The sequence below is a fragment of the Finegoldia sp. BIOML-A2 genome, from assembly GCF_009678315.1.
Classification (GTDB): Bacteria; Bacillota; Clostridia; order Tissierellales; family Peptoniphilaceae; genus Finegoldia; species Finegoldia magna.
Window position 1 is genome coordinate 57,672 of sequence record NZ_WKZE01000005.1, and the last position, 43,462, is coordinate 101,133.

Here is a 43,462-nt window from a genome sequence, read left to right on the forward strand (position 1 = left end):
CTCTAGCACGAATATCTAGACTACACAAATTGAAGATTTCTAAATCTCAAAATCCTAAAATCGTAAGCACGCTAACGCTAACGCGGTACGATTTTTGACGAATTTTTTCGATTTGAAATCAAACAATTTGTTCCGTATGATATTCTTAGCCAGAGGATTTTCTAATCTACAAAATCTCCAATAAAAAAGGCTACCGATATAGTAGCCCTTAAATTATTCTTCCGTATCTTCTTCATCATCATTTGATTGATTTTCTTCAGCCATTGTTTCCATTTCTTCTTTCAAAACTTTGTTGTCCAAGTTAGAATCTTCAATCATGGATTTTACTTTGCTGGCATCTTTTTTGCTGTAATGTTGATCGTCGTCGTATTTCTTTTCCAATAAATCCAAGATTTTGAATCTTCTTTTGGATTCTTTTTTGATTTTTTGGAAATCTCTAATGTATGCGTAGATTAGGAATATTATCAAAATTATTCCGGCGTAACCTATGATTGGGTATGTGATGCTGATAAGTTTTCTGAATCCTAAAAAGCTTAGGAAAAATCCTATCGTTACAAATCCAATCAAGTACATTTTGTATTTTGTAGGATTGTCCTTGGAAGCTCTTTTAGCTAACGAATAATACAAGCCAATAGCTGTGTTGAAAATCATTCCGAATATTACAAAACTCATTATCAAACCTAAAACTGGATTGATTTCTTCGATTAGAGTTTGTGTTGGAAGATCTGCATCTTTTAATATATCGACTCTCATGAATAGTACAACTGCCAAAAGAGCTGTTACTGTTCCTGTGATAAATCCTCCCAACAATCCACTAACTTTGGCCTCTTCTGATAAAACGTGATTGCCACCGATTGCAAACGCCGTACTTAAACCAACCATCATACACAATGAAAAATAGTTGATTACAGAAAGCCAAGGATTGCCGAAATTTTTCGGAATAGTTCTTGCAATTGGATCCAATTGGTCAAAACTTCCGTCAAATTTTATAATTGTATAGACTGATGCGATTAAAATTAACGCAACGATAATTGGCGTGAATGATCCGATAATTCTTGTAACTTTTTCAAAATCCATCATTCCCACGAAAATTACAAGTAGTGCGCAAATCAAAGACCCTATCCATGGAGCTAGTCCGAATTGTTGGTTGAGGTTGGATCCTGCACCTGATAGCATTACGAACCCGATTATAAATCCTGTCAAAATAAGTAAAATGTCGAAAATTCTAGTGAATTTTTTGGATGCTATCTCGTCCAAAACATCGCTGTGTTCATCTGCAAAATAATACGAACCCAACTCTAAAATAATCGCTCCAATAAATGTATGCAACAACAAAACAAATAGCGCAGTCCACAAACCAGATTTGCCATAAGCTGTGAAATATTGCAAGATTTCTTGTCCACTTGCAAGCCCAGCACCAGTTAGCACTGCTACATAAGCAAGGGATGTGCTTAATATTTTCTTTTTCATAGTTCTCTCCTTCTTTTGTAAAATTATATAATAAAATTCAAAAATAGCCAAGATGTAATTATATAACAAATTTTACAAAAAGCAAATTAGCGAATTGAACAATATGGTATAATATTCATGAAAAGAGGTGCTATATGTTTAAAGTTAAAAATTTTGAAGATAATGATGATGTCATAATCAAAGAACAAAATGGAGCATTTAAAGTTGTAGAATACAAGAGGGATTTGTCGGTTGATTACGAACAAGCACAAAGCTCTTATTTCGCATCTGAAATGAATGTCAGAAGAAGACAATTGGTGTGTGATGTTTCTCAATCAAATATAACTGTACAAGCAGGTGCTATGCAATGGATGATTGGAAATGTTAGCTCAACTACTGGAATAAAAGGTGCTGGGGATTTCTTCAAAAAAGCTTTGCGTGGTTCTGTAACTGGCGAAGGTGCGATAAAGCCAGAATACACAGGCGACGGGCTTTTGGTGTTGGAACCGACATACAAGCACATTTTATTGTTGGATGCAGATGATTGGAATAATGAAATCATCATAGAAGATGGATTGTTCTTGGCTTGTGATTCTGAATTGGAACACAAAGCTATTATGCAATCTAATATTTCATCGGCTGTTGCAGGTGGAGAAGGTCTATTCAACTTAGGACTTCACGGAACGGGAATTGTTGCGTTGGAATCTTATGTACCAAGAGAAGAATTGATTGAAATAACGCTTGACAATGATGTGTTGAAGATAGATGGAAACATGGCAATTGCTTGGAGTGGATCGTTGAGTTTTACAGTTGAAAGAGCTGGTAAATCATTGATAGGTTCTGCGACAAGCGGTGAAGGACTTGTAAATGTGTACAGAGGAACTGGAAAAGTTCTAATGGCACCAGTTTTGGAATAAAATGAAATTTTAGAGTATTTAATGACAAACCATTAATGCAAAAAACACTGGATAACAAACCTTAATGCACGAATATCTAGACTCCACAAATTGAAGATTTCATAATCTCAAAATCCTAAAATCGTAAGCACACTTCGTTTACGCGGTACGATTTTTGACGGATTTTTTCGATTTGAAATCAAAACAATTTGTTCCGTATGATATTCTTAGCATTAATGGTTTGTTATTTTTAATTTGTCGTAATAAATTTTAATCGTGAAAGTTTGCAAAAATTTTCGCGTTTTTTTATTCGGACAAAACGAATATGGTATAATAAAGAAAAGTATATTCAAAGTAATGTAAAGAACATCTTGGGAGGCACTACTATGAATAAATTGAGAAACAAGTTATACAAATACGAATTTAGGACGATTATTGTGGGTGTAATTCTATTTATTATGGAATTGAAACTTAGAATGGGTTATCCGAAACTTGTAAGCGTTTTGATATCACCGTTATCAAGCATTTTCATTTATGCTTCTATAGCTATTGTGTTGATGTTGATGGTTTTGGAGATGTTGGCAGCGATTAAAAACAGAGATTTCGATATTTTGTTTTTCATTTTAATCATTTTAGCGGGACTTTATTTGATGTATCGTATTATTTAAAATTTGGAGGATATTATGGGTATATTTGATAAATTAAAAAGCGTTTTTTCTTCAGAAGAAAAGGAAACTAACAGTCAAGCTCACAAAAATGATTGGTATGTTTTTGAATGGAGTGTAAAGGACACTGGGGAAATCTTCTACGTTGGTTACGGTTATGGTGAAGATTCTAAGTCTTTCGGATTTGAAAGTTATCACGGAGAAAGAATCAAGGAAAAATTAGATGTGGAATCGAAAATCATCAAGGACAACTTAGAAGAAGACGAAGCTCGTGATTTGCAACAAGAAGAGTTGAAGAGAGTGTTGAAAGAAACTGACAATGTAATTATCAATCGTGTGACTCCTAATATGATTACTAGAAAATCGGGATTGTTAAAGTCAGAAACTACACCAAACTATAGATTTGAACAAGCGCCGGTGTTATATGTTGCTGAATATGAACAACATTATTTGGATATGGATTATGATGATTTCGAAAAAGTTGACTTGGATAATTTGAAGTCTGTGTACTTAGTTGAAAAGGGCGTTGATGATGAAATTATCGCGAACATTTACAAGGATGATTTGGACAAATATTTGAACCAAACAAAATCTTTGTTGGAACACGAAAACATTAAAATCGTCGATAACCAATTTGCAAATGATGTAACTGCTTGGATTTACATTGGCGATGATTCAATTGCAAAGGTTAAGGAATATGAAGACAAAGCGCAAGAAAAACTTTCCAAGAAAATTCCTGTATATCACATGATGGATGTGTTGAAGAAATTAAAAGAAAAGAATAAGGATAACTTGGATGATATTTTCAACAAAATCAAGACTACAAAAGAAGTTGTAATCCATCCACACAACAGTAGGGTTGCTGTGTTTGATATCAAAAATTTGGACGATCCAGCTAAGGGTGCGAAGGAAGGTTTGAGATATTGGAACGAAGGAGAAAAATTCAGAAAGGATTCTCACTTCCAATCTGCAATCAAAAATTACGACATTGCTCGTGAAAACGGATTGTGCACTCCTGCACTTTACAGTTCTTATGCTAGTGTTTACAGAAGCATGAAAGATTACGACAACGAAATTGATATTTTACAAGAAGGTATCAAAAGATTATCCAATCAAGATAACGTGTCTGAATCTCACATTAATTCTATGAAAGAAAGATTAGAAAAAGCAAAGGAACTTTTATTAAAAGAATAATTTGAACGAATTTCCCAATTTGAGAAATCAAGTTGGGGAATTTTTTACCCTTAAGCGTTATATGATATAATATACAAAGGTGGTAAAATGAAAGACGCTCTCGGAAGAAAGGTAGATTATTTGAGAATTTCGGTGACTGACAAGTGCAATTTGAGATGCAAATATTGCATGCCAGAAGAAGGAATCACGCACTTGAATCACGACGAAATTCTAACTATAGATGAAACTTTGAAAATCGTAGAAGTTTTCAAAGATTTGGGAATAAAAAAAGTACGTTTAACTGGAGGCGAACCTTTGGTTAGAAACGGAATATTGGATTTGGTAAAAGGCATCAAGGACATGGGAATCGAAGAAATCTGTATGACTACCAATGCGATTAAATTGTACGACATGGCTGACGATTTAAAGAAAAGCGGCGTGGACAGATTCAACATTTCGCTTGATACTTTGGATGCGGATAAATTTCGTGACATAACGCGCGGCGGAGATTTGAAAAAGGTTTTGAAATCCATCGATAAATTAAAACAAATGGATATGAAACCAATTAAAATCAACACCGTTGTGATGAGACATTTCAACTACGATGAGATAGAAGATTTTATGAAATTCGCAGAGAATGGTGTGATTGTGAGATTTATTGAGCTGATGCCAATTGGTGAAGCAATAGGAAAATCTGATGATTATGTGTCAAATGAAGAAATTATCAAAAAAATCGGCGATCTTCAAAAAATTGACACCGATTCACAAAAATCGAAGGTCGCAGAATATTACACCAATCCAAATGGTGCTATTGTGGGATTTATTAATCCGATTTCTCACAAATTCTGTTCAGAATGTAACAGAGTTAGGTTGGATTGCAAGGGCAATTTGCTGATGTGTTTGCATTCTAATAAGTCGATTAATTTGAAAGATTGTATTCGAAATGGCGAGGATATACGACAAATTATTACACAAGAAATATACAATAAACCAGAAAGACATTATCTCGAAGAAGGAAACTTCAACAAAAGGGATATGAATACTATAGGAGGTTAATGTGGATTTAACTCATTTTAACGAAGATGGTTTGCCAAGAATGGTGGATGTATCTGAAAAGGAAACTACTAAAAGAGTTGCTGTGGCTCATAGTAGGATTTATATGAAAAAAGAGACTATGCAAAAAATCACAGAAAAATCCATCAAAAAAGGCGACGTTTTGAGTGTCGCACAAACTGCTGCGATTATGGCTGCGAAGAAAACATCGGAAATTATTCCAATGTGTCACAATATTTTCATCACAGGTGTTGATGTTAAATTCGAATTAGCAGATGATTTTATAGATATTTTCGTCCAATCAAACACAGAATCAAAAACAGGAATTGAGATGGAAAGTTTGACTGCTGCAAGTGTGGCGGCTCTTACGATTTACGATATGTGCAAGGCGATTGACCGTTCAATGCGAATTACAAATGTGGAGTTACTTCACAAAGAAGGTGGCAAAAGCGGCGTGTACAACAGAAGTGTTGACAGTGATGAGGCAGTTGTCATCGATGTGAATATCAGTGAGAAAAAAGGCACTGTAAAAACTCCTGTAGAATTTGCAGAACTTAAAGTTGATCATGGATTGGTTGGAGATGCACACGCTGGAAATTGGCACAGACAAGTGTCGCTTTTGGCAGAAGAATCCATTGACAAAATGCGAGAAATGGGTCTTGATTTGAAAGACGGAGATTTCGCTGAAAATATTACAACCAGAAACATTGAACTATTTACACTGCCTGTCGGTCAAGTGTTGACGATTGGAGAATGTGTGCTTGAAGTTACTCAAATCGGAAAAGAATGTCACAAAGGTTGTGCGATTAAACAAAAAGTCGGCAATTGCATTATGCCAACGGAAGGAATTTTCTGCAAAGTTTTAAAGGGCGGAATTATTAAGAAAAACGACAAAATCAAGCTTGTAGAATTAAATTAAAAGTTTGTGTTATAATATATTCGGAGTCTGGGGGTGCTTTACGCTGAGATCTTTATAGAAACCCTTATACCTGCTCATGATAATGCATGCGAAGGGAAGAACTTAGAATGTTTTTTGCGGATACATGGGTTATGTATCCGTTATTTTTTTCCAGTCTCCAAATCAACATAGGAGGTATTTATGGAATATACAACTCAATTAGACGCTGCAAAGAAGAAAATCATTACAAAAGAAATGAAAAGAGTAGCGGAAAAAGAAAACATAGACGTAGAAATTCTTAGAGAAAAAGTTGAAAAAGGATATGTGGTTATTCCTGCAAACAAAAACCACAAATCATTGGATGCTCACGGTGTTGGTGAAGGATTGAAGACTAAAATCAACGTGAATTTGGGAATTTCAAAAGATTGCTACAACATCGAAAAGGAAATGGAAAAAGTTAGAGTGGCAATCGATATGGATGCAGAAGCTATAATGGATTTGTCAAATTACGGCAAGACTAGACAGTTCAGAGAAGAACTTATCGATTATTCTCCTGCAATGATTGGTAGCGTTCCAATGTACGATTGCGTTGGAATGTTGGATAAGGAATTGAAGGATATTACTGAAGAAGAATTCTTACAAGTTGTGGAACAACACGCGAAAGACGGGGTGGATTTCATCACAATTCACGTAGGACTTACAAGGGATATCGCAGAACATTTGAAAACGACAGACAGAATTACAAAAATCGTATCACGTGGTGGATCGTTATTATTCGCGTGGATGATTGCTAATAACAAGGAAAATCCACTTGTGACAAGATACGACGATGTACTTGAAATCTGCGAAAAATACGACGTCACACTTAGCTTGGGAGATGCTTTAAGACCGGGTTGCATTAATGATGCGACAGATGATTTGCAAATTCAAGAGCTAATCAATTTATCCAGAATGGCAAAAAGAGCCTACGAAAAAAATGTCCAAGTAATGATTGAAGGACCAGGTCACGTTCCAATCGATCAAATCGAGGCAAATATGAAAATCGAAAAAACAATCTGCAACAACGCACCATTCTACGTGTTGGGACCTTTGGTAACAGACATTGCACCGGGATACGATCACATCACATCAGCAATTGGTGGTGCAATCGCAGCAAGTACTGGAGCTGATTTCTTGTGCTATGTAACTCCTGCAGAACATTTGAGACTTCCTAACTTGGAAGATATGAAAGAAGGAATCATTGCTACGAAAATCGCAGCTCATGCTGGAGATATCGCAAAGAAAATCCCTGGAGCAAAAGAAAGAGACGATGAAATGAGCAGAGCCCGATTCAACTTGGATTGGGAAAAAATGTTCGAACTTGCAATTGACAGCGAAAAACCAAAAAAATACAGAAAAGAATCTCAACCAATCGAAGAAGATTCTTGCACAATGTGCGGTAAAATGTGTTCAATGAGAACTGTGAAAAAAGTTTTGAACGGGGAAGATGTCAATTTAATTTAGAAAAATTTGATTTAGATAATTTTATGAATTCAACCATCAAGAATATCTTGGTGGTTGTTTTAAATTTGAACGAAATAAACAAATATTCAAAAAATCATTGACAATGGTTATTGATAGGCGTATAATTCTAATAGTATTAGGTAAAAGGTGATATTATGAATGAAAAATTAGCAAAAGAAGTTATAAGATGCGTGCACAGCATTGGAAAGCACCATCCTCACAAACAAATCAATGATTCTGTAAGAGGAGAAAACATGGCTTTGGGATTTATAAAATCGGAAGGTGGATCGACTTATCCGAAAGATATTGAACTTGCTATGGGGATTTCCAGCGCGAGAGTTGCAGCGATTATTAAAAAATTGGAACAACGCGAACTTGTAACAAGAACTGGCGACAAAATCGACAGAAGAAAAACTTTGGTAAGTTTAACTGAAAAAGGAGAAAAAGTCGCCCAAGAAACAGAGGACAAGATAATGTATGCTCTTGGTCAAATGTTTGATGCTTTGGGAGAAGAAGATTCTGAAAATTTCGTCAGAATAATCGACAAACTTATTAAAAATCTGCCAAAGATAAGCAAGGTTTGCGAAGATAAATTTAAAGAAATGGATGATAGTTTTGATAAAAATAATTAGATATTTGAATAAAAAACAATGGATGCAGATACTTTTGAGTTTTGTGTTTATCGTTACTCAAGTGTATTTGGATTTGAAAATTCCGGATTATATGTCGAAGATCACGATGTATGTAGAAAGTCCGGGTCACAGTGTAAGTGATATTATCGGCGAAGGAAAATGGATGCTATTGTGTGCATTCGGATCTTTGATTTCAGCAATTATCGTAGGATTTTTGGCGTCGAAGGTATCGGCGTCATTTTCCAAAGATTTGAGGTCTAGAATATTTTCCAAGGTGGAAAGTTTTTCTATGAAAGAAATCAACGAATTTTCCACAGCAAGTTTGATAACTAGATCTACGAATGATATTACTCAAATTCAAATGGTAATAGTGATAGGATTACAAATTTTGATTAAAGCTCCAATAATGGCTGTGTGGGCTATCACGAAAATCTACAACAAGGGATTTGAATGGACAATGGCGACTGCTGTCACTGTGTTGATTTTAATCATTTTCGTTGCAATTCTAATGGTTTTGGTTATGCCGAAATTCAGAATAATGCAAATTTTAACAGATAATATCAACAGGATTTTGCGTGAAAACTTGACAGGACTTGCAGTTATAAGAGCGTATAATTCTGAAGAATTTAGAGAAGGAAAGTTTGAAGAAGCAAATGTTGAATTGACAAATACTCAACTGTTCACAAGTCGTGCAATGAGTACGATGTTTCCAGCAATTAATTTGGGGATGTCTGTTCTAACTCTTGTGATTTATTTCATAGGGGCAGGACTCATAAATGCTGCGAATATGATGGACAAATACGTTTTGTTCTCAAATATGGTTGTGTTCAGTTCGTATGCAATGCAAGTTGTCATGTCATTTATGATGATGAGTATGATATTCATAATGATTCCAAGAGCACAAATCTCTGCAAATCGTATCAACGAAGTGTTGGATACAGAGCTTTCAATTAAAGATGGAGATGTTGATACATCAAATGAAGATTACGAATATGAGATTGAGTTTGACAATGTATCTTTCAAATACACAGATTCTGAGCAATATATTTTAAAGGATATTGATTTTAAGGTGAAAAAAGGAGAAAAGGTAGCTATAATAGGTTCCACAGGCTCTGGTAAAAGCACTATCTTGAATTTGCTTTTGAGATTTTACGATGCAACAGAAGGTGTCGTAAAAATCCAAGGAATCGACATTAGAAAGTATAAGCTTAAATTTTTGTACGAAAAAATAGGCGCCGTTTTCCAAAAATCATTCTTATTCAAAGGAAATGTAAAATCGAACATTTCATTTTCAGAAGATGGTATGGATAATGAAAAAGTAGAACAAGCGGCAGATACTTCGCAATCAATGGAGTTTATCGACAAATTTGACGAAAAATTTGACCACGAAATCGCACAATTAGGTAAGAATGTTTCTGGTGGACAAAAACAAAGATTGTCCATAGCCAGAGCAATCTACAAAAAGCCAGATATTTATCTATTTGACGACAGTTTCTCTGCACTTGATTTCAAAACGGATAGCGAACTTAGACATCAATTGAGAGAAAAAAGCCCCGACGCCACAACTATTATTGTCGCACAAAGGGTGGGTTCGATAATGGATTCAGATCAAATAATCGTACTTGAAAACGGAGAAATAGCAGGAATAGGTAAACACAAAGATTTATTGAAAAATTGTGAAGTGTACAGTGAAATAGCCTACTCGCAATTAACAGAGGAGGAATTAAATGCCTAGACAAACTGTAAATGAAAAACCGAAAAAATTCAAAAAAACATTAAAAGAAATGGCAAGGTATTTGAAGCCTTATTTTCCATTGATATTGATAGCAGTTGTGGCAAGCGTAATAGCGACAATTTTGCAAATAATTGGACCTGATAAGTTAAAACTAATCACAGATGAGATTACAAAAGGACTTCCTAAAATTGTCAAAGGAAAACCCGTTGTAACTGCGATTGACATGGATAGCGTAAAATCAATATCGTTGATGCTGTTGATATTTTATATATCTTCACTTGTGTTGAATTTGTTGCAAAGATTTATCATGGCAGATGTTACGCAAAAAATCTCCAAATCATTCAGAGAAGAGATAGCAAAAAAAATCAATAGATTGCCATTTAGCTATTTTGACAACACAACTTTTGGAGACATTCTGAGTAGAGTAACAAACGACGTGGACACAATAAGTCAGAGCTTGAACCAATCTGTTGGAGCATTGTTGACAAGTATCGTAATGCTTATTGGAACGGTAGTGATGATGATTTATAATTCGGGAATATTGACGATAACGACGATTTTGTCATCGCTTGTGGGATTTGTGTTCATTACAATAATAATGAAAAAATCACAAAAATATTTCAAAGAACAACAACAAAACTTGGGTGATATCAACGGACAAATCGAAGAAGTGTACACTGGTCACAACGTCATTAAAGCTTACAACGCAGGAGCAAGAGCCGTAGATGAATTTGAACAAACAAACACTAAACTTTACACTAGTGCATGGAAATCACAATTTTTGTCCGGACTTATGATGCCTATCATGCAATTTGCCGGAAACTTTTCATACGTAATGGTCTGCATAGTCGGTGGAGCATTGGCGATTAATGGCAAAATATCATTCGGGGTTATAGTAGCTTTTATGATTTATGTAAGACTGTTCACAAATCCTCTATCAGATATCGCACAAAGCTTCAACACTTTGCAAAGAGCTGCAGCGGCAGGGGAGAGAGTGTTCGAATTTTTGAACGAAAAAGAATTAGAAGAAGAACACGTCACTGAAAAATTAGAAAAAGCAAAAGGCGAAGTCGAATTCAAAGACGTTAGATTTGGATATGATCCTGAAAAAATCATCATCAAAGATTTCAGCGTAAAAGTAAATCCAGGAGAAAAAATCGCAATCGTTGGTCCAACTGGAGCCGGAAAGACTACGATTGTAAATCTATTAATGAGATTTTACGAAATAAACGACGGACAAATATTGGTAGACGGAATTGATACGAAAAACTTATCCAGAGAGAATCTGAGAGATCAATTCTGTATGGTACTTCAAGATTCGTGGGTATTCGAAGCAAGTGTCAGAGAAAACATAACATTCGGAGAAAAAGATATAACTGACGAAGAATTGATAGACGTGTGCAAACGCGTAAACTTGGATCACTTTATCAGAACACTTCCACAAGGATATGACACTATTTTAAACGACAAACAATCATTGTCTCAAGGACAACTTCAACTACTCACAATCGCACGTGCAATGGTAAGTCATGCGCCAATGTTGATACTAGATGAAGCCACAAGCTCCGTGGATACAAGAACTGAAATAATCGTTCAAGATGCAATGGACGAACTTGCAAAAGGAAGAACATCATTTGTAATCGCACACAGATTATCCACAATCAAAAACGCGGATTTGATACTTGTAATGAAAGACGGAGACATCGTAGAAAAAGGAAAACACGACGAATTATTGGCAAGAGACGGATTCTACGCACAATTATACAACGCGCAATTTGAAAGAAAATAGCGATAATATTGTAAATTGAGATTGGGAACAGGGCGTCCCAATCTTTTTTTACATCCAAATTTGATATAATAAAAAGATAAAGAGGTGATTAAATGAAACTAGAAATAATAGACATGATAGATGATGGAAGATGTGTTGCAAAATACGAAGGAAAAACAGTGTTCGTAGATGGAGGAAGTGTTGGAGAAATAATCGAAGCAAAGAAAATAAAAGAAAAAAAGAATTTGATATTTGCAACAAAAACAAAAACAATACAACAATCACCTCATAAACAAGAACCGCTCTGCCCACATTACTACGAATGTGACGGATGCAGCATGCAAGACATTACATATGAAAAAGAATTGGAAATCAAAAAAAATTCTGTACTCAACAAATTGCAACGAATCGCGAAGCTGGATATCAAAGATGTCGACATACTCACAAACGCTGAGTATTATTACAGAAATAAAGTAGATTTGAAAGTGGAAAATGGACAACTTGGATATTACAACAGAAAAACACACAACCTAACACAAATATCCACTTGCAAAATCGCATCAAAAGCAATCAATCAAATGATAAATTGGCTGGAAAATCAGGATTTGAATGGCGTGTCGGAAATTAAAATCAGATCCAATTACAACGACGAAATCCAAATCTCCATGGATTATTTATCAGATGAAATGCTAGAAAATTTAAAATCTGTAGAAAGCATCGTAGAAATTTATGCGAAAAATAAAAACTTTGATTTGATTTATAGGAAGAAACAATTTGTGGATAAAATTGGAGACTTATCATTTATAATAAGCCCCAAATCATTCTTCCAAGTAAACAAATACAACACAAGTTTGCTCTACGACACGGCAAAACAAATGATGAATGCAGAGGCAAATGACAGAATATTGGACCTTTACTGCGGAATCGGAACCACAACAATGTACATTGGAAATGGCAACAACACAATCGGAGTCGAAGTCGTAAAAGATGCAGTAAAAGATGCCAACGAAAACAAAAAACTAAACAACCTGGAAAGCATTCAGTTTATTGAAGAAAAATCAGAAAACGTCGTAGGAAAACTCACACAAGAACACTTCGATGTAATCCTTGTCGACCCACCACGAAAAGGAATGGATGAGAAAGTCGTCGAAGCAATAATTAAATCCACAGCAAAAAAACTCGTCTACATCTCCTGTGACCCAGCAACACTAGCCAGGGATTTGAAACTTTTAACAGAAAATGGATTTGGTGTTGAGGATGTGAAGCTCGTGGATATGTTCCAGAAGACAATGCACGTGGAGACGGTAGCACTTTTGTCCAAACTCGATGTCGATAAGTATATAGACGTTGTAATTGAGCTGGATGAGCTTGATTTGACAAGTGCTGAAAGTAAGGCAACATATGCTCAAATCAAAGAATATGTTTGGAATAAATTTGAATTAAAAGTTTCGACATTATATATTGCACAGATAAAAAGGAAATGTGGAATAGAATTACGAGAACATTACAACAAGTCTAAAAAGGAGAAACAAGTTATTCCACAGTGTACACCTGAAAAAGAAGAAGCCATCATGGATGCTTTGAGACACTTCAAAATGATTGAATAGAAAAGAATGACTGTATACGACTTTCTGCATTTATTACATTCCTACTTGGTATTGGAACGGCGTTGTTGTATATTATTATGGTGTTCTGCTTATTTTGGGCGTTAGCTTCTTTTATTGCAAGTTTAAGAGTAAGTAAACATATTTTTAGAAGTGTAAGTTGAATGATTGGTAAAATAGCAGGTATATATCTCTAAGTGTTATAATATATTATTAAGATGAAATATATTAGTTATTTAAAGATAAGAAAAACGAACGGGCAGAGGGGGGAAATTTAAACAAAATTATATTAAAAGAACACGCTAATTATGAAACTGGGGTTTGTAATGAATCCCAGTTTAATTTTTATAATTGGATTAATAGAATTATTAAGCTATACAATAAAATCACTTTAAAGAAAAATAAATATTAGATAATCTCAGACGATAGAAATTTAAAACTCTATCGTCTTTTTTTATACTAAAACTTGGATGTTATTATGATAAGTATAGAAAGTCCATATTAGAGCAAATAAAAAGCTTTAAGACAGACGATAAAACTAAATCAAACAAGAAAGACCATAGCAAAGGTGCAGAGAGATAAATAACGGTTGTCTTCGAATTGCCTTTATTTTTTTGTTAAATTTAACGCAGTAAATCATATAATTGAAAGGAATCTATGTTATATGCTATAATTAGGTAGTTTATCTATACCATAATCAGGAGGTATCTAAACAAAAAACTTTACTCAGCCTTAGTTAAAAAAACTAGGATTTCTTCTTTATTGTGATCAAAAAAGGAAATATTTTCTTGGGTTAGTTTTATTTGAGAATATCAAAGTCTTATAGATTTAGCTATTCTAGGAAATAAGCAAATTTTTATGCATCATTATTACTCTAGTCATGGTATGTGTAGATGTTTATAACAACCCTTCTTTTTTCTAGATGACTTAGTATCAACTGTAGGCTTTCTACAGAATAAGTATACTAGTAAAATGAATATTGTAGATATATTTTTAAAGTATGTTAATATAAAGAATAATTAAGGAGTGAACATGTTTAGTGATTACGAGTATATAGGAATTGAGATAAAAAGAATAAGAAAGAGTAAGGGGTTATCTCAAAAAGATTTGTCAAAAATTGTAGATATTAGTGAAGAAAGCATTCGCAGAATCGAGAATAATTACAATAATCCAAGATTTGATAATTTAGATGATATATTAAATGCTCTAGGAATAGATTTCGAAATTACCTTGATGTACGAGAAGGGATCCTCATGGGAGACGATCAACAAGAAGATTAATAATATAGACAGAAATTTATCAAATACCAACTATCAAACTCTCAGTAAAGATATCGAAGAATTGGAAGGCGTAGATGTAAATTTGCCTAATAGGTATAATAATACATTGAATCAATATATTCTATATTATAAAGCAATATATGAAAATGAAGTGAAACACGAAGAGGAAAAATGTAGAGATTATTTAATCAAAGCTCTTAGACTTAAAGACAATGAGGTAAACATCCTATCTTACATTCCTACCAGTGATATTGAAATAAGAATAATGACAAAGCTATCTGAAATTTATGTGAATACAGAAGATATAAATAATGCAAGTAAAATTTTGGATAATTTATTAAACAATTTAGATCCATATAATCCTAATTATATCAATATCTTATACAACCAAGCAAGATTTTTTTATATGACTTCTTCCTATAAAGAATCAGTAAATATTTCTTATAAGGCTCTTGAGCTAAGTTCTTCCATTAATAATTATAATAGGGTAATTTTGTTGTACTATATGTTGGGAATTTCAAAATATAAACTCGGAGCGATAAATTATACAGAATATATAGAAAAATCTCTAGAACTTTGTGATTTGCTGCTTAAAAAAGAACTTAAGTCATCATTAATCAAAAGTGTTAACCATATAACACAGAGTAACTTCTAATAACCCCACAAAAGTGTGGGTTATTTTTTGGGGAAAAATTTATTATAATATATAAAAGGAGATAGATCATGAATAAAAAACAATTATTATATATAGAAGTTTTATTCCCTTTAATTTGGATAATATCATTTTTAATTTGGAAAATATTAATTAGAAAAATATTTATAGTAGAGGCATTAAAAGATGGAGCCGCTGTAACGGTAATCATATATTTAATATTAAATTTACTCCTATATATAAACTATGAAAAAATTTTCTTAAAAGATAAATAAATTCCAGGTCAGGCATATAATTAAATAAAAAAAATAATAGATTGAAGAGATAAAATTTCAAATAATTATGGTAAATATAATAAATTTGTTGAAGTCCAAAAACCTCTAGGTTTATCACAACATAGACTTGGTAAAAAAGTGGGAATATCTAGGACAAGTATAAATAAAATAGAAACAGGAAAAACGATTCCGAGCCTAAAAACTGCTAACGATATAGCAAATGCTTTGGACGTTTGTATATACCAAATATTTGACTTAGATGGTAGAGGACATTATAAATGTTTAGGCTCAAATTGTAGTAATAATTAGCAAAATGCATTACTAATTTATGTTATTTCTTAAAATAAAGGGAGGTTTAATTGTGATAAATTATATGAATCCTCAGAGGTATAAGAACGGAGATTTATTTATATTATAGTTTGAGAATAAGAATTGACACAGTATTATAGTTTGTATTTGAAAAACAATATGTAAAAACTCGACATAAGTATTGATACAAAAACATAGAAGAAGGTGATTATATTATGAAATTTAGAATTAAGCCTAATACGGTTACAATACTATTGTCTGATAAATGTACAGGTGAATGTGAAATGTGCTGTTTTGCATGTTCGTTTCCAAATAACAATAATGACTTTAAATACAAGTAAATAGCAGTGCAGGAAGATTTTGATAAAATTAAAAAATATTGACAAATAGATTCGAAAGCATCAAAATAAAATTGATAGTCAATATTAACAATGAAAGAAGAGAGAATATAATGAAAAATCCAATCTTAAGAGCCTTAATGTATAATATCGTTATACTTATTGTTATAGGTGGTTTTTATTTTTTGCAATATGATATGAATAAGACTCATACAAAAGAAATGTTATTAATAATATTTCTATGTGTGGTTTTCTATTGGTTAACTGTTATAATTGGATTATTGATTATTAAGAAGTTAAAAGTTAAAAAATAAATTTCGGCACCTATTTTACAAAACTATAGGTGCTTTTTCATGTCTATTTTTAGGAGGCGGGATTTGGTAAATAGAATAAAAGGGATAAATGTTGAGATTGGTAGGAATATTACAAAATGATAAGGATCTAAAACAAGTTAACACGGAGATTAATCTTACTCAGTATAAACTTTGTGATGTCAAAAAACTTTTTAAACTTTACCCTACCAATACTGAACTTATCTCACAAAAGTATAAGTTATTAGGATAGACCATAGAAGAAGAGAAGAACAAAGAAGAAAAGAATCAAGAAGAAATAGAAAATCATTATAGAACCATAGATGATATTTCAAAAGACATAAAATTTTAATAGTGAAACTTTAAAAGGGATAGCAGAAATGTTATCTCTTTTTATATTACAAGGAAGGGGTTTTGCATGAAAAAATTAGATCAAATAAGACAAGAATCAAAAGGAATAAAAGATAAAATTGATGATACAGAAGAAAGATTAAGGCAACTAAAAAATCAAGAAAAGAAGATATTGAAACAAGACATAGTGAAAAGAAGAAAAGAAAGAACACATAGGCTCATAACAAGAGGAGCAATCTTAGAAAGCCTTATAGAAAATGCAGAAGAACTAACAGATGAAGAAATAAAAATCCTACTAGAAGAAGTAACAAAGACAAAAGAATTTAAAGAAACACTTAAAATAATGAGACAAAATTAAGAAAAATAAAATAACCAAATCTCCCTTAGATTTTCTAAGGGCGCAATTATACACCCTAAAGGGTGCTTGCGTCCTGCGGAGCCAAACCCTTGCAGGGACCAACAACCATTCGCTTTTTAAAAGTCAAGGGTAAATAAACTCGCTAACGCTCGCCCTTGACTTTTAAAATTTGAAATGAAAGTAACAATTAAGCCGACATACTGAAACAACAAAAATTAATTCAGTAGTCGGCTTTTTCTATTCTATCATTTCAAAACGCTCATTCACAAAGTGGATATAAAAAATCTATTAAGCCTCCACCTAAAACAACAAGAAAGAAAGGAAGTGATAAAAATGGCTGACAGTTTTCATTTTTCAGTAAACATAATATCAAGAGGAAAAGGCAAAAGTGCAGTAGCAAGTGCAGCATATATAAGTGGAGAAAAAATAAAAAATGAATGGGACGGAGTAACCCATGACTATACAAAAAAACAAGGAGTAATAAGCAAAGAAATATATTTACCAGATCACGCACCAAAAGAATATAAAAATCGAAAAACCTTGTGGAACTCGGTAGAACTATTTGAGAAAAACTCTAATGCCCAACTTGCAAGAAACTTTATAATATCCCTACCAAAAGAGTTAAGCATAGAAGAAAATAAAAAGATGATAGAAGAATATATACAAACCAACTTTGTAAAAGAGGGAATGATAGTAGACCTAGCAATTCATGATGAAAGTAGAGAGGGAAATAAAAATATTCATGCTCATATAATGACCATAGTAAGACCAATAAATGAAGATGGAACATGGGGGCAAAAAAGTAAAAAAGAATATATCCTAGATGAAAAAGGAGAAAAAGTATTAAACAAAAATGGAAAACCTAAGACGAGAAAGGTAGAACTAACAACCTGGAATGATAAGGGCAATGTAGAAAAATGGAGAGAAAATTTTTCAGACCTTTGCAATGAATATCTAGAAAAAAATAAGATAGAAAAAAGAGTAGACCATAGAAGTTTTAAAAGGCAAGGCATAAAACAAATACCAACAATACATCTAGGAGCAAGTGCTAGTGCAATGGAAAGAAAAGGAATAAGAACAGAAAAAGGAGATATAAATCGTGAAATAAAAAAACAGAATGAACTATTAAAAAACATAGGCAATGAAATAAAGAAAATAACATCTTGGTTAGCAGACTTCAAAGATAAGCTAAAAGAATCATATAGAGAATACAAAGACCAAAGTAAAAAGCAAATCGAAAATGAATCAGGATTCTTTAACCTCTATGAATATTTAAGCTTTTATCAAGAAATGCAAGAAAATAATAGAGCTGAATTATCATTTTATGGTAAAAGAAACAAGGCAATCTATGATCTAAAAAGATATGCAAGTGGAATAAATTATCTAAGAGAAAATAAAATAAAAACCATATCAGACCTACAAGGACATATAAACACCCTAAGAAGTAAAAACTCTGAAATATATAAGACCATAAAAGAAAATAGTCAAAAGATAGAAGACCTTAATAAGTGCTTAGCCTATGCAAAGACTGTAAGAAAAACAAAAGCAACCTACCAAGAATATGAAAGCAAGAAAATATTCAAAGAAAGCTTCTACAAGAATAATCAAAAGGAAATAGACCAATATATAAGGGCAAGAACCTTAATTGAAAAAATCAGTGGAAAGAAAAATTTAAGAGAAAAAGAATGGTTAGGAGAAATTAAAAACTTAGAAGATGAAATCAGTAAATTAAATACAGAGTCAGAAAAGATAAGGGAAAGATACAAGGAAATAAATCATATTAAATATGCAGTAGAAGTAGTGAACAAAGAATATGGTATCGACCTATCAATAGAAATTGACAAGGCAATCAAGAGAGGAGAAAAAGAAAGCATCATAGAAAAGATAAAAGAGTATAAGCAAGATAGTGATAGCTTTAATAAAAAAAGACAAATGACTAAAGACTATTATAAAAATCAAGAAATATAAGACCTGGTAAAAATATCTTATCCAAGCTATAATATGACCAAGAAAATAAAGGCAGATCTAGGAGGTAATAGAGATGAATAAAAGACAAGAGCTAATAGATGAACTCATAAAAGCAGATCAAGATGGAACATACAAAACATATAGAAGCACAGAAGAAATAAAAGCAATGAACAATGAAGAAATACAGATTATATATTCCAACATGAAAAACTATCTATCAGACAAAAGAACACACATAAACTACTAAAGGTGGAAAGGCATTGTAAGCTATTTTAAAGTATAAAAGGTACAAATACCTAAGAAAGCTATATAAACATCAAAATAAGGCATTCCACCACTACCAACAACCAAATAAAAACAAGCAAAGGAGAGAAAAACATGATAAACGAAGAAATAAGTAAAGAAGCAGGTCAAGTAGCACAAACCATAATAACATACACAATAAAGGCAGCAAAAGCGAAAATGGAAGCAGAAAAAGAAGAAGCAACAGTATGATAAAATATTAAAAAAATGTAGTAAGAGGTGAGAAAATGATAAAGAAAATATTTAAAGGAATTTTAATTTTTTTAGTATCCCTTATTATTCTTATAGGGATTGGAGATTTTTTATGGATTAATCTTCCGAAGTTAAATGCCAGAAAAAATATTTCTGATATAGAAGACTATGGCAAAGCTGTAAGCCAAATAAACTTAGATGACAATATACAAGTCGTTGGACTTGGGGAAGCGGCTCACGGGAATTCTGATTTTCAAGATTTAAAATTAGAAGTTTTAAAGACTTTAGTTGAAAAAAATAATTTAAAGAGCTTTGCTATTGAAGCTGATTTTGGCGAAGGAATGATAATCAACAATTACATTCACGGAAACAAGAGAGATGAAAATATTTCAAGAATTTTTTCTTTTAATATTTATCACACAAAGAATATGAGCGATCTTATAAATTATATGTTTGACTACAATCAAAAAGCCAAGGATGAGGACAAACTTTCTTTTTACGGCTTTGACATGCAAAATCCAGAAAAATCTATTGATTTAATATTAGATTTTTGTAAGGAAAATAATATATTACAAGAAAAAGACTTGAAAAAGGAGCTTTCTTTTATAAAAGATGAAAAAATTAAGATTTCACAGATAAAAGATAAGGAAGCTTTGTTGTTAGAGATAAAAGCTTATGCAGACGCCCTATCCTCTTCAGATGCAAAAATAGCTTCAAGAGCTCTTACAAATATATTAAATAGCATAAAATATTACGAATTAGATTTTAATGACTATGTAAAAGTAAATAATGTTAGAGATGAGCTTATGGCTGAGAATGTTAAATGGATAAGTGATTTTGAAAAATCAAAGGGAAATAAGATGCTTTTAATTTCTGGACACAACGGTCACATTGCAAAAAGTGAAAAATTTTATGAGCCAATGGGGTCTCACTTAAAGAAAATTTTTGGAGAAAAATATTTTATTATTGGAACAGACTTTTATAAGGGAATTGTTAATATCAATGTGGCTGGTCCAGATAACAAGAGGTCAAACCATGTCTTTGTATCTGCTGATCCTTTAGCTTACAGTGCGAGAAAATTTAAAGGAAAATATTATTTAGATTTTACAAAAGTTAAAGATGGAGAAACTTTTGACCTTATAAATAAAGAAATCAACATGATAAGTCTGGGTGAAGGATATTCTCCTCTTATGAAATTCATGCCAACGACTTATAGGGTAAAGGAAGTTCCAAAAGATTTATATGACGCAATGATCTTTGTTTATTATGCAAAGCCAATTGCTGTTAATGATTAATATTATTTATGAAAGAGATGGAAGATGTTAGAAGTTCAAAATATAAAAAAGATATGACCAGAGAAATTTAAGGGAGTAACGAAAAGTTACACCCTTAAATAACCATAATAACAAGACTTCCAAAAAGCAGAAGTCCAGAATTTAAGAAAATCGGAAATCAAGAATTTCGATTATCGAAAATCAAGAAAGATAAGACCTGGTAAAAATATCTTATCCAAGCTATAATATGAGCAAGAAAATAAAGGCAGATCTAGTAGGTAATAGAGATGAATAAAAGGCAAGAGCTAATAAATGAATTCATAAAAGTAGATCAAGATGGAACATACAAAACATATAAAAGCACAGAAGAAATAAAAGCGATGAGCAATGAAGAAATACAAGTTTTATATTCCAACATGAAAAACTATCTATCAGACAAAAGAACACACACAAACTACTAAAGGTGGAAAGGTATTGTAAGCTATTTAAAAGTATAAAAGGTACAAAGACCTAAGAAATATATAAAAACATCAAAATAAAGCATTCCACCACCACAAACAATCAAATAAAAACAATCAAAGGGAAGTATAGAAAAATTAAAGCCTATACTTCCCTTTTTTTAATTCAAACAAAGGAGATAAAACATGATAAACGAAGAAATAAGCAAAGAAGCAGGTCAAGCAGCACAAACCATAATAACATACACAATAAAGGCAGCAAAAGAATCAATCAACTTAGACAAAGAAATAAGAAAAAAGATGAATGGTACTTTAGAAAAAGCAAATGGAAACCTAAAAAGTCTTATGGGCGATGAAATGAAAATAAAAGACCTCTACAAGAAAGGACAACTAGAAAATATAAGCATAGATCAAAGCGACCTCAAATACTTAAAAAAAGAACTAAACAAACTTGGAGTAAGTTTCTCAGTAATGAAAAACAAAGAAACAAACAACTATGAAATATTCTTCCAAGCCAAAGACATAAAAGTAATGGAATATGCCTTTAAACAAGTCATAGGCAAGGAAAATAAAAAAGAAAAAGAAAGTATCCTAAAACAAATAAAGAAATACAAAGACCTATCTAAGAACAAGGATAAGACAAAAGAGAAGGTCAAAAGGAAAGTAAAAGAAAAAGTAAAACCAAACAAAAAAGATATGACCAGAGAAATCTAAGGGAGTAACGAAAAGTTACATCCTTAAATAACCATAATAACAAGACTTCCAAAAAGCAGAAGTCCAGAATTCCGAAAATCGGAAATCAAGAATTTCGATTATCGAAAATCAAGAAAGGAGCAGATATGGCAACAAACAAAAGATATTATTGGATAAAATTAAAAGAGGCATTTTTCACAGACAAAATAAACATAGGATATTGTCCTTAATGAGTCCAACCCATGTCCGACAAGAGATAGAGAAAGATATAGAGATAGATAAAGAGATAGAGGGAGAGATAGAAAAGATTTAACATTTTTGGTATAATCACATTAATTAAACTAAATGTGTAATGATAAAATGAGCTTGTTAACTGTAAGCTGATTATAATAAAAAATTAAAACTCCCACCATTGGTGAAAGAGATAGAATAAAATAAAAAGAATCAGATTGGAGTGATGAGAATGGATAAAAAAGATTTAGCTATTATAGGAGATAGTGAATATATAAAAATGCTTGAGAAAATAAAAAGATCATATACAAGCAGGCAACTTAAAGCAGCAGTTTCGGTTAATTCTGAAATGCTAAAGTTTTATTATAGTTTAGGTGAAGAAATTATTAGCTTAAAGGCAGAAAGCAGATGGGGAAGCGGATTCTATAAAAAATTAAGTTCGGATTTAAAAAATGAAATTCCAAATGTTAAAGGATTTTCTGTTACTAATTTAAAATATATGAAAAAATTTTATGAAATGTATTCGCCATTAAATCGTCCACAAGCTGTGGACGAATTACAAATATCTAAAGTCGGCGGAGATTTTAATATGATTTTTAGTATCCCATGGGGACATCAAAGATATATTATGGATAGATGTGAGGGAAATTTAAATAAAGCATTTTTCTTTATATCTAAGACATTAGAAAATAGCTGGAGTAGAGCTGTGCTTTTAAATTTCTTGGATACAGATCTATTTGAGAGACAAGGAAAAGCAATAACAAATTTCACAAATAATTTGCCTGCGACCCAAAGTGATTTAGCCAATGAAATGACAAGAGATCCGTATAATTTTGACTTTATAGCTATAAGGCAAAATTATGACGAAAAAGAATTGAAAGACGCTTTGATGGATAATATTCAAAAATTCTTATTGGAGCTAGGGACAGGTTTTTCGTTCGTGGGCAGAGAATATAGACTTGTAGTTGGAAATTCAGAAGAATTTATTGATATGTTATTCTACAACATTAAGCTACATTGCTATGTAGTTGTGGAGGTTAAAATTTCCGCATTTAAACCTGCGGATATAGGACAACTTGGAACCTATGTAACATCTGTAAACCATATATTAAAGGGAGATGGGGATAATCAAACAATAGGTCTTTTAATCTGTAAGACAAAGGATAATGTATTGGCAAAATATGCTTCTGAAAGCTCCAGAGAGCCTATTGGAATTTCAGAATATCAACTACAAAACTTAATTCATGAAAGGTTAAAGGGAGCATTACCAACCATAGAAGAAATTGAAAACGAACTAAAATAAATTTGAAAACATAATAAATGTACGCAAGGCGGTAGAAGTAAAAACTATCGTCTTTTTTTATTTGAAGAAAGGGAGGAGAGCATGGCAGATAAAAGAATGTTTTCACTAAAGATAGTGGATAGCGACTTATTTTTGGATATGCCACTAAGTAGTCAATGCCTGTATTTTCATCTATCAATGCGAGCAGATGATGACGGGTTTGTAAATAATCCTAAGAAAATCATCAAAATCATAGGAGCAAATGAAGATGACCTAAAAATACTTATTGCCAAAGGCTTTTTGATAGTTTTTGATCAGGGAATTATAGTCATTACTCATTGGAAGATAAATAACTTTATCAGAAAAGACAGATATAAGCCAACAATGTATATAGAGCAGAAACAGCAGCTTTATCAAACGGAAAATGGAGCATATATTTCAGAAGAAAAAGTTGGTTGTCATCTGGTTAACCAAAGGTTGTCAAGTGGTCAACCCAGTATAGGTAAGGGTAGATTAGATAAGGTTAGTATAGATAAGGGGAGAGAAGAACAGTCCACCCCCATCTTTTATGGACAATACAAAAATGTAAGGTTAAGCAAAGAAGAATATAAAAATCTTAAAGAAAAATTAAACTCACACACAGACATAATGATAAGTAAACTATCCAGATACATGGAAAGCAGCGGCAAAACTTATCAAAACCACTATGTGACAATCTTAAAATGGTATGAAGAAGATAAAGACAAACTAAGACAGAAAGGTTTAAATAAAAAAATGAACTATGACGTAGGAGAATCTTTATAGATAAAAAGAGGTGGAAAGCCATTATTAAAGACGTTAAGTCTAAAAAGGTATCAAAGTATGCCAGAGATAATAAAAATATAAATATGACACTTAAAAGGCGATTAGAAAATTAAAGAAATGCTAGAAGACTTTTAGATGACAGTTACTAAGAGGGTCTAATTTTCACTGCTACTCATGCAGTGGGAATTGGACCTTTTTATATAAGCAAATTCTATTTCAAAATTAGTTACCAAGAAAGGCTTCTTTTCACTGTTAAGTATAAGAGAGTAATTTATAGAATTTTGTTTCATCAAGATAAATATTTTCTGATGATCAAATTTTAAAAATAACCCTCGATAAATTTTGAACCTTAACAATTGAATAGACCAAGACAAGACGTTAATTATTTTTGGAGCGTAATAACCTAGCCGCCAAGATCTTTCTGCTGAATAATTCGGCAAACCAAGTACTGTTAAGCAAAAAGAAAGTGAGCGATAAGTAAGAGTTTGAATATAGGGAGGGATACCCTATCCGCTATGAAGAAAATGAGGATAATGATACTTCTAAGGTTGAAGCCGGCTCATCCGGAATAGAGGCGGAGGTGAGATTCCTATGTTGCTAATCCAAAGCACTTGTCAATGTCGTAAAACTTAAATAAACAAATAATTATTAGATATAAAACTTTAGAGGAGGTATATATTGGACAATGACTGGAATGGATTGGCTGATTTAATAGCAAATCTGATTGCAAAATATGCTGGTGCTTTAGATTTAGATAATCTGCCCGATCCAACGCCAGCAAAAAATCAAGAGATGAAAAATAGTTTTGACAAGGCAAAAACACAAATTGAGACGGACTAATAAAAGTGTTATAATATACTTGAAATAATAGTCCAAACTTAAATTAAAAAATCAAAGTTTATATATGATATAGAAAAGTTATATTGAGGTTAATGCTATGTCAAAAGAAAAAATAAAAGTATACCTCTATACACGAGTATCTACGTCAATACAGATAGAGGGATATTCGTTAGAGGCACAAAAATCACGAATGAAAGCTTTTGCTATTTACAACGATTACGAAATTGTCGGAGAGTATGAAGATGCCGGAAAGTCTGGTAAATCTATTGAAGGTAGAATACAGTTCAATCGAATGATGGAAGATATAAAATCTGGAAAAGATGGAGTGTCTTTTGTTCTTGTGTTTAAGTTATCAAGATTTGCAAGAAATGCCGCTGATGTTCTTTCTACACTTCAGATAATGCAGGATTATGGAGTTAATCTTATCTGCGTTGAAGATGGCATTGATTCATCTAAAGATGCCGGGAAACTAATGATTTCTGTTTTATCAGCTGTGGCTGAAATAGAAAGAGAAAACATTCGTATTCAAACAATGGAAGGTCGCATTCAGAAAGCAAGGGAAGGAAAATGGAATGGTGGCTTTGCTCCGTATGGATATAAACTTGAAGATGGCAAGCTGTTTATAAATGAGGAAGAGGCAGTTGCCATAAGAACGATTTTCGACCAGTATGTAAATACTACGATAGGAGCCAATGGGCTATCTAAATACTTAGAGAATCATGGAATTAGAAAAATCCCAAGACAGAATGGAAAGAATCCTTTGTTTGATGCAGGTCTTATAAGAAAGATATTAAAGAATCCTGTATATAATGGGAAAATAGCATTTGGAAGAAGAACTTTAGAAAAAGTTCATGGTACAAGAAATGAATATAAGCAGGTTGAACAAGATGAATATCTAATATCTGAAGGGATACATGAAGCTATAGTTTCCGATGAAGTTTGGCAAGCTGCTCAGGTTAAGCTAAAATCTCAAGCAAAGAAATATGAGCATGTGAATAAAGGAAAAGATACACGCACACACTTGCTTTCTGGAATTGTAAAATGCCCTATATGTGGAGTGGGAATGTTTGGAAACAAGTGTACCAAGAAAAAGAAAGATGGCACAAAATATAAAGATTTCTATTACTATGGTTGTAAACATAGGCAGATGATAAGAGGTCATAAGTGTACATTCCGTAAGCAAATTAGAGAAGAATTGTTAGATGATGCTGTTGCAGAAGTGATTGTCAAGATTGTAAGTAATCCGAAATTTGCTTCTATGATGCAAGAAAAAATCAACATGAAGGTGGACACCTCTGAAATAGAAAAAGAAATAGATAATTACCAAAAGGAATTGAGGAAGAGTCATTCTACAAAGTTTAAGCTAATTGAGGAAATAGATAATTTAGATGTTGAAGATAAGCATTATAAGAGAAGAAAACAGGATTTAGACGATAGACTTTATCGTATGTATGACAAAATAGATGAATTAGAATCATCACTAATTGATGCGAAAGCAAAGAAACAGACTATTGAAGCTGAAAAACTCACAGGAGATAACATATATAAGGCTCTGATCTATTTTGATAAACTCTATAAAGTCATGAATGATGTAGAGCGTAGGCAGTTAATTACAGCTTTGATTTCTGAAATTCAAGTTTATAAAGAAAAACAACCTAACGGACAATGGCTAAAATCAATTACTTTCAAGCTCCCAATTATAGATGATGACTTGAATATAAGTTTGGACAATAATAAACAAGTTGAGAATGCAGTTTTGATAGCTATCAAGGCAACTCGACACACGTTGAAGCAGCAATTCTGATGACGTATTGTGGTTTGGACAAGGAATAATAGGAGTCAACCACAACATGTAGTGGTTTGAGTACGAAAATCGGGTCAAAAACAGGCTAAAAAATACCGTTTTTTGACCCTTTTAAATAGGGCATTTGACAGATGACATTTGATGTTTCGGGATTAAAAATCCATAGGGTGAGGTAGATTAGCACAGAACTTTATTGAATAGAGAAATTAAAAGTGATATAATCAGTTGCATAAGGAGGAGTTAAATATGTGTACATGTATTGCAGTAGTAGATATTACTTTATCTCATTTATAATGAAAAAAATTAAAGGAGGTAAAGGTATGGGTATGTTTTCTATATTTGTTATTGAGAGATTTCATTATCAACTAAACCAAAAATAATTGGTTATAATGAGCTCTTAAGATTAGTTCATTATAACCGGCAAGGAGAAGGTTATAATGAAACAGAAAAACCCGAAAAATACGCAAAATTTCATTACATCTAAAAAGCATGTAAAGGAAATATTAAAATATACGAATATCAATAAACAAGATAAAATAATAGAAATTGGGTCAGGAAAAGGACATTTTACCAAGGAACTTGTGGAAATGAGTCAACGGGTGAATGCTATAGAGATTGATGAAGGTTTATGTCATGCCACGAAAAAAGCAGTTGAACCTTTTCAGAATATAAAAGTTATTCATGAGGATATTTTGAAGTTTAGCTTTCCTAAAAATACAGACTATAAAATATTTGGTAATATTCCCTACAATATTAGTACTGATATTGTAAAAAAGATTGCTTTTGATAGTCAAGCGAAATATAGCTACCTTATTGTAGAGAGGGGATTTGCTAAAAGGTTGCAAAATACCCAACGAGCTTTAGGTTTGCTGTTAATGGTGGAAATGGATATAAAAATTCTTAAAAAAGTGCCACGAGCATATTTTCACCCTAAGCCTAATGTAGATTCTGTATTGATTGTACTTGAAAGGCATAAACCATTTATTTTAAAGAAGGACTACAAAAAGTATAGATTTTTCGTTTATAAATGGGTAAACAGGGAATATCATGTTCTTTTTACTAAAAATCAATTAAGACAGGTGCTGAAGCATGCGAATGTTACTGATCTTGATAAATTATCCAATGAACAATTTTTGTCTGTTTTCAATAGTTACAAATTATTTCAATAAATTAAAAATAATTAAGCGTTCTCTAACTTTAAGAGAACGCTTAATCTTATTACATTGAAAAATGCATTCTATTATTTTCAATTATTATGATATAACATAACTATCATTTTACTTATTTGCATATTTGCACGAAAATATAGTTATCGACGACTATTCTGATAATAGCAACTAATATAGTCAATGATAACTCAAAATTTATTGATATAGTAGGTATATGTGCAACTAATTAATGAAGAAATAATATTTAAAGGAATTTGAAATGTAGCAAATAGATGTATTAGAATATCTGATATTCTAATACATCTATTTGTATATAAATCAAGATTAAATATCGAGAATATGGTGGCGAAGTTTAGGTCAACTAAAGACCAATAAACTTCGTCATTTTTTTATGCTTAAAAATAGAAAGAAAGGATTGGGAACAATGTCAAAATTATTTATGTATGGTACATCCTTGGAAGGAATAGAGCAATTGATGGTTATGGTTCCAAATTTCCAGCCAAGAGGAAATGGAATAATCATCAATAATTATTTTAATTGCCAAGGGGGTGATGGAGATTGCAAGATTGGTGTGATTAATGTTGATGATGATTGTAAGGAGTGTGGACACATTGGTTCAAACTTCAAAATCAATGTGGATAGATGTAGATATAAAGATCTAGTCAGAGAGTGCTTTGGAAAGATAAATAATTATTATTTAAAGGAAAGATTAGAAAGTCTAGCAAATAATTTCAAGGGGGAAATCTTTTTAAATCATAACCACAAAGAAAGATTCTATAATTTTCTTCGAAACCAAGATCTAGATATTCATGATATATCCCCAAGATTTATTGCTATCCTATTTTTACTTACTGCCGATGAAAATCTATGGAAGGTTTCTGAAAATCATATTTTAAATGTTAAGTTTGGCTTAAAACAAATATGTCTTCGGGATATAGATACCAATGGCTATGCCTTATACCAAACTGCAAAGACCCTATCAACTGGAAAGGAGTGTATAAGAATCAATGAGCTAGCAGATAGGGAATTAATAGATGACTATATATTTAAATCAATAATTAACTCTGCCTTAATCAATAGATACGGGACAGAGTTATTTTTAATTAATAAATAGAATGGAGGAAAAAGATTGAATATAACTATTAAAAAATCAAGGGATGATGATAAAAGAAAAACCATATGGATTCCAATGGAGGAAGATAAACTACAAGAGGTATGCAATGAATTAGGAATAGAAATGAGTACAAGGTCAAACTGTTATATAGAAGGCAGTAGGGATGAAAGATTTTCAAATATACTGGCTGATAAAAATGTAAATATAGATGAACTAAACTATTTAATGAAAAGATTTGATGGGTTCAGTCCAAGGGAAATAGAAAAGTTTTGTGCTGCGACCTTTACAGAAGAACCTAATACAATGGCAGATTTAGTAAGCCTAAGTTTCAACTTGCATTGCTATAGCCTTATAAATAACTTCAGCGATTTTGATAAGCTAGGCAAGGATCTATATTAAACTGAGAAAATGGCAGTAGCAACTAAAGAATTAGATGAACTAGATGGAGAAGAATATGCAATGGAAGTAATAAAAAACAATAAAAGTGCTAGAGTAACTCCTTATTTCGTCTTTTGACTCATCAAGTATTTTTAATATTCTTGGTGCCTATTTTTGTATTAAATGTAATAAATGAAAAGTTTATATGTATACAGAAAGACTATATGGTAATATATTCAATTAACGAGAAAAAGAATATTAGAAAGATATTTTATATTATTTTGGGGACTGAATTAATATTTTATATTTTGGGACAAATTTTTTTTCAAGGAATTAATTATTTTATAACAGGTGAAGTGTATTTAATTAGTATTAAGTTTAATGTATTAACAATTTTAGAAATTCTATCTGCAAGTTATATAGTTCTATCTATTTTATTACTATTAAAAAAGGATTTGTTTACTTATATAAACTATTACATTTTATTAATGGTACTTTTAGTAGTTAATAGTGGATATATTACATTTCCGATGACTATAAAAGTTTTAAGTTTACTACAACATGATTATATAAAACTACTACTATCAAGAACATTTTTGTTTTTGTTAACCTTCTTTATTTTTAAAATGTCTCTTAAAAGATATAGTAGTAAATTTTATGGTGGATAATAATGGATAAATTGGCATATATTGGAGTTATAAATCATGATGAAAATGTTGAATATCCATTAAATTTTTCCAGTGATGGTATTTATGAAGTTGTTTGTAAATTTAATGGTGGATGTGAAATAAAAATCAAATCAAGTAATTATATAGATGCTCATGAAATTCATAAAGATTATTATAAATTTCACATTAATGTTTTTCTGCCAATTATTGGACTAATAGGTTTAGTATATGGGGTAAAGGAAAAGGATAAGTTGTTTATGGCATTAAATATCCTTTTGATTTTATTACTTCCTATAACAATGTTCGTAGGTCATCTAGTAGGATCTCCTTAAGTAATATAATAAGCTTAGAGTAAAATTTTGTAAATAATCTTAAAAAGATATAAGTTTATCTGCTTATAGCATTTTATCTCTCCACTTCCTTCCCATAAGTGATTTTCATAGTTTTTCCTATACTGAAAAAGGTCAGAAAATTCTTCTTTATTCAAAGAATGCTCTTGCATAAGGGTATTCTTTTTTATTGCAACTTATCGAGTCTGATTAATATTTCTTTTATGTTTGGTAATATTTTATAGATTTCTAAAATTTCATTAGTAGCTATTTTATAAATAGAAAGTTCGATATAATACTTCTCTGTAAATTGGTTTTATTCAGTTTTTTTACATTTTTATACTTCATGATGTAAGATCTTTATTTCAGTTTCAATTTTTTAAAATTTATTCAGTGGATGTTGTATATCATAAGAAAATAACTAGCTTTAAATCAATTTCTCCAAACCTAGATTTTATATCTACATCTATTTATTTTAGTACAGATAAGATTGAGCGATTACATCAATACGATTATGTCCTAAGTATTTGCTGGTTATTAACATAGCTTTTCGATCTAATATTTCTCCAGCTCTATCATTTCTCATGATGTATCTTTCTCCTCCTTCTGAAATTAAACCACCAGGTATTTCATCTATTGGTCTTGCATAATGATTATAAATTCTCTTGGCGTATACTGCTCTGTAGTGGTGGTTGTCATAATGAGAAGGTAATTTTGGTGCTATTTTAAGCTCTCCAGCTTCTTTAAAAATATTTATTATTTCATCTGTTTCTTCTTTATCTTTGCCCATGATTAAAGCTAAGCGTTTTTTTCCACCTTTTCCTTGTCTAACTTTTACATAATATTTTCCGTTGATTTCTTTTAAATCAACCCCTCTTACAGCTTCCATTTCTTTTTTTCTTAATCCTGTAGAGCTTGTTATTTTAGAAAATTTTCTTTCTAGCTCTTCTGATATGTGTTTATCTCTTTTAGCTTCATATCGACTTCTTTTAATTGATTTTCTTGTCCTTGGAGCTGTCGCTATAAAGTTTGTAGATGATGTTCTTAAAACCTTTGCTATAGCTGATTTAGATGTGCTAATTGAGTAAGCAGATAAGTCTTGATTTGTTAAGTTTTTCAGATATTCATTTACGTGTTCTGTTTTAACTTGTTGCATTTTCTTTATTTCAGGATAATTTTCTTTCAAAAATTCTGCAAATTTATAACATTGTTTTTTGTATGTCTTATAAGTTGTAACGCTATAAATTTTATTTATTGTTGTAGTTGATAAATCATTTTTATCGTCATTTCTTGATGTACTCATACCATCATTTAACATTCTTGTTAATCTATCATAAATCTGATTTTTTAAAATGTTTTTTTGCTTTCTTTTATCCCATTTTTTAGTTTTTTTCTTTTCTTCATCTATTATTCCAAATTCTTTGTTAAAAGCTTTGTTTGTGATATTAAAAGACATAGAATGCTCCTTTCAAATATATAACTATCTTTTTAAAATTAAAGCTCTTAAAAACGATTCTAGAGCCTTATTTGTTACTCTAATTGTTAAGACTAAGCTTTTTATACTACCGAGTCCGTAGAAGCTTCTAAGTTGTCCAATCTAAGACAAAACACATTTTTTAAAGAGCTTGGCTTGCTCTAAAGTACACATTTTTAGATTGATAGCTTGGCTTGCTATTTAATGCTTTTGTAAGTGAATTCCTACACTATACATTTTTTACATACTTAAAATTTTTGCTCTATAAATCTTTTTTATTTTTTTCTTACTTCATATTTTGCGACTTCCTCTCTTTGTTTCCTCATTTTTGATCACTTATCTTTTTTATTTTCTCCATACCATCAATCTTCTATTTATAATTTGTCAGAAAAGGTTCTTAATAACAAAAGAGTTTAAAAACTTATCCTTGGTAAATACCCTAAATCTGTTTATACGTCCATAAATGGACCGTATAAACAGATTTTATTTATTGGAAATCCTGTGTAGAAAATAAAAATATTAAATTTTCTGACATATAAGAGATAGATTAAAAACTTTCTTTTATATGGGGGAATTATGAAAATAGAAAAAAACATCTTAGTAAGATATGAGAAATTTCAACGCATTGGCTTTGATAGAGTGAAATTTAAGAATGTAAGAGTTACCGAGTATGAGATTAATCACTTAATAAGCTTATATCAGAACTCATATGGAATAACGAAATTTAGTTATTATAGAAAAGAACTGAAATCCATTCGAATTGAAAGGGGAGGAATTGGGCGATTGGAGATAAGAAGAGAGAATTGTTGCAACATAGATTGTGGCTTATATGCAAGAATAGATTTTTCGCCAACGGACATTCTAGGACAAAATATAGAAAATTTTTCTTTAGAAGAATTAAAAGATGTGGTTGTGGAAATTAAAAATATATTATACGAAGATTATAAAATTGAGATAGACATATCAAATGTCATTTTTAACTATTGTGAAATTAACTACAATTATTTAACGACAGGTAATACTAAAGATTTTGAAGACCCATTACGTACTCTGGTTAGATTTATCCCGTATATGAAAATTTGCATAGATATTGAAAACCATAAAGAGAAAGACGGCTATGAATCCAAAACAATAACAGCACAAAATCAACGACATAAAATTACATTTTATGATAAATTAAAAGAAACAAAAAAGAAGCATAAAAATAAAGAAATCGTCATCGTTGATGAAAATGGAGAGATACTAAATGGGAGTATTTATAGATATGAGCATACAATAAAAAAAACAGATAAGTTTAAAGATTTTTTTGAAGAAACAAATCTTTTTAATTTAAATGAAGAAGTGTTTCGTCAAAAATTATTCTTATATTTAGAAAAAAATCTTTTTAAGCCATATGAAAAGCAAAAATTAATGTGTAGAGACCTTCTTGTGAAAGCCGTTAAAAAATATAGGGAAAAGGATCGAAGAGGAAAAGAGTGGGGAAGCTTAATGATTAGCGATATCCTAATTCAAGAAAGGCAATTAGGTTATCAAATACTTTTTGATTCAGATGATTTGTTAGAAATTGTTAGTGAAGTTTTTTTAAAAGATAAAAACAAAGGGCGCATTTTAGGATATATAAAAAGACTGTTATGCAAGGAGCCGTATCTTTATTATTCTAAAAATAAAAAAGAGAAAGTTGAAAATTTAGTTTATAGTATAAAAAGTCAATTTCATGACCTCATTAAATGAGGATAGAAGTGATATGTATTGTGAAAAAGGATAGATATTCGATTGGTGTAAGTAGTAGAATTTAAAGAAAGTATTACTCTCTTTAGTTAGTGTAAAAGATAAGTAGCAATCTCTTATAATAATAGGAAGAATTTTCAATGACGACAAGTTTGTTATTGGATATTAATTCTGACATATAAAGACTGTAAGAAGTAACTATATATATTAGGAAAGGAAATTATTATGATATTAGAAAAAGAAGAATTGTTGGATAAGGTTTTTAAAAGTGTAGTCATGAATATTATGTCGGTAGAAAAATCTATTTTAAGTGAAGAAGTGTGGCTAGATGTTGGAGGACACTATTATTGTGTAGATGGCGTCAGAGATATTTTACTAGAAAGAGAAGGTGAGTCACTTCAGTACTTTTTAAGCGATATGATAGTAACCATAAGATGCTATGCAGAAGTTTATGGAAGTTTTGATATAGAGCTTGATTTAGAGAGTATAGGCTTTAAAAACTTCATAAAGTTGTCCCATTTGTTTAATGAAAAATTCTTTAATAACTGGCATAGCTTTGTGTATGAGATCCAAAGAGAGTGACTAAAAAATTATAATTAAATCTAGTAAAAATAAAAGCTTGAGATTGTCTAACCTCAAGCTTTTATTTTTTAATTCACAGCTAAATCATCCACTATTAAATCCTCATAGTCAACTGTAATTTCATCATAATTTTTCCTTGCAGAGACTAGTATTGCCGATACGAAAACAAAGTCATTTATTTCGAGCGAAACATCATTTACACGCATGTTTTTAGAGTATTGAAGTGTAATTACTTGCTCTCTATAGTCTCGCACTTGAATCGTAATCCAATTATTGAACTCTTTGATGCTTAAGATAGAACCGCTAAGAAAAACTCGTGAAAATGGGTTTTTAAAAGAAAAACCTATATTTTCTATTTCAAAGGCTTCTGATAACAAAGTGTTCTCTAAGACTATTTTTTCACCAAGAAAATACTGTTCTTTTCTACCTTCATATAAATAGGGAATGACAGGGCTTTTCACAAAACCTGTAATATAAACAGTTTGATTCATTTTAAAATCATGAATATCTATAGATTCAAAGTATACTTTCATATAATTTGGCTCTCTTTTCCCATTAATAAAGATTGTTAAGTATGGATTTCTTTCCTTAAAACCTCCTTTTCCTACAATCCTTCCGCGGCAATAAAACTCGTTTAATAGTGGAATTTTCCTATCTTTTTTCATTTTTTACTCCTTTCTTCAATTAACTATTGAATATATGCATTAAAAGATTTTCAATAAAAAAGTCTGTGTGGAGAAAAACACGAATCAATACTTTTTTCTGACATATACAAGGTGAAATCAAAATTAGGAGGCAATTTACCTTGTATAATAAAAATAGCGTAAAAGATTGTTCTTATGAATTAGATGGGTTGGCACGTCTCTTACAAGAATTAATAGAAAAGTATGCAGATCAGTTAGATTTTGAAAAATTGGAAGTGCCGCCAAGACATTCAGACAAAAATAAAAATGAGGATAATATTAATTCATCGGATTAGGTTATTGTATTGACTTTTATATTATGATTTATGTAAAATATAGGTATAACTATAACGTGAAAATATGTCCAAACTAAAGGTGGAAAAATGAAAAATAAAAAGGCGTATGTATATACAAGAGTGTCAACATCTATGCAAATTGACGGTTACTCACTTGATGCTCAGGAAGAAAGAATAAAACAGTATGCAAAAGCTTATGGTATAGAAATAATAGAAACCTATAAAGATGCTGGAAAATCAGGAACATCTATTTCAGGTAGAAATGAATTCATAGCTATGCTTAATGATATAGAAGCTGAAAAAGATAAAGTTGATTATGTAATGGTTTTTAAATTATCTAGATTTGGAAGAAATGCAGCGGATGTATTGCAGTCATTGCAAGTCATGGAAAATCATAATGTAAATCTGATTTGTGTTGATGATAGTTTAGATAGTTCTAAAGATTCTGGAAAGCTTGTTATAACAATTCTATCGGCAGTAGCAGAAATGGAACGTGAAAATATACTTTCTCAAACTATGGAAGGAAGGAAACAAAAGGCAAGAGAAGGAAAATGGAATGGTGGTTTTGCTCCAATTGGCTATTCATTAGATAATGGAGAATTAGTTGTTAATGAAGATGAAGCTAAAGCAGTAAGGATGATTTTTGATTTATATGCTAATTCAGATATGGGAGCCAATGGAGTATCTAAGTATTTAGTTTCTTTAGGTATTAATAAACCTATAAGACAAAATGGCAAGAATCCATATTTTTCAGCTAGTTTAATAAGACAAATATTGGATAATCCTGTATATAATGGGAAAATTGCATATGGAAGAAGAAAAACAATTAAAGATAAAACTACTGGTAAAATTAAATTAGAAAAATCTGATCATTATATTATAGCTCAAGGAAATCATGAAGCTTTAATTGATGATGAGTTGTGGAATACAGTACAGGAAAAAAGAAAATCTCAAGCTAAAAAGTATGAGAAGATAAATAGAGGAAAAGATGAGAGAGTTCATATCTTATCAAATCTAATAAAATGCCCATATTGTGGTGCTGGTTTGTATGGAAACAAAAGCCGTAAACGTAATAAAAACAAAGAAGGAGAGCATTACAAAGATTATTACTATTACGGTTGTAAACATAGACAAATGATGAATGGACATAAATGTACTTTTAATAAACAAATTAGAGCTGAATTAATTGAAAAAGAAGTTGAAACAATAATTACTCAAGTAGTTAGTAATCCTACTTTTGCCAAAAAAATTGAAGAAAAAATCAATATTCAAATAGACACAAAAGAAATTGATGAAGTTATTAATAAGCACTTAGCGAAGATTAGGCAATTAACAGGTACAAAAGCATCACTAATTAATCAAATAGATTCTTTAAATTTTGAAGATAAACATTATGATAGAAAATACACCGATTTAAATCTTAGACTTGATGCTATATATGACCAGTTAGAATATGCAGAAATGCAGTTAAATGATAGCAGAAAAAGGAAAGAGGCAATTCTTGAAGAAAAAATAACCTCGGATAATATTTATAAGATTCTTGTAAATTTTAATAGCCTTTATACAGTTCTTTCAGATATCGACAAGAAGAGATTACTTAACGAAATGATAGAAGAAATTCAAATTTATGACGAAAAAACAGAAAAGGACACTTGGATAAAATCGGTTGTTTTCAAGCTTCCGCTTATAGATAATGAGATTGACTTTGGTTTGGACAATAAAGATAATGTCGAAGCTATAGCGTTGATACAAAAGATGTAAATATAGAAATCCTGCATTTTAAGCAGTTTTATAAGCATTTTTTATTTGAAAAAAATGAAGAAGGATATGTAAAGAAGACTCAAAAAAACTACGTGGATGTAAGAGTAGTTCTGCAACTGGTATGAGGAAACACAAAAAATATAATTAACTCATTTTGTACTTTCTACAAGAGTGGCTTAAAAAGCTGCTCTTTTTTTATTAAGAAACGACAATATAAATTCAAATATATAAATATAAATATAAATACAAATATTTGTCCCGAAAGCATAGAAATGCGTCCCGATATTTGATATAATAAAGAAAATAGGAGGTATAGAAATATGAAAAAACAAAATGTTTTGAATTTAATAAAATACCATGTGGAAAGGAATGAAAATTCCTTTAGAAATGAGGCTATAGCAATAGCAAGATATTTTGATAGCATAGGAGATTATCAGTTATCTGAATATATTATGGGGTTAATATCTGAATCAAATTTATATTCACCACAAAGTAGTGATTTTGAAAGTGAGTTTTTAAAGCAAGTTGAAATAAGAAATTTAGAGGCTTTAAATTTACCGCTTGAAATAACAGAGGATATAAAAGGTATTATTAATGCTGTAAATCATAATGTTGGTATTAATAAATTTTTATTTGAAGGATTACCGGGAAGTGGAAAAACAGAAGCAGCAAAAAATGTTGCAAGATTATTGGATCGCTCTCTTTTTAGAGTGGATTTTGAAAATTTGATAGATAGTAAGTTGGGGCAGACCAATAAAAATATTATAAAAGTCTTTAAAGAAATAAATATGCTTCCAAATGCGAATAAAATAGTAGTTTTATTTGATGAGATTGACGTTATCGCTCTGGATAGAATTAATTCTAATGATATTAGAGAGATGGGAAGAGTAACATCTACAATTTTAAGAGAATTAGATAGATTAACAGACCTTAATAAAGAGATTGTACTTATTGCAACAACTAATCTATATTCAAATTTTGATAAAGCATTAATTAGGAGATTTGATGCTGTCATTAATTTCAATAGGTATAGTGATGAGGATTTAATAGAAGTTGCTGAATATTATTTTTCTTCATTCATCAAGAATTTTAAAGGAATATCCAAGGATACAAGATTATTTAAAAAAATATTAAAGACAGCAAACAAAATACCTTATCCAGGGGAATTAAAAAACATTATAAAAACATCACTTGCATTTAGCGATGTTGGTTCTGAGTATGATTATTTGAAAAGATTATACAGTAGCTTGATAGGAAGTTTGGATCAAAAGGATATAAACCAACTTCATGAAGAAGGATTTACTGTAAGAGAAATTGAAAAATTAAAAGGTGAGTCTAAAAGTGCAGTATCAAGAAAATTAAAGAAGGAGAAACTAGGTAGTGAATAATGTCTTGGAATTAAAAGGGAAACGCTTTATGCAAGCCAGTAAAAATGGTATGCGTGGTGGTGTAGCTATGAATGGGAGAGTGGAAGTCAGTACAGAGCATTTATTAAGATTAAAATCTCAACTAATCCAGATTAAAGAATTTTGGGATAAAGAAACAAAACCGTTTGAGGGTATTTTGGTTAGTGTTTATTATAATAAGATTGTTGCGAAAAGTAATCGAATTGCTGGACTTTTTAAAGGGACGTATTCTAATGAAGCAATTGTTGGAGCAAAATTTAATAGAGATAAGAGCAAACATATCATCACATATTTTCTTGATGAGTATGATTTGACTAAAAGTATAGAGTTGATTACAGATACTTCAAATATATTGTCTCAAAAATTTGAAGGAAAGATTAATAAGAGCATATTTGAAGATAAAAATATTGTCAATCCAAGAGTTTTTAAAGACTTCTCTGTGAGTATGTCAATATTTAAACAAGTGATTGCAGATGTATCATATATTGATTCTTTTGAGGTAGAGTTACCTACGATAGATGTAAAGCAGAGCATTATAACTTTGTATGACGTAAGAAAAGATACCAAATTATTATTTGAAAGACTAGGGATAGATATTTTAAGTAGCAGAATTTTAGATAATCAAACTGTTTACCTAGACGAAAAGCAGGTAGAACTACTTTTTGAAAAAGCACCTTATCTTGTTTCAATGGCAACCGTTGATTTGTCAAGGTTATCACCTGATGATTTTATCAATGAGTATCAAACAAAAATGGTGGCTATACCATCTCCAACTATTGAACCGACAATTGGGGTGATAGATACTTTATTCGATGAAAGTGTTTATTTTAGTGATTGGGTTGAATATCATGATATGGTTTCAGAAGATATACCTAAAAATCCAAAAGATTATAATCATGGGACGGCAGTATCTTCCATTATTGTTGATGGAGCAAGATTAAATCCTTGGTTGGATGATGGCTGTGGAAGGTTTAAGGTTAGGCATTTTGGAGTGGCGGTAGGCGCTGAATTTTCTTCATTTTCAATAATAAAGAAAATAAAGAGTATTGTAGTAAATAATTCAGATATAAAGGTATGGAATATTTCACTTGGTAGTAATCAGGAAATTAATGACAACTTTATTTCTGCTGAAGCTGCAACACTAGACAAAATTCAGTTTGAAAACAATGTAATATTTGTTGTAGCAGGAACAAATAAACCAAGTGCAGATATAGTAAAAATAGGATCTCCGGCAGATTCTGTTAATAGTATAGTCGTAAATTCAGTTAGTAAGAATGGTCTGTCTACTAAATATGCTCGTAAAGGATTAGTATTATCTTTCTTTGCAAAGCCTGATGTGTGCTATTATGGTGGCAGTGAAGAAGAGTACATTGGGGTTTGTGAACCTTTAGGGGCTGCGAGTGTTGCCGGAACTTCTTATGCTGCACCTTGGATTGCGAGAAAATTATCTTATTTAATTGATGTGTTAGGACTTAATAGGGAAGTTGCAAAAGCCATGATTATTGATGCTGCAAGAGGGTGGGATGAAAAACCGACTCCTGAGGAAGTTGCTTTATATGGGCATGGAGTTGTACCAATTCATATAAACGATATTATTCAAACAAAAGATGATGAAATAAAATTTGTGGTATCAGATATTAGTGAAAAATGGAATACTTATAACTACGATTTTCCAGTTCCTCTAAAGGATAATAAGTATCCATATATTGCTAAGGCTACGATGTGTTATTTTCCATTGTGTGATAGATTGCAAGGTGTTGACTATACAAATACAGAATTGAACTTGCATTTTGGTCGAATAGGAGATGATAAAAAAATCAAGGATATTAAGGGTGATAAACAGAATACAGAAGACACATTAGATGGAGAAAGAAATTATCTTTTGGAAGGTGAAGCCAGAAAACAGTTTAGAAAATGGGATAATGTTAAGTATATCGCAGAGAGTGCTACAAAAAGAATGATACCAAAAGACTCTTATAAAAATAAAAACTGGGGTATGGAAGTAAAGACAAATAACCGATTAGCTCCCCAAGATGGCGTAGGAGTTAGGTTTGGTGTTGTTGTAACACTCAAAGAAATGAATGGAGTTAATAGAATTGATGAATTTATCAGAAGTTGTACATTAAATGGTTGGTTAGTAAATGTAATTGATGTTGTTAATAGAGTAGATATTCACCAAAAAGTTAATGAAGAAATTAAGTGGGAATAGTATTTGTTTTTTTTACGCTATCGACAGTAAATGGAATGGTATGGAATATTTATAAAAATTATAGCAAGTATAAAAGGTGAAGAGATATGGAGAATCAAGATAAGATATATGAGATAGAAATTAACAGTTGTGGTATAGGAGGGAAGCTAAGTATACAGAATAGTAATAATAGAGTTTTAGCAAAAATTGGAGAGGCTTTATTAGATAAAATGAATTATTACAGATGGAATAATTCTGTAAAGTTTTTTGACAAGTATGAGCAGAAAAAAAACGAAAAGAAGTTCAATTGGCAAAGAAATACCATTGCCACCAAAATATTTATTTGAAATATTAGGTAATGCTTTTATGGAAGAAGAGGATGAAGTGCAAGATTTGTGGGATAATCTTCTTTCTAATTGGCAGTTTTCTGAAAATCGTACAGACATAGCAATGATGTATATAGAGATATTAAAAAATCTATCTAAAAATGAAATTCGTATTTTATCAGCGATTCATACCAGTTTAGATAGAAATAATCATAGGTATAACAAAAATTTTTACGTATATGGCAATGTTGTACGAGAACATCTTTGTTTGTCTAAAGAAGAATATGAATTGGCAATGCTTAATTTATTTAGATTATATTGTTGCGAAGGATTCCATCAAGAAATAACAGCAATGCATTTTGGTAACATAACGATTCAAACTAATGGATGCATTAAAAAAATTAGTATTACTGCATTAGGATATAAATTATTAGATATGATATTAGAAAAGGATTAGGGGGAGTGATGACTATGCTTGATACAATTATATATTGGTTATGGGGATTGGTAAAAGCAATACCTGAAGATATTATCAAGGGACTAATAGTATCATTTTTAATTTTACTTATAATAAAACTTGTTAACAAAATTAAATTTTTATCTTCTAAAATTAAAAATATCATATTAAAATTGTTTAATACGAAGATAGAAATATCTACTAAAACCACTTTTATTGAATCTCCAGATTATCGTTACACTACAATAAGACGAGCTGAAAGTGTTAGAAGTGAAAATTCTAATGACAATGATGTTTTTTTGCTATTCATTGCAGGATTGTTTGTAGCTTCTATAGTAGTTAGTTTTTTCAAAGAATATGTAGATTATATTTCTTTGTTTTTAAAGTGGTTTGGACTTATTCCACTGATGATATGCATATTATTTTTATTTGTTATATCTATTAGTCAAGAAGTTCAAAAAATTACAGTTAAATTCATCGCAGTTTCAATAGTTGTTTCTGCATTGACCTTATATTATGGACTTAATCTTAAAGAAATGGCGAAAACAATGAGTGCAACAATAACAGATGGAAGAAATCTTTTTGCATCGGTATATAAAATTTTTGGCGTATTTATAGGAGTCATACAACAGTTAATATCTTATATATTATTGCTTAGAGTAATAAGTGTTTATATTGATAGAAAAAAGAAAAAACCGATACAATCAGTACGTCGTTTCATTGCTAAAACAAAACAATTTGAATCAGTTATGTTCCTTAGCATTATAGTAATATTTTTGTCAATTTTATCATACACATTTACATTAGAAGCTGTTCATAAATTTCTATTAAAGCAATAGGCAGATTTAATAGTCTATATCTCCATCTTCCCGCACATGTAAATTCCATAGTTCTTTCGTATTTGACAAAGCTCATCCATAGCAGTTTTTGTAGAAGAGTACCATTGCATAAGGGTATTCTTTTTTTCTTGCAATTTATCAAGTTTAGTCAAAATATCTTTTGAATTTGGCAGCTTAGAATGGGATTTTTTAAGCTCTGAAATGGCAGTTTCGTATAGAACAATTTGGAATTTATATTCCTCATAAAATGCCTTATCTGGTGGTTTTGCTTTATATTCTTTGTAGTAGGCTAGATATTTTTTAAAAGTATGAATTTGTTCCATCGTATTAGAAAGTAGCTGCATATTCTTATCAATTTCTTTGATTTTATCTTGTAAGTTCTGTCTTTATTCAGCACTTTTCTTGATGTATTCATCAAGCTATTTGACAGTGTTAATGCCTTGTTCTATTATGAAAATAACTGACTCAGCCATTGCATTTAGGTTATGTTTTGTTGGCCAATATTAATAGCCTTTGATTTCTTTCACTTTGACATTGGTATTCATATTGATAACATTTTAGATTCGTTTTTTGACAGGTGAGATTTTAATAGCTTGATTTTATGTAATTTAATCTTTTAAATTTTCCTAGGTATAATCTTCTCTGATAGTCTTTGCTCTTGTAAATTTTTGTTTGTCTTTATGGCGAAAAGCAATGTGTTTACCAAACTTAATTTCATAATCAAGAGATTTCATATTTTCTAAAAATTCTTCCCACGAGTTAGACTTATTAATCATTCTGTCTATATCAAATTGTAGTTTAGACTTCCAAGAATTTCCTTTCTTGTTTAGGTCATATTCGTACCAAGATTTACCTGCAGTTTTATATTTTCTTTTGTAAGCTTCATAATATTCATCAATGACTGAAAGCTTATTTTCTTTACATAATTCGTCACTTTGATACCTGATTTTATGGTAAGATTTTTT

Annotated in this window: 40 protein-coding genes, 2 pseudogenes and 1 riboswitch; of the genes and pseudogenes, 37 read left to right on the plus strand and 5 right to left on the minus strand. The window is 31.0% G+C overall.

What is annotated here, in order from left to right; all coding sequences use genetic code 11:
• Positions 1-213 precede the first annotated feature (213 nt).
• Positions 214-1,470: a hypothetical protein gene (locus tag GKF99_RS05670; protein ID WP_154272854.1), complete on the minus strand. Its 1,257-nt coding sequence runs from the start codon at positions 1,468-1,470 to the stop codon at positions 214-216.
• Between the two features lie 134 nt (positions 1,471-1,604).
• On the opposite strand from GKF99_RS05670, the gene GKF99_RS05675 reads away from it, so the two are divergent.
• The 28 genes from GKF99_RS05675 to GKF99_RS05810 all read left to right on the plus strand — a co-directional run bounded on the left by GKF99_RS05675 (position 1,605) and on the right by GKF99_RS05810 (position 30,760).
• Positions 1,605-2,366, plus strand: coding sequence for an AIM24 family protein (locus tag GKF99_RS05675; protein ID WP_110058393.1), 762 nt, complete (start codon positions 1,605-1,607; stop codon positions 2,364-2,366).
• Between the two features lie 365 nt (positions 2,367-2,731).
• On the plus strand, positions 2,732-3,013 hold the full coding sequence (locus tag GKF99_RS05680) for a hypothetical protein (RefSeq protein WP_094206748.1): 282 nt from the start codon (positions 2,732-2,734) through the stop codon (positions 3,011-3,013).
• A 15-nt stretch (positions 3,014-3,028) separates the two neighbouring features.
• Entirely contained in the window at positions 3,029-4,204 is a 1,176-nt protein-coding gene (locus GKF99_RS05685; RefSeq protein WP_154272855.1) for a hypothetical protein, read from the plus strand.
• Between the two features lie 87 nt (positions 4,205-4,291).
• Complete coding sequence (moaA, locus tag GKF99_RS05690) at positions 4,292-5,239, plus strand: GTP 3',8-cyclase MoaA (RefSeq protein ID WP_154272856.1); 948 nt, start codon at positions 4,292-4,294, stop codon at positions 5,237-5,239.
• Position 5,240: 1 nt separating this feature from the next.
• A complete protein-coding gene (locus tag GKF99_RS05695) occupies positions 5,241-6,155 on the plus strand; it encodes a cyclic pyranopterin monophosphate synthase MoaC/MOSC-domain-containing protein (RefSeq protein ID WP_172976427.1) in 915 nt (304 codons plus the stop codon).
• Positions 6,156-6,174: 19 nt separating this feature from the next.
• Positions 6,175-6,269: riboswitch (TPP riboswitch) on the plus strand.
• A gap of 66 nt (positions 6,270-6,335) precedes the next feature.
• Positions 6,336-7,637 (plus strand): phosphomethylpyrimidine synthase ThiC, encoded by a 1,302-nt coding sequence (thiC, locus tag GKF99_RS05700; protein ID WP_094204200.1) that lies wholly within the window; start codon positions 6,336-6,338, stop codon positions 7,635-7,637.
• 155 nt (positions 7,638-7,792) lie between these two features.
• A complete protein-coding gene (locus tag GKF99_RS05705; protein WP_154272857.1) occupies positions 7,793-8,269 on the plus strand; it encodes a winged helix DNA-binding protein in 477 nt (158 codons plus the stop codon).
• Positions 8,244-10,004, plus strand: a complete 1,761-nt coding sequence (locus GKF99_RS05710) for an ABC transporter ATP-binding protein (protein WP_154272858.1) — start codon at positions 8,244-8,246, stop codon at positions 10,002-10,004. The genes GKF99_RS05705 and GKF99_RS05710 overlap by 26 nt, the downstream gene beginning before the upstream one ends.
• On the plus strand, positions 9,997-11,793 hold the full coding sequence (locus GKF99_RS05715; RefSeq protein WP_154272859.1) for an ABC transporter ATP-binding protein: 1,797 nt from the start codon (positions 9,997-9,999) through the stop codon (positions 11,791-11,793). Before GKF99_RS05710 ends, GKF99_RS05715 begins: the two co-directional genes overlap by 8 nt.
• A gap of 92 nt (positions 11,794-11,885) precedes the next feature.
• Positions 11,886-13,379: a 23S rRNA (uracil(1939)-C(5))-methyltransferase RlmD gene (gene rlmD / locus GKF99_RS05720; RefSeq protein WP_154272860.1), complete on the plus strand. Its 1,494-nt coding sequence runs from the start codon at positions 11,886-11,888 to the stop codon at positions 13,377-13,379.
• A gap of 1,029 nt (positions 13,380-14,408) precedes the next feature.
• Positions 14,409-15,311, plus strand: a complete 903-nt coding sequence (locus GKF99_RS05725; protein ID WP_154272861.1) for a helix-turn-helix domain-containing protein — start codon at positions 14,409-14,411, stop codon at positions 15,309-15,311.
• 68 nt (positions 15,312-15,379) lie between these two features.
• Complete coding sequence (locus tag GKF99_RS05730) at positions 15,380-15,583, plus strand: hypothetical protein (RefSeq protein WP_154272862.1); 204 nt, start codon at positions 15,380-15,382, stop codon at positions 15,581-15,583.
• Positions 15,584-15,637: 54 nt separating this feature from the next.
• Positions 15,638-15,892, plus strand: a complete 255-nt coding sequence (locus tag GKF99_RS05735) for a helix-turn-helix domain-containing protein (RefSeq protein WP_172976430.1) — start codon at positions 15,638-15,640, stop codon at positions 15,890-15,892.
• 215 nt (positions 15,893-16,107) lie between these two features.
• The gene (locus GKF99_RS08825; RefSeq protein WP_277752388.1) at positions 16,108-16,233 is read left to right on the plus strand and encodes a hypothetical protein; all 126 of its coding nucleotides are present in this window, start codon (positions 16,108-16,110) and stop codon (positions 16,231-16,233) included.
• Positions 16,234-16,959: 726 nt separating this feature from the next.
• Positions 16,960-17,250 carry a DUF3847 domain-containing protein gene (locus GKF99_RS05745; protein ID WP_154272863.1) on the plus strand — a complete coding sequence of 97 codons (291 nt, stop codon included), beginning with the start codon at positions 16,960-16,962 and terminating at the stop codon, positions 17,248-17,250.
• Between the two features lie 333 nt (positions 17,251-17,583).
• Positions 17,584-19,218, plus strand: coding sequence for a MobQ family relaxase (gene mobQ, locus GKF99_RS05750; RefSeq protein ID WP_154272864.1), 1,635 nt, complete (start codon positions 17,584-17,586; stop codon positions 19,216-19,218).
• 73 nt (positions 19,219-19,291) lie between these two features.
• On the plus strand, positions 19,292-19,465 hold the full coding sequence (locus GKF99_RS08540; RefSeq protein WP_021766406.1) for a hypothetical protein: 174 nt from the start codon (positions 19,292-19,294) through the stop codon (positions 19,463-19,465).
• 283 nt (positions 19,466-19,748) lie between these two features.
• Positions 19,749-21,008 (plus strand): erythromycin esterase family protein, encoded by a 1,260-nt coding sequence (locus tag GKF99_RS05755; protein WP_154272865.1) that lies wholly within the window; start codon positions 19,749-19,751, stop codon positions 21,006-21,008.
• A 266-nt stretch (positions 21,009-21,274) separates the two neighbouring features.
• Complete coding sequence (locus tag GKF99_RS08545) at positions 21,275-21,448, plus strand: hypothetical protein (RefSeq protein ID WP_172976429.1); 174 nt, start codon at positions 21,275-21,277, stop codon at positions 21,446-21,448.
• 183 nt (positions 21,449-21,631) lie between these two features.
• A complete protein-coding gene (locus GKF99_RS05760) occupies positions 21,632-22,159 on the plus strand; it encodes a PcfB family protein (protein WP_154272866.1) in 528 nt (175 codons plus the stop codon).
• A gap of 442 nt (positions 22,160-22,601) precedes the next feature.
• A complete protein-coding gene (locus GKF99_RS05770; RefSeq protein ID WP_154272867.1) occupies positions 22,602-23,672 on the plus strand; it encodes a PDDEXK nuclease domain-containing protein in 1,071 nt (356 codons plus the stop codon).
• An 81-nt stretch (positions 23,673-23,753) separates the two neighbouring features.
• Positions 23,754-24,455, plus strand: coding sequence for a replisome organizer (locus GKF99_RS05775; RefSeq protein WP_154272868.1), 702 nt, complete (start codon positions 23,754-23,756; stop codon positions 24,453-24,455).
• Positions 24,456-25,133: 678 nt separating this feature from the next.
• On the plus strand, positions 25,134-25,295 hold the full coding sequence (locus GKF99_RS05780; RefSeq protein WP_002841033.1) for a hypothetical protein: 162 nt from the start codon (positions 25,134-25,136) through the stop codon (positions 25,293-25,295).
• A 97-nt stretch (positions 25,296-25,392) separates the two neighbouring features.
• A complete protein-coding gene (locus tag GKF99_RS05785; RefSeq protein WP_154272869.1) occupies positions 25,393-27,099 on the plus strand; it encodes a recombinase family protein in 1,707 nt (568 codons plus the stop codon).
• Between the two features lie 437 nt (positions 27,100-27,536).
• Positions 27,537-28,268: a 23S rRNA (adenine(2058)-N(6))-methyltransferase Erm(A) gene (erm(A), locus tag GKF99_RS05795; RefSeq protein WP_000810833.1), complete on the plus strand. Its 732-nt coding sequence runs from the start codon at positions 27,537-27,539 to the stop codon at positions 28,266-28,268.
• 424 nt (positions 28,269-28,692) lie between these two features.
• Positions 28,693-29,382 (plus strand): hypothetical protein, encoded by a 690-nt coding sequence (locus GKF99_RS05800; RefSeq protein ID WP_000039974.1) that lies wholly within the window; start codon positions 28,693-28,695, stop codon positions 29,380-29,382.
• 15 nt (positions 29,383-29,397) lie between these two features.
• Positions 29,398-29,781: a hypothetical protein gene (locus GKF99_RS05805; protein WP_001027813.1), complete on the plus strand. Its 384-nt coding sequence runs from the start codon at positions 29,398-29,400 to the stop codon at positions 29,779-29,781.
• A gap of 649 nt (positions 29,782-30,430) precedes the next feature.
• The gene (locus GKF99_RS05810) at positions 30,431-30,760 is read left to right on the plus strand and encodes a hypothetical protein (protein WP_000359188.1); all 330 of its coding nucleotides are present in this window, start codon (positions 30,431-30,433) and stop codon (positions 30,758-30,760) included.
• Between the two features lie 73 nt (positions 30,761-30,833).
• Here GKF99_RS05810 and GKF99_RS08710 read toward each other — a convergent pair.
• Both GKF99_RS08710 and GKF99_RS05815 read right to left on the minus strand, forming a co-directional pair.
• Positions 30,834-31,151, minus strand: a pseudogene (locus GKF99_RS08710) (hypothetical protein); the annotation flags it as partial.
• Between the two features lie 81 nt (positions 31,152-31,232).
• Positions 31,233-32,213 (minus strand): site-specific integrase, encoded by a 981-nt coding sequence (locus GKF99_RS05815; RefSeq protein ID WP_000009490.1) that lies wholly within the window; start codon positions 32,211-32,213, stop codon positions 31,233-31,235.
• Positions 32,214-32,807: 594 nt separating this feature from the next.
• Here GKF99_RS05815 and GKF99_RS05820 point away from each other — a divergent pair.
• Together GKF99_RS05820 and GKF99_RS05825 are read left to right on the plus strand one after the other, a co-directional pair.
• Positions 32,808-33,962, plus strand: coding sequence for a hypothetical protein (locus tag GKF99_RS05820; RefSeq protein WP_000687657.1), 1,155 nt, complete (start codon positions 32,808-32,810; stop codon positions 33,960-33,962).
• 222 nt (positions 33,963-34,184) lie between these two features.
• Positions 34,185-34,541, plus strand: coding sequence for a hypothetical protein (locus GKF99_RS05825; RefSeq protein ID WP_000599722.1), 357 nt, complete (start codon positions 34,185-34,187; stop codon positions 34,539-34,541).
• 68 nt (positions 34,542-34,609) lie between these two features.
• On the opposite strand, the gene GKF99_RS05830 is transcribed toward GKF99_RS05825, so the two are convergent.
• The gene (locus GKF99_RS05830) at positions 34,610-35,206 is read right to left on the minus strand and encodes a hypothetical protein (RefSeq protein WP_000711069.1); all 597 of its coding nucleotides are present in this window, start codon (positions 35,204-35,206) and stop codon (positions 34,610-34,612) included.
• Between the two features lie 140 nt (positions 35,207-35,346).
• Here GKF99_RS05830 and GKF99_RS05835 point away from each other — a divergent pair, with 140 nt between their 5' ends.
• The 7 genes from GKF99_RS05835 to GKF99_RS05860 all read left to right on the plus strand — a co-directional run bounded on the left by GKF99_RS05835 (position 35,347) and on the right by GKF99_RS05860 (position 42,497).
• On the plus strand, positions 35,347-35,520 hold the full coding sequence (locus tag GKF99_RS05835; protein WP_154272870.1) for a cobalt ABC transporter: 174 nt from the start codon (positions 35,347-35,349) through the stop codon (positions 35,518-35,520).
• 87 nt (positions 35,521-35,607) lie between these two features.
• Positions 35,608-37,281, plus strand: coding sequence for a recombinase family protein (locus GKF99_RS05840; RefSeq protein ID WP_130820053.1), 1,674 nt, complete (start codon positions 35,608-35,610; stop codon positions 37,279-37,281).
• A 320-nt stretch (positions 37,282-37,601) separates the two neighbouring features.
• Complete coding sequence (locus tag GKF99_RS05845; RefSeq protein ID WP_154272871.1) at positions 37,602-38,669, plus strand: ATP-binding protein; 1,068 nt, start codon at positions 37,602-37,604, stop codon at positions 38,667-38,669.
• Positions 38,662-40,896: a S8 family peptidase gene (locus GKF99_RS05850; protein ID WP_156850259.1), complete on the plus strand. Its 2,235-nt coding sequence runs from the start codon at positions 38,662-38,664 to the stop codon at positions 40,894-40,896. Before GKF99_RS05845 ends, GKF99_RS05850 begins: the two co-directional genes overlap by 8 nt.
• Before the next feature lie 86 nt (positions 40,897-40,982).
• Positions 40,983-41,222 (plus strand): hypothetical protein, encoded by a 240-nt coding sequence (locus tag GKF99_RS08550; RefSeq protein WP_154275594.1) that lies wholly within the window; start codon positions 40,983-40,985, stop codon positions 41,220-41,222.
• A gap of 19 nt (positions 41,223-41,241) precedes the next feature.
• Positions 41,242-41,658, plus strand: coding sequence for a hypothetical protein (locus GKF99_RS05855; RefSeq protein WP_154275595.1), 417 nt, complete (start codon positions 41,242-41,244; stop codon positions 41,656-41,658).
• An 8-nt stretch (positions 41,659-41,666) separates the two neighbouring features.
• Positions 41,667-42,497, plus strand: a complete 831-nt coding sequence (locus tag GKF99_RS05860) for a hypothetical protein (protein WP_241673573.1) — start codon at positions 41,667-41,669, stop codon at positions 42,495-42,497.
• A 14-nt stretch (positions 42,498-42,511) separates the two neighbouring features.
• Here GKF99_RS05860 and GKF99_RS05865 read toward each other — a convergent pair.
• A pseudogene (locus GKF99_RS05865) lies at positions 42,512-43,462 on the minus strand (relaxase/mobilization nuclease domain-containing protein); the annotation flags it as partial.

Coding starts and splice junctions, on each gene's coding strand:
- GKF99_RS05830 (WP_000711069.1), bottom strand. CDS start 35,206: ATGAAAAAAGATAGGAAAATTCCACTATTAAACGAGTTTTATTGCCGC.
- rlmD (WP_154272860.1), top strand. CDS start 11,886: ATGAAACTAGAAATAATAGACATGATAGATGATGGAAGATGTGTTGCA.
- GKF99_RS08825 (WP_277752388.1), top strand. CDS start 16,108: ATGAAATTTAGAATTAAGCCTAATACGGTTACAATACTATTGTCTGAT.
- GKF99_RS05845 (WP_154272871.1), top strand. CDS start 37,602: ATGAAAAAACAAAATGTTTTGAATTTAATAAAATACCATGTGGAAAGG.
- GKF99_RS05730 (WP_154272862.1), top strand. CDS start 15,380: ATGAATAAAAAACAATTATTATATATAGAAGTTTTATTCCCTTTAATT.
- GKF99_RS05860 (WP_241673573.1), top strand. CDS start 41,667: ATGACTATGCTTGATACAATTATATATTGGTTATGGGGATTGGTAAAA.
- GKF99_RS05715 (WP_154272859.1), top strand. CDS start 9,997: ATGCCTAGACAAACTGTAAATGAAAAACCGAAAAAATTCAAAAAAACA.
- GKF99_RS05855 (WP_154275595.1), top strand. CDS start 41,242: ATGGAAGAAGAGGATGAAGTGCAAGATTTGTGGGATAATCTTCTTTCT.
- GKF99_RS08545 (WP_172976429.1), top strand. CDS start 21,275: ATGAATAAAAGGCAAGAGCTAATAAATGAATTCATAAAAGTAGATCAA.
- GKF99_RS05840 (WP_130820053.1), top strand. CDS start 35,608: ATGAAAAATAAAAAGGCGTATGTATATACAAGAGTGTCAACATCTATG.
- GKF99_RS08540 (WP_021766406.1), top strand. CDS start 19,292: ATGAATAAAAGACAAGAGCTAATAGATGAACTCATAAAAGCAGATCAA.
- GKF99_RS05785 (WP_154272869.1), top strand. CDS start 25,393: ATGTCAAAAGAAAAAATAAAAGTATACCTCTATACACGAGTATCTACG.
- GKF99_RS08550 (WP_154275594.1), top strand. CDS start 40,983: ATGGAGAATCAAGATAAGATATATGAGATAGAAATTAACAGTTGTGGT.
- GKF99_RS05745 (WP_154272863.1), top strand. CDS start 16,960: ATGAAAAAATTAGATCAAATAAGACAAGAATCAAAAGGAATAAAAGAT.
- GKF99_RS05685 (WP_154272855.1), top strand. CDS start 3,029: ATGGGTATATTTGATAAATTAAAAAGCGTTTTTTCTTCAGAAGAAAAG.
- GKF99_RS05775 (WP_154272868.1), top strand. CDS start 23,754: ATGGCAGATAAAAGAATGTTTTCACTAAAGATAGTGGATAGCGACTTA.
- GKF99_RS05800 (WP_000039974.1), top strand. CDS start 28,693: ATGTCAAAATTATTTATGTATGGTACATCCTTGGAAGGAATAGAGCAA.
- GKF99_RS05680 (WP_094206748.1), top strand. CDS start 2,732: ATGAATAAATTGAGAAACAAGTTATACAAATACGAATTTAGGACGATT.
- GKF99_RS05825 (WP_000599722.1), top strand. CDS start 34,185: ATGATATTAGAAAAAGAAGAATTGTTGGATAAGGTTTTTAAAAGTGTA.
- mobQ (WP_154272864.1), top strand. CDS start 17,584: ATGGCTGACAGTTTTCATTTTTCAGTAAACATAATATCAAGAGGAAAA.
- moaA (WP_154272856.1), top strand. CDS start 4,292: ATGAAAGACGCTCTCGGAAGAAAGGTAGATTATTTGAGAATTTCGGTG.
- thiC (WP_094204200.1), top strand. CDS start 6,336: ATGGAATATACAACTCAATTAGACGCTGCAAAGAAGAAAATCATTACA.
- GKF99_RS05770 (WP_154272867.1), top strand. CDS start 22,602: ATGGATAAAAAAGATTTAGCTATTATAGGAGATAGTGAATATATAAAA.
- GKF99_RS05810 (WP_000359188.1), top strand. CDS start 30,431: ATGGATAAATTGGCATATATTGGAGTTATAAATCATGATGAAAATGTT.
- GKF99_RS05670 (WP_154272854.1), bottom strand. CDS start 1,470: ATGAAAAAGAAAATATTAAGCACATCCCTTGCTTATGTAGCAGTGCTA.
- GKF99_RS05725 (WP_154272861.1), top strand. CDS start 14,409: ATGTTTAGTGATTACGAGTATATAGGAATTGAGATAAAAAGAATAAGA.
- GKF99_RS05675 (WP_110058393.1), top strand. CDS start 1,605: ATGTTTAAAGTTAAAAATTTTGAAGATAATGATGATGTCATAATCAAA.
- GKF99_RS05815 (WP_000009490.1), bottom strand. CDS start 32,213: ATGTCTTTTAATATCACAAACAAAGCTTTTAACAAAGAATTTGGAATA.
- GKF99_RS05820 (WP_000687657.1), top strand. CDS start 32,808: ATGAAAATAGAAAAAAACATCTTAGTAAGATATGAGAAATTTCAACGC.
- GKF99_RS05710 (WP_154272858.1), top strand. CDS start 8,244: ATGATAGTTTTGATAAAAATAATTAGATATTTGAATAAAAAACAATGG.
- GKF99_RS05760 (WP_154272866.1), top strand. CDS start 21,632: ATGATAAACGAAGAAATAAGCAAAGAAGCAGGTCAAGCAGCACAAACC.
- GKF99_RS05705 (WP_154272857.1), top strand. CDS start 7,793: ATGAATGAAAAATTAGCAAAAGAAGTTATAAGATGCGTGCACAGCATT.
- GKF99_RS05755 (WP_154272865.1), top strand. CDS start 19,749: ATGATAAAGAAAATATTTAAAGGAATTTTAATTTTTTTAGTATCCCTT.